The 47497-nt window shown below is 68.2% G+C and carries 50 protein-coding genes (1 of these 50 running past the window's edge); 34 read left to right on the forward strand and 16 right to left on the reverse strand.

All coding sequences use genetic code 11. The features are described from left to right. A protein-coding gene (locus GC106_RS32740) for an aminotransferase-like domain-containing protein (RefSeq protein WP_312873049.1) crosses the window boundary here: on the forward strand, positions 1–357 show its final stretch. It extends 1059 nt beyond the left edge of the window; only the last 357 of its 1416 coding nucleotides appear in the window; the start codon falls outside the window, past its left edge; it ends in the stop codon at positions 355–357. Here GC106_RS32740 and GC106_RS48225 read toward each other — a convergent pair. The 3 genes from GC106_RS48225 to GC106_RS32755 all read right to left on the reverse strand — a co-directional run bounded on the left by GC106_RS48225 (position 338) and on the right by GC106_RS32755 (position 4580). Then, positions 338–3313, reverse strand: a complete 2976-nt coding sequence (locus GC106_RS48225; RefSeq protein ID WP_246367406.1) for a glycoside hydrolase family 2 TIM barrel-domain containing protein — start codon at positions 3311–3313, stop codon at positions 338–340. The genes GC106_RS32740 and GC106_RS48225 overlap by 20 nt on opposite strands. A 17-nt stretch (positions 3314–3330) precedes the next feature. Further along, a complete protein-coding gene (locus GC106_RS32750; protein ID WP_173138604.1) occupies positions 3331–3492 on the reverse strand; it encodes a hypothetical protein in 162 nt (53 codons plus the stop codon). A 98-nt stretch (positions 3493–3590) separates the two neighbouring features. Continuing rightward, the gene (locus GC106_RS32755; protein WP_173138606.1) at positions 3591–4580 is read right to left on the reverse strand and encodes a LacI family DNA-binding transcriptional regulator; all 990 of its coding nucleotides are present in this window, start codon (positions 4578–4580) and stop codon (positions 3591–3593) included. 100 nt (positions 4581–4680) lie between these two features. On the opposite strand from GC106_RS32755, the gene GC106_RS32760 reads away from it, so the two are divergent. The 6 genes from GC106_RS32760 (at position 4681) to GC106_RS32785 (ending at position 10496) form a co-directional block, all read left to right on the forward strand. Next, a complete protein-coding gene (locus GC106_RS32760; protein ID WP_173138608.1) occupies positions 4681–5289 on the forward strand; it encodes a hypothetical protein in 609 nt (202 codons plus the stop codon). Further along, positions 5259–5978, forward strand: a complete 720-nt coding sequence (locus tag GC106_RS32765; RefSeq protein WP_173138610.1) for a fibronectin type III domain-containing protein — start codon at positions 5259–5261, stop codon at positions 5976–5978. Before GC106_RS32760 ends, GC106_RS32765 begins: the two co-directional genes overlap by 31 nt. Before the next feature lie 9 nt (positions 5979–5987). After that, positions 5988–6386: a type III secretion system chaperone family protein gene (locus tag GC106_RS32770; protein ID WP_173138612.1), complete on the forward strand. Its 399-nt coding sequence runs from the start codon at positions 5988–5990 to the stop codon at positions 6384–6386. An 869-nt stretch (positions 6387–7255) separates the two neighbouring features. Continuing rightward, positions 7256–8497 (forward strand): MFS transporter, encoded by a 1242-nt coding sequence (locus GC106_RS32775; protein ID WP_217281265.1) that lies wholly within the window; start codon positions 7256–7258, stop codon positions 8495–8497. A gap of 13 nt (positions 8498–8510) precedes the next feature. Further along, positions 8511–9398: a LysR family transcriptional regulator gene (locus tag GC106_RS32780; RefSeq protein WP_173138615.1), complete on the forward strand. Its 888-nt coding sequence runs from the start codon at positions 8511–8513 to the stop codon at positions 9396–9398. A gap of 42 nt (positions 9399–9440) precedes the next feature. Then, positions 9441–10496, forward strand: coding sequence for a tartrate dehydrogenase (locus GC106_RS32785; protein WP_173138616.1), 1056 nt, complete (start codon positions 9441–9443; stop codon positions 10494–10496). Between the two features lie 15 nt (positions 10497–10511). On the opposite strand, the gene GC106_RS32790 is transcribed toward GC106_RS32785, so the two are convergent. Beyond that, positions 10512–10862 carry a YybH family protein gene (locus GC106_RS32790; RefSeq protein ID WP_173138618.1) on the reverse strand — a complete coding sequence of 117 codons (351 nt, stop codon included), beginning with the start codon at positions 10860–10862 and terminating at the stop codon, positions 10512–10514. 70 nt (positions 10863–10932) lie between these two features. Between GC106_RS32790 and GC106_RS32795 the strand changes: the two genes are divergently transcribed. The 3 genes from GC106_RS32795 to GC106_RS32805 all read left to right on the forward strand — a co-directional run bounded on the left by GC106_RS32795 (position 10933) and on the right by GC106_RS32805 (position 12871). Then, positions 10933–11796 (forward strand): LysR family transcriptional regulator, encoded by an 864-nt coding sequence (locus tag GC106_RS32795; protein ID WP_173138620.1) that lies wholly within the window; start codon positions 10933–10935, stop codon positions 11794–11796. A 10-nt stretch (positions 11797–11806) separates the two neighbouring features. Then, entirely contained in the window at positions 11807–12094 is a 288-nt protein-coding gene (locus GC106_RS32800) for a MarR family transcriptional regulator (protein WP_173138623.1), read from the forward strand. A gap of 108 nt (positions 12095–12202) precedes the next feature. Further along, complete coding sequence (locus GC106_RS32805) at positions 12203–12871, forward strand: hypothetical protein (RefSeq protein WP_173138625.1); 669 nt, start codon at positions 12203–12205, stop codon at positions 12869–12871. 23 nt (positions 12872–12894) lie between these two features. On the opposite strand, the gene GC106_RS32810 is transcribed toward GC106_RS32805, so the two are convergent. The 4 genes from GC106_RS32810 to GC106_RS32825 all read right to left on the reverse strand — a co-directional run bounded on the left by GC106_RS32810 (position 12895) and on the right by GC106_RS32825 (position 18969). Continuing rightward, on the reverse strand, positions 12895–14715 hold the full coding sequence (locus GC106_RS32810) for a M64 family metallopeptidase (RefSeq protein WP_173138627.1): 1821 nt from the start codon (positions 14713–14715) through the stop codon (positions 12895–12897). A 116-nt stretch (positions 14716–14831) separates the two neighbouring features. Beyond that, positions 14832–17048 (reverse strand): discoidin domain-containing protein, encoded by a 2217-nt coding sequence (locus GC106_RS32815; protein ID WP_173138629.1) that lies wholly within the window; start codon positions 17046–17048, stop codon positions 14832–14834. 246 nt (positions 17049–17294) lie between these two features. Next, positions 17295–18287 carry a LacI family DNA-binding transcriptional regulator gene (locus GC106_RS32820; protein ID WP_173138631.1) on the reverse strand — a complete coding sequence of 331 codons (993 nt, stop codon included), beginning with the start codon at positions 18285–18287 and terminating at the stop codon, positions 17295–17297. Between the two features lie 58 nt (positions 18288–18345). Continuing rightward, positions 18346–18969: a winged helix-turn-helix transcriptional regulator gene (locus GC106_RS32825; protein ID WP_173138632.1), complete on the reverse strand. Its 624-nt coding sequence runs from the start codon at positions 18967–18969 to the stop codon at positions 18346–18348. Positions 18970–19032: 63 nt separating this feature from the next. On the opposite strand from GC106_RS32825, the gene GC106_RS32830 reads away from it, so the two are divergent. Together GC106_RS32830 and GC106_RS32835 are read left to right on the forward strand one after the other, a co-directional pair. After that, the gene (locus GC106_RS32830) at positions 19033–19527 is read left to right on the forward strand and encodes a pyridoxamine 5'-phosphate oxidase family protein (RefSeq protein WP_312873053.1); all 495 of its coding nucleotides are present in this window, start codon (positions 19033–19035) and stop codon (positions 19525–19527) included. Then, positions 19527–20213, forward strand: a complete 687-nt coding sequence (locus tag GC106_RS32835; protein ID WP_173138633.1) for an alpha/beta hydrolase — start codon at positions 19527–19529, stop codon at positions 20211–20213. Before GC106_RS32830 ends, GC106_RS32835 begins: the two co-directional genes overlap by 1 nt. A 10-nt stretch (positions 20214–20223) precedes the next feature. Here the strand turns inward: GC106_RS32835 and GC106_RS32840 are convergent, their stop codons facing one another. Then, a complete protein-coding gene (locus tag GC106_RS32840) occupies positions 20224–20694 on the reverse strand; it encodes a DUF2000 domain-containing protein (RefSeq protein ID WP_312873054.1) in 471 nt (156 codons plus the stop codon). A gap of 96 nt (positions 20695–20790) precedes the next feature. On the opposite strand from GC106_RS32840, the gene GC106_RS32845 reads away from it, so the two are divergent. From GC106_RS32845 to GC106_RS32880, 8 genes are all read left to right on the forward strand, one after another. Then, positions 20791–21252 carry an Lrp/AsnC family transcriptional regulator gene (locus GC106_RS32845; protein WP_173138634.1) on the forward strand — a complete coding sequence of 154 codons (462 nt, stop codon included), beginning with the start codon at positions 20791–20793 and terminating at the stop codon, positions 21250–21252. Between the two features lie 226 nt (positions 21253–21478). Then, positions 21479–22012, forward strand: a complete 534-nt coding sequence (locus GC106_RS32850) for a DinB family protein (RefSeq protein WP_173138635.1) — start codon at positions 21479–21481, stop codon at positions 22010–22012. A 27-nt stretch (positions 22013–22039) separates the two neighbouring features. After that, complete coding sequence (locus tag GC106_RS32855; protein ID WP_173138636.1) at positions 22040–23530, forward strand: FAD-dependent oxidoreductase; 1491 nt, start codon at positions 22040–22042, stop codon at positions 23528–23530. A 29-nt stretch (positions 23531–23559) separates the two neighbouring features. After that, the gene (locus tag GC106_RS32860; RefSeq protein ID WP_173138637.1) at positions 23560–25020 is read left to right on the forward strand and encodes an aminotransferase class I/II-fold pyridoxal phosphate-dependent enzyme; all 1461 of its coding nucleotides are present in this window, start codon (positions 23560–23562) and stop codon (positions 25018–25020) included. A gap of 171 nt (positions 25021–25191) precedes the next feature. Beyond that, on the forward strand, positions 25192–26007 hold the full coding sequence (locus GC106_RS32865; RefSeq protein ID WP_173138638.1) for a hydroxypyruvate isomerase family protein: 816 nt from the start codon (positions 25192–25194) through the stop codon (positions 26005–26007). A 13-nt stretch (positions 26008–26020) separates the two neighbouring features. Further along, positions 26021–26899, forward strand: a complete 879-nt coding sequence (locus GC106_RS32870) for a 2-hydroxy-3-oxopropionate reductase (RefSeq protein WP_173138639.1) — start codon at positions 26021–26023, stop codon at positions 26897–26899. Positions 26900–26947: 48 nt separating this feature from the next. Beyond that, on the forward strand, positions 26948–28645 hold the full coding sequence (gcl, locus tag GC106_RS32875; protein WP_446684951.1) for a glyoxylate carboligase: 1698 nt from the start codon (positions 26948–26950) through the stop codon (positions 28643–28645). 69 nt (positions 28646–28714) lie between these two features. Further along, the gene (locus GC106_RS32880; RefSeq protein ID WP_173138643.1) at positions 28715–29062 is read left to right on the forward strand and encodes a hypothetical protein; all 348 of its coding nucleotides are present in this window, start codon (positions 28715–28717) and stop codon (positions 29060–29062) included. Between the two features lie 330 nt (positions 29063–29392). Here GC106_RS32880 and GC106_RS32885 read toward each other — a convergent pair whose 3' ends face one another. Both GC106_RS32885 and GC106_RS32890 read right to left on the reverse strand, forming a co-directional pair. Further along, positions 29393–29746, reverse strand: coding sequence for a YciI family protein (locus GC106_RS32885; RefSeq protein WP_173138644.1), 354 nt, complete (start codon positions 29744–29746; stop codon positions 29393–29395). A gap of 80 nt (positions 29747–29826) precedes the next feature. Next, positions 29827–30711, reverse strand: a complete 885-nt coding sequence (locus GC106_RS32890; RefSeq protein WP_173138646.1) for a DMT family transporter — start codon at positions 30709–30711, stop codon at positions 29827–29829. 250 nt (positions 30712–30961) lie between these two features. Between GC106_RS32890 and GC106_RS32895 the strand changes: the two genes are divergently transcribed. From GC106_RS32895 to GC106_RS32945, 11 genes are read left to right on the forward strand one after another with little or no spacing between them, the layout of a single operon-like run. Continuing rightward, positions 30962–31333 (forward strand): NADH-quinone oxidoreductase subunit A, encoded by a 372-nt coding sequence (locus GC106_RS32895; protein ID WP_173138648.1) that lies wholly within the window; start codon positions 30962–30964, stop codon positions 31331–31333. Beyond that, entirely contained in the window at positions 31324–31842 is a 519-nt protein-coding gene (locus GC106_RS32900) for an NADH-quinone oxidoreductase subunit B (protein ID WP_312873055.1), read from the forward strand. The genes GC106_RS32895 and GC106_RS32900 overlap by 10 nt, the downstream gene beginning before the upstream one ends. Next, on the forward strand, positions 31839–32318 hold the full coding sequence (locus tag GC106_RS32905; RefSeq protein ID WP_173138650.1) for an NADH-quinone oxidoreductase subunit C: 480 nt from the start codon (positions 31839–31841) through the stop codon (positions 32316–32318). The genes GC106_RS32900 and GC106_RS32905 overlap by 4 nt, the downstream gene beginning before the upstream one ends. Beyond that, complete coding sequence (locus tag GC106_RS32910) at positions 32315–33274, forward strand: complex I subunit 1/NuoH family protein (protein WP_173138652.1); 960 nt, start codon at positions 32315–32317, stop codon at positions 33272–33274. The genes GC106_RS32905 and GC106_RS32910 overlap by 4 nt, the downstream gene beginning before the upstream one ends. Next, a complete protein-coding gene (locus GC106_RS32915) occupies positions 33271–33729 on the forward strand; it encodes a NuoI/complex I 23 kDa subunit family protein (RefSeq protein ID WP_312873058.1) in 459 nt (152 codons plus the stop codon). Before GC106_RS32910 ends, GC106_RS32915 begins: the two co-directional genes overlap by 4 nt. Further along, positions 33726–34250 (forward strand): NADH-quinone oxidoreductase subunit J family protein, encoded by a 525-nt coding sequence (locus GC106_RS32920; RefSeq protein ID WP_173138654.1) that lies wholly within the window; start codon positions 33726–33728, stop codon positions 34248–34250. Before GC106_RS32915 ends, GC106_RS32920 begins: the two co-directional genes overlap by 4 nt. Further along, positions 34250–34588: an NADH-quinone oxidoreductase subunit NuoK gene (gene nuoK, locus GC106_RS32925; protein WP_173138656.1), complete on the forward strand. Its 339-nt coding sequence runs from the start codon at positions 34250–34252 to the stop codon at positions 34586–34588. Before GC106_RS32920 ends, nuoK begins: the two co-directional genes overlap by 1 nt. Then, positions 34585–36267 carry an NADH-quinone oxidoreductase subunit 5 family protein gene (locus tag GC106_RS32930; protein WP_173138658.1) on the forward strand — a complete coding sequence of 561 codons (1683 nt, stop codon included), beginning with the start codon at positions 34585–34587 and terminating at the stop codon, positions 36265–36267. Before nuoK ends, GC106_RS32930 begins: the two co-directional genes overlap by 4 nt. Further along, a complete protein-coding gene (locus tag GC106_RS32935) occupies positions 36264–37742 on the forward strand; it encodes a complex I subunit 4 family protein (RefSeq protein WP_173138660.1) in 1479 nt (492 codons plus the stop codon). The genes GC106_RS32930 and GC106_RS32935 overlap by 4 nt, the downstream gene beginning before the upstream one ends. Beyond that, a complete protein-coding gene (locus GC106_RS32940; RefSeq protein ID WP_173138662.1) occupies positions 37742–39166 on the forward strand; it encodes an NADH-quinone oxidoreductase subunit N in 1425 nt (474 codons plus the stop codon). The genes GC106_RS32935 and GC106_RS32940 overlap by 1 nt, the downstream gene beginning before the upstream one ends. A 1-nt stretch (position 39167) precedes the next feature. Beyond that, positions 39168–39368 carry a S1 domain-containing protein gene (locus tag GC106_RS32945; protein WP_173138664.1) on the forward strand — a complete coding sequence of 67 codons (201 nt, stop codon included), beginning with the start codon at positions 39168–39170 and terminating at the stop codon, positions 39366–39368. On the opposite strand, the gene GC106_RS32950 is transcribed toward GC106_RS32945, so the two are convergent. The 5 genes from GC106_RS32950 to GC106_RS32970 form a co-directional block, all read right to left on the reverse strand. Beyond that, positions 39365–40984: a helix-turn-helix domain-containing protein gene (locus GC106_RS32950; RefSeq protein WP_173138666.1), complete on the reverse strand. Its 1620-nt coding sequence runs from the start codon at positions 40982–40984 to the stop codon at positions 39365–39367. The genes GC106_RS32945 and GC106_RS32950 overlap by 4 nt on opposite strands. Before the next feature lie 264 nt (positions 40985–41248). Continuing rightward, complete coding sequence (locus GC106_RS32955; RefSeq protein WP_173138668.1) at positions 41249–41704, reverse strand: VOC family protein; 456 nt, start codon at positions 41702–41704, stop codon at positions 41249–41251. Between the two features lie 126 nt (positions 41705–41830). Further along, on the reverse strand, positions 41831–42979 hold the full coding sequence (locus GC106_RS32960; protein WP_173138670.1) for an NADH-quinone oxidoreductase subunit D: 1149 nt from the start codon (positions 42977–42979) through the stop codon (positions 41831–41833). Then, on the reverse strand, positions 42976–43890 hold the full coding sequence (locus GC106_RS32965; protein ID WP_173138672.1) for an SAM-dependent methyltransferase: 915 nt from the start codon (positions 43888–43890) through the stop codon (positions 42976–42978). Before GC106_RS32965 ends, GC106_RS32960 begins: the two co-directional genes overlap by 4 nt. Before the next feature lie 21 nt (positions 43891–43911). Beyond that, the gene (locus GC106_RS32970) at positions 43912–44994 is read right to left on the reverse strand and encodes a M20 family metallopeptidase (protein WP_173138674.1); all 1083 of its coding nucleotides are present in this window, start codon (positions 44992–44994) and stop codon (positions 43912–43914) included. 42 nt (positions 44995–45036) lie between these two features. On the opposite strand from GC106_RS32970, the gene GC106_RS32975 reads away from it, so the two are divergent. From GC106_RS32975 to GC106_RS32985, 3 genes are all read left to right on the forward strand, one after another. Continuing rightward, on the forward strand, positions 45037–45432 hold the full coding sequence (locus GC106_RS32975; RefSeq protein WP_173138712.1) for a helix-turn-helix domain-containing protein: 396 nt from the start codon (positions 45037–45039) through the stop codon (positions 45430–45432). Positions 45433–45467: 35 nt separating this feature from the next. Beyond that, positions 45468–45929, forward strand: a complete 462-nt coding sequence (locus GC106_RS32980; RefSeq protein ID WP_173138676.1) for a VOC family protein — start codon at positions 45468–45470, stop codon at positions 45927–45929. Positions 45930–46095: 166 nt separating this feature from the next. Next, complete coding sequence (locus GC106_RS32985) at positions 46096–47478, forward strand: IS1380 family transposase (protein ID WP_312872492.1); 1383 nt, start codon at positions 46096–46098, stop codon at positions 47476–47478. Positions 47479–47497: the final 19 nt, after the last annotated feature.

Raw genomic sequence — 47497 nt, forward strand, 5'->3', positions numbered from 1 at the left:
GAGTCTCTGCGCGCTGCGCGATCGTCGGCATTGCGGGCGCAACACGCTCAGTTGTGCACGTCACTGCGGGAGCACCTGCCCGAATGGGAGTTCACTCCGGCATCGGGTGGCCAGAGCCTGTGGGTCAAACTTCCTTACGGGGACGCGATTTCCTACGCCCAGTTGGCGCTTCGGCACGGGGTGGCGGTGCTGCCCGGCGGGTCGTTGGACGCCACCGGGGCCAGCACTCAGTATCTGCGCATCCCTTTCCTGGAGACGGCTCCCGTCCTCGCCACGGCCGTGGTGCAACTCGCGAAGGCATGGCGCGAGTACGTTCCCGGCACGGCTTCGGCCTCGCTCACGACCCTAGTCGTGTGAACGTCAGCTCGATGCTGGCCTTGTGCGCGTGCAGTTGGTACTGCGGGAGCACGCCGGGCCCGCATGACGCGGTGCCGAGACCGTTCTGCGCGATGTCCAGGTTCAGGTGGACCCACTCGCTCGGTTCCAGATCGGTGGTGTGTGTGGCGGCGTCCAGGTCTTCGGATGTCCACCGCCTGGCCGTGAACTCGAACGTCGGCACGCCGTCGATCCTGATGCCCCGGCCGGTGCCGTCGGTGATCTCGGCCCATCTGACTTCAGTCCGGTTGCCGTTCTCCTGCGGGAAGACGTACGGCGTCTGCATCTCGTCCACTGTGTACTTGAACCGGCCGGCCACGGCTGCCTGCCTGCTGTCCGCGTAGGCCTCGTCCGGGCCTTTGCCGAACCATTCGACGTTCCCGTATTCCTGAGGCAGGGCCATCCGGAGGCCGAGCCTGGGTAGTGTGCACGGCCATTCGCCGTCTGGTTCGATGTCCACCTTGAGATGCAGGACGTCGTCGTCGCCGGTCCACTCGTAGGTGACGAACATGCCGAAGGCTCTCGCGGGCGGTGCCACCCGGGTTTTCAGCAAGCCGCCTTCGGCGCTGATCACGCGGTGCTGCAACCGATGCAACCCGGCTTTGCGCCACTCGGCCTCGTCCGACGGACGGTCGTTCTCGGTCGGCGCCCGCCAGAGATCGAGTTTCGGTGCTGTGATCGGGATTCCGCCGATGTGCCGCGGCACCTCCCGGGGCGGCTTGGTTTCGCGGCGCTGGGAGGCTTCTCGGACTTTGAGTTGTCCCCACGCGACCGGGTGATTCTTGTGGGCCCAGGCCGTGTCCTCGGCGAGCGACGCGGTCACCGTGACCCAGGATTCGCCGGTCGTTTCAGGAAGTTCCGGCAGATCGAGCACCATTTCCCGGCCGGGCTTCAGTTCCGGCGTCGTGAGCGTGCCGGACGCCACCTCGGCGCCTTCGTCCTCGAGCCGCCACGCGAACCTCAGCTGCTCCAGCCCGGAAAAGTCGTAACGGTTAGCCACCACAACCTTCACCCTGTCCACAGCCCCGCCCGAACCCTTCCCCCCGCGCCCCATCCCCGATACGCTGGATGCGGGGCGCCCCCCGGGAAGGGCGGGGGCTGCGTTGGCGGGCGCAGCGTTCGCGGGGGCTGGGTTTGTAGGGGCTGCGTTCGCGGGGAAGCGCCGGAATCCGACCTGATCAGGCAGGCGTTCGGCCTGCTGGCCACCGGTCTCGACACCGTCGGCGGGGACAGTGCCGGTGTCGGCCAAGGCCGTGATGCGGACCGGCTCGCAGATCTTCTTCAGTTCGTGCAGGCCGGGCGAAGGCGTGCGGTCGGGGAACAGCAGGCCGTCGATCACAAAACTGCCGTCGTGGATCGTCTCCCCGAAGTCACCGCCGTAGGCGAAGTAAGGCCGACCCGCGGCATCGACCTGGCGAATGCCGTGATCGAGCCATTCCCAGATGAAACCACCCTGGCACCGCGGGTACTTCTCGAACAGTTCGCGGTACTCCAGCAAACCACCAGGCCCGTTGCCCATGGCGTGCGCGTACTCGCACAGGATGAACGGCATCGAAGTCGTACGGCCGATCTCGTCGACCTCGGCGTGTGAGGCGTACATCCGGCTGTATACGTCGACGTATTCGCAAGCGGCGTCGCCTTCGTAGTGCACGGGCCGGGTCCGGTCGCGGGTACGGGTCCACGAAGCCATGGCGGCGAGGTTGCGGCCGGTGTGAGCTTCGTTGCCGAGCGACCACATGATGATGCTCGGGTGGTTCTTGTCCCGTTCGACCATGCGGGCCATGCGGTCGAGGTACGCCGCTTCCCACCGCGGGTCGTCGCTGGGGTTGCGTTCCCAGCCGACCTCGGTGAAGCCGTGGGTTTCCAGGTCGCATTCGTCGATCACCCACAGCCCGTACTCGTCGCACAGGTCGAGGAAGGCCGGGTGCGGCGGGTAGTGCGAGGTGCGGACGGCGTTGATGTTGTGCTGTTTCATCAGCAGTACGTCGGCCAGCGCGGTTTCGTACGGCACAGCGCGGCCCAGGGACGGGTGGTGTTCGTGCCGGTTGACGCCCTTCAGCAGGATGCGTGTGCCGTTGACCTTGAGCTGACCGTCCTCAATGGTCACTGTGCGGAAGCCGATCCGCACCGGCACGCGCTCGTGGTCGGAGGCCAGGTAACCGTCGTACAGCCGGGGGATTTCGGCTGTCCACGGCTCCACGACGCCCGCGTCGATCGGCGAGTCGACCGATGCCCGGAGAATGCCCAACTCCGGTACGGAAAGCCATGCGGGTCCGTCCACAGAGACCCGGATCTGGCCTTGGCCGGTGGTGTGGTCGTAGTCGGCGCGCAGCCAGAAGTCCGCAATGCCGCCCACCGGTCTGGCGAGCAGCGTGACGTCGCGGAAGATCCCGGACAGCCACCACATGTCCTGGTCCTCCAGGTAACTCCCGGAAGACCACTGGTGTACGCGGACCGCGAGCACATTGGTGCCTACACGCAGCACATGCGAGACGTCGAACTCGACAGGCAAGCGGCTTCCGCGCGTGACACCCAACTCAATGCCGTTGAGCCAAACGCGGCCGCACGAGTCGATGCCGTCGAACCGAAGGACCGCGGGCTGCGTGAGCCAGGACGCCGGGAGATCGAACGTGAGCCGGTAGTCACCGGTCGGGTTGTCCGACGGAACGTATGGCGGGTCCACCGGGAACGGGTACTGCACGTTCGTGTACGCGGGCTTGCCGAAGCCGTGCATCTGCCAGTTCGACGGAACGGCCACTGTGGACCACGCCGAATCGTCGAACGAGTCCTGCTCGACGCCCGCGGGCGCGTCGTCCGGGGTGGGGGAGAGGTGGAAGCGCCAGTTCCCGTTGAGGCTCAAGGAAGGCGCGTCCGAGGCGAAGGCCGAACGCGGTGGCAGGGCGCCGTACCCCGGGGATACGTCGTCGATGTAGGACATGCTCACCTTTCACCCCTTCACCGCTCCCGCGGCGACGTTCCGGACGACTTGCCGTGCCCGAACAGGAACACGATCAGCAACGGGATGACCGCCAATCGACCGCCAATCACCGTCCCGGTCATCACGGGGCCGCAGCGCCGCCCCTGCTCTGGGCAGGAATCCCCGTCGGTCCACGGCACTCGATCACCTCTGGCCCCTGTTTCCGTCCGCTCCGTGACCGGTCACGTGAACGGTCACATGCGCGAGTCTGAAACGCGTCGAGCCCTGATGTCAAGGATCAGGCGGATCCGCGCAGCAGGAACGTGGCCCGGACGGTCGCCACCTCCGGCTTGACGCCGTCGAGCAACTGCCCGACCTGGTCGATGGCGATCGCGCCGACCCGGCGGGTGTCGATCCGGACGCTGGACAGCGGTGGTTCGACCATGGTGCCGATGGCCAGCCCGTCGAAGCCGATCACCGCGAAGTCGGCGGGCACCCGGCGGCCGAGCAGCCGCGCCTGGAACATCGCGCCGATCGCGATGACGTCGTTGTACGTGAAGATCGCGTCCAGGTCCGGGTGCTTCTCGAGCATGGCGGCCATGGCCCGCTGCCCGCCCTCGATCGACTGGGCGGCCGGCGTGACGAACGTCGGCAGGCCGTGCTCCCGCATCGCGTCGGCGTACCACGAGTACCGGACACTGGCCTCGCCGTGGTGATCGTGGTCGAGCATGCCGATCCGGCGCCTGCCGGACGCCGCCAGGTGCGCGATCGCGGCGTGCACGCCTTGCTCACCGTCCACCCGGATCTCGCCGAACCGGCCGGCGACGTCCGTACGTCCGATCTGGACCACCGGCATTCCGCTGGTGTACTGGTCGATCACCGGGCCGGGCTGGCTGAAGTAGCCGACCACGGCGTCCACCTGGGAGCCGAGCACGGCCAGAGTGGACAGTTCCTGCTCCTCGTCCTCGGCGGTGTCGTAGACGACGACATGCCAGTCCCGGCGCCGCGCGGCGGCCAGCGCACCCGCGGCGACCTCGGTGAAGTACGGGTTCAGCAGGTTCGGGATGACCAGCCCGACGGAGGTGCTGTCCTGCCGCACCAGACCGCGGGCGAACCGGCTCGGCCGGTAGCCCAGTCGCCGGGCGGTGTCCAGCACGCGCTGCTTGGTCGACGTGTCGATCTCGCCCTTGTCGTTCAGCGCCCGCGACACCGTCTGATAGGACACTCCGGCCGATTTGGCGACATCGCGGATCGTGATCCGTTTGCCTGGCTGCGGCCGGTCCGTCATGCGCCGACGTTAGCAGCACTCGCCATGCCGCTCTTGATTCGCGCGGATCGGTGCCCTTACGCTGTGGTTCCCGCCGCCTCTGGGAACCCTGCACCGGAGGATGTCTGTGGCACGAAAAATCCCCCTTGTCGCCGCCGTGCTCGCCAGCGCTGGCAGCCTAGCGCTGTCTGCCCCCGCGGCCACCGCGCAGGTCGAGACCGGACCCTGGACGTCGGTCAGCCCTGGGTACTCGGTCCAGCAACAGGGCTGCGGCACGGTCAGCGGACTGACCATGAGCCTCAGCTGCTCGTCCGCGAGCGGCGTTCAGCGCGCCGAGCGCCGCTATGACACCTACTGCGACGGAGTGCGCCAGTTCCAGGGCACGTTCCGGATCAACAGCATGAGCGGCAACAGGATCAGCCTGAAGCAGACCTTCGGGCCGTCGGACGCCGACTTCATGCTCGCCGTGGACAGCAGCCGCAGGCTGTACTCCGTGCGCAACGGCGGAGCCACCATCGCGCCGGCGGGCACCGCCGCGAACGGTGTGTCGGTGACCGTGAACACCGTGCACTCCGGTTCGGAGCACCGGATCTACATCAACGGTTCGTCGAGGCTCAAGTACGCGGGCCTGAGTGGTTGCCACTACGACAAGTTCGGCGCCTACCGCACCGACAGCGGTGCCGGGCCGATCTCGGTCACGTGGAGCAACATCAGGTTCTGGCGACGGTGATCAGGCACCTGGCAGCGGCGGTGTCGCTCGTGGTGCTGGCCGGTTGCTCGGCCGGTCCCACGGGCGATGCCCCGAACCTCACCGCGACCCTGTCGACACCGGTCGACGCCGAACTTTCCTGGCGTGTCGCGGACAAGGCCGCGGCGGGTCAGGTGGTCGAGTACAGCAACGCGGAGAACGGGCCGTACACGATCCTGGAGTTCCTCCCGCTGAGCCGGACCACCTACAAGCACGAGGACCTGATCCCGCAGACGAAGTTCTTCTACCGGGTGCGGCCGTACTACGGGACCGCGTCGCCTTCGGTCGAGCTGACCCTGCCGCCCGGCGAATTCGAGGAGAGCAAGGAATTCCAGGAGTGGTTGCTGCCGTCGACGCGTCCCGGCCCGCCCGCGCACGCGTCGGTCCGCGACGCCCGCGGCGCGCCGACGGACTTCACCGTGACGATGGTGAACCCCAACGGCGTCAAGCTCACGTGGACCGACCACACCACGGACGAAGAGGGCTTCCTGGTGGAGATCAAACCGGACGGGGCACCCGGCTTCAGCCTGGCGGCGATGGTGGACCCGAACGTGAACACCTACGGACTGGTCACCCAGCCGACGGAGAAGAAAGCGACATATCGGGTGCGCCCGTACCGGTTCGGCGAGCCGACCACCATCGCCGCCCTGACCACCGGCGGGAATCTGTAAGGTTCCCGCGTGGCAACGTGGAACGAACTGGCCGAGTACGTGCGGACCGAATACGAGATCGTGGCGGAGACGCCGGGCGAGATCCGGCTGCTGTACACCTTCGACGAGGACAGCGACCGCACCCAGGTGATGATCGTGGCGCGCGAGGAACTGGACCGCAAATACGAATGGGTCCAGATCGCCACGCCCCTCGGACTGGCGCGCGACGTGGACCTGCACGCACTGCTCGAGGCGATCGGCCACACGACGGTGTCGGGCGGCGCGGCGATCATGGGCGACCACATCGTGCTCAGGCACTCGCTGCCACTGGAGAACCTGGACATCAACGAGTTCACCGACCCACTGACGTTGATCGCGGGCGCCGCGGACGAACTCGAATCGGAATTCTTTGGCGGCGACGACTACTGATCGGCCATACTGCGGGCCATCGGTCACCTGCGAGAGGAGTCGAAGTGCGCAACGGCATCGGAACGATCACCGCTTCGACACGAGGGTTCTGAGCACTCACAGGCGTTTCGCACTCCCCAGTGCGGCTTTGTGCCTCGGCGCAACTCCACCGCCTGGTGCAGCTCCACCGCCCCCGTGCAACTCTCGCCGCTCCAGTACAGCCCCCACCACTCCCGGGGGGACGGCCCCGCTCCAGCCTACCGGCGGTGCAAGATCAACAGGAGCTTGGTGGTGCGCGATGGGGATAACCCGGCGGTTGTGGACAACTCGGCGTAGGTGATCTTCCGCCGGGCTGGGTTGTCGGTGCCCGTCGCTACGCTGGATTCCGGGGGCCGGAGGCCGCGGACGCCGTCGGCGATCAGCCGATGCCCGGACAGCCGAGCACCCGGTGCGCCGGGTTGAGCTGAGTGGGTCGGGGCTGGGCACCAGGCCGGGCTGGGCCGCCAGGGTTGAGCTAGGCACCGGGCTGATTTGGGACGCCGGGTTGAGCTAGGCACCGGGCTGAGTTGAGGTGCCGGGCTGAGTTGAGGTGCCAGGGGCCCGGTTAGGCACCGGGGCGAGCTCGGCACCGGGCCGATCTGGGGCGCCGGGTCGGGCTGGAGGCGCCAGGTCGGGCTGGGGCACCGGGTCGGGCTGGAGTGCCGGACCGAGTTGGGGTGCCGGGTCGGGCTGGGGTGCCGGGTCGGGCTGGGGTGCCGGGTCGAGCTGGGCACCGGGCTGAGGTGAGGCGCCGAATTGGGCTGGGCACCGGACCGAGTTGGGTGCCGGGTCGGGGCTGAGGCGCCCGGTCGGCTTGGGGCGTCGCGTCGGCGGCCGGGGTGAGCTCGCTCGTGTCGAAGCGGTCATTCGTCCATGCCCGTTTCGTCTTCGAGGAGTTCCCTTTGCGTGCCCGTATTCCGGCACGGTTCGACTTTCCCAAGCTGTGGGCTGCGTCGGCCGTGTCCAACATCGGTGACGGGGTGACCATGGCGGCGGGGCCGCTGCTGGTCGCTCACCTGACCCAGAATCCCGTCTGGGTGGCGGGAGCCGTGTTCGCGCAACAGCTGCCCTGGCTGTTGTTCGCCTTGGTCAGCGGTGCCTACGTTGACCGCGTCGACCGGCGCAGACTCGTCGTGGTGGTCAACGTCGTGAGAGGCCTGGCGCTCGCCGGGCTGGCCGCGGCGATCGCCACCGGCGTGGTGACGATCCCGATCGTCTACGCCACGTTTTTCCTGCTGGGGCTGGGGGAGACCGTGGCCGACACGGCCGCCGCCGCACTGCTGCCCGCGGTTGTCCCTTCGGACAAGCTGCCCGCGGCGAACGCGAAACTGATGGCCACCTTCACCATCAACAACCAGTTCGTCGCGAAACCCTTGGGTGCCTGGCTGTTCGCCACGTCGACGGCCCTGCCGTTCGCCTTCGACGCGGCGACGTTCCTGCTCGCGGCCGGCCTGCTGGCCAGGCTGAGCACAGGGCCCGGGAAACGGGAACCGGCGCACACCAGTCTGGGGAAGGACATCGTGGAAGGAGTTCGGTGGCTGAAGAACCACCGGGTGCTTCGCACTCTCGCGATCACCATGTGCGCAGCGAACGTGGTGTTCTGCGGTGCCTTCGCGGTGTTCGTTCTGTACGTCAGGCAACGGCTCGGCCTGGACGACCTGGGTTACGGGCTGTTGCTCACCACGTTCGCCATCGGCGGCCTGGCCGGAGCCGCGGCCGCACCTGGTCTGCAACGCAAGATCCCGGCCAGGATGCTGCTGAGGGCGGGGCTGGTCGTCGAGATCCTCACCCACCTCACCCTGGCAGCGTCGACGCGGTGGCCGATCGTGGCGGGAGTACTGGTCGTCTTCGGCGTGCACACGATGGTGTGGGGCGGCATCGTCCTGACGATCCGCCAGCGGACCGTGCCTGAGGGCCTGTTCGGCCGGGTGACCAGCGTGCATCTCCTGCTGGACTTCGGCGGTGCGGCGATCGGGTCGCTGCTCGGCGGGCTGTTCGCGAAGTCGCTCGGCATCACGGCGCCCTACTGGATCGCGGCGGGGGTGATGGTGCTGATCAGCGTGGCGGCCTGGCGGCCACTGCGCGCAGCCTGAATCATCGTCCAGTATGGACGCCAGGCAGTTGGAGTACTTTCTCGCGGTTGTCGACCACGGTGGGGTCAACCGGGCCGCGTCCGCGCTGTTCCTGACACAGCCGTCGCTGTCCCAGGCGATCCGGGCGCTGGAGCGTGATCTCGGGCAGGAGTTGTTCCACCGGGCCGGCCGCCGTCTGGTGCTCACCGACGCCGGGCGGGCGCTGGTCGAACCGGCACGTGACGTGATCAGGGGCCTGGCGGTCGCACGGGACAGTGTCTCGTCGGTCGCCGGGCTGGTCACCGGCCGGGTCGAGATCGCCTCGATGCCCTCCCAGGCGGTCGAGCCGCTCAGCGGGCTGATCAAGGCGTTCACCGAACGGCATCCCGGCCTGAAGGTCACGGTCCGGGCGGCGTTCACCGCGCCCGGCGTGATCGAGATGGTCCGCACCGGGGTCACCGAGCTCGGCCTGCTGGGCAGCAGCGAGCACCCCGCCGCGGCCGAGGTCGACCTCAGGCCGCTCAAGCGGCAGCGGTTCGTCGTGGTCGCGCCGAAGGGGTCGTTTCCCCGGCGGAAAGTGCTGAAACGCTCCGATCTGGACGGCCGGCGCGTGATCGTCGGGCAGACCGGCACGGGCATGCGGCGGCTCGTCGACGAGATGCGGGCCGACGGGATCGCGCTGACCGCGGTTGTCGAGTCCGAGCACCGCGAGTCGATCCTGCCGCTGGTGCTCGGCGGTGTCGGGCTGGCCGTGGTCACCGAGTCGTGGGCGCCGTTGGCCCGGCAGGCGGGCGCGGACGTGCTCGACCTCGAGCCGCCCGCGTACCTCAACATCCTGCTGGCCAGCCGCAAGGCGTGGCTCAGCCCCGCGGCCGACGCGTTCCTGCGAGTGATAGGCGCTGCCTATAGGTCCAGTCGTTGACGTCACTTGGACGTGGCACGCCGCAGGTGGTGCTATCGAACGATGAAGACGCACCGCATAGCGCTCATCCCCGGTGACGGCATCGGCCAGGAGGTGACGCCCGCGGCGTGCGCGATTCTGGACGCGGTGGGCAAACGCCACGGCTACGAGCTCAGCTACGACTCCTTCGACTGGTCGTGTGCCCGCTTCCTGAGCGAAGGCGCGATGATGCCCGCCGACGGCCTCGACCGGATCCGCCACCACGACGCGATCTTCCTCGGCGCGGTCGGAGATCCGAGTGTGGCCGACCACGTCTCGCTGTGGGGGCTGCTGATCCCGATCCGGCGCCGGTTCGGGCAGTACGTCAACCTCCGCCCGATCCGGGTGTTCGACGGGGTGCCGAGCCCGGTGCGGGCCGCCACGCCGGCGGTGGACTTCGTCGTGGTCAGGGAGAACGTCGAGGGGGAGTACAGCGAGATCGGCGGCCGGATGAACCGCGGCTTCGCCTCGGAGATGGCCGTCCAGGAGTCGGTGTTCACGCGGGCCGGGGTCACCAGGATCGCCGACTTCGCGTTCACGCTCGCCCAGGGCCGCCGCAAGCACGTGACCTCGGCGACGAAGTCGAACGGGATCGTGCACACGATGCCGTTCTGGGACGAGGTGGTCGCCGAACGAGCCGGCGAGTTCCCGGATGTCGCTTGGGCACAGGAGCACATCGACGCCCTGTGCGCGAAGGTCGTGCTCGATCCCGCCCGGTTCGACGTGATCGTCGCGTCCAACCTGTTCGGCGACATCCTGAGCGACCTGGCCGCGGCCGTCGCCGGCAGCATCGGCGTGGCCCCGGCCGCGAACCTCAACCCCGAGCGCGACTTCCCGTCGATGTTCGAGCCGGTGCACGGCTCGGCGCCGGACATCGCCGGCCAGGGCGTGGCCAACCCGGTCGGCATGGTCTGGACCGGCGCGATGATGCTGCGGCACCTCGGTCACCCGGAGGCGGCCGCGGAGATCGAGCAAGCGATCGCATCGATCTTCGCGACGACTCCGCTGCGCACCCGTGACCTCGGTGGCACGGCGTCCACGAAGGACTTCACGGACGCGTTGCTGGACGCCTTGCCGTGACCACGTGATGCCACGTCACCGGCTGGCTCGTTCGGGGCGGTCGAGGATACGCAGCCAGGTCCCGTCGGGCTGACGGCGTGCGACCTGAGTGCGCCCGCCTGTGCCGTCGGCGGGCACGGTGGCGGTCAGCGCGATGTCGCCGCAGATCAGAGTGGGCAACGGCTGTTCCACTGTGAACTGCGGCCGCGCGGCCACCAACTGCTGGAGCACCGCGCGGATCGCGTCCCTGCCGACGGTCGGATTGCCCGCGGGGAAGTCAAGGACGGCGTCCTCGGCGTACAACTGCGCCATGCTGTCGGCGTCGCCCGCGTTGGCGTATTCGACGAACAGGCGGGCCAGGTCTTCGGGGTGTGTTGCCTTCCGCATGACTCCAGCGTGCGCCCGGCTCAGCCATAAGTCCAAGAGCTGGTTCGTCTGACAGCTAGAATCAGCGGTTATGGAACTCCGGCAGCTGGCGTACTTCGTCGCCGTGGTGGAGGAGGCGAGTTTCACCAGGGCCGCCGAACGCATGCACGTGGCCCAGCCCGGTATCAGCGCGCAGATCCGCCAGCTGGAACGGGAGTTCGGCCATCAGTTGCTGGACCGTTCGGGCCGGACAGTCCGGGTCACCGAGATGGGTGCCGCGGTCCTGCCGCACGCCAGGGCGGCGTTGCGGGCGGTGGAGGGCGCGAAGCTCGCCGTCGACGAGCTCGCCGGACTGGTGCGTGGGCACGTCGCGGTCGGCATGGTCACGTCGCACAACGTGGACATCCCGACGCTGTTGGCCCGGTTCAACAACGACTACCCGGCCGTGCAGATCACGCTGGTCGAGGCGAACTCGGGCAAACTCGTCGACGACCTGCGCGGCGGCAGGCTGGACGTGGCGATCGTCGGCCTGGCGGCCGAGCTGCCGGGACTGGACCTGCACGTGCTGTCGGACGAGCGGCTGGTCGCCGCGGTCGGCCGCGACGATCCCCTCGCGAAGGCGAAGCGGATTCCGCTGGCGGACCTGCGGGACCGGTCGCTGATCTGTCTTCCTGACGGGACCGGCATCCGGGCCATCCTGGAGAACGCCTGTGCCGCGGCGGGTTTCCGGCCACGGGTGGCGTTCGAGGCCGGCACGCCGCCGGTGCTGGCCGAACTCGCCGCCCGCGGGCTGGGCATCGCGATCCTGCCGGAGTCACTCGTGCGCAACCGGCCTGACCTGCGTCCGATCGTGGTGACCGGAGCCGATCTGCGTGGCCGCCTGGCGTGGGCGTGGCGGGCCGACGGGCCGCTGAGCCCGGCCGCCAAGGCGTTCGTGGCGCATCTGCGCCGGTAGTTTGACCGCCATGAGGTGGTCACGTGCCGAGTTGCACCAGTCATCCGGGCTGACGCCCGCCGGTTACGAGATCCTCATGCTGCTCGCGGCGACCCCGGAACACCTGCTGTCCAGGCGGGAGCTGACCGAGGCCGTCGGCGCGAGCAGGCAACTGGTGTCCAAAACCCTTGCCGGGCTGGAACGACGGGGATTCGTCAAGCGCGGACGACGGCACGGGGAACCGGTCGTCAGACTGTCGACGCGGGGCTGGGCGTTCTGGTCCGAGGTGCACGGTCTGCACGGTCTGCACGAAGCGTAATTCGTCGGCGGGCGTGAGTTCCAGCGCCGCGCCGGGCCGATCTCGGCGGACGGCAGTGTGTCCTTCACCAGGCCGCACATTCCACCAGCGGCCATGGTTGGCTACGCCGTGACTGTTTACGACATCGCCCGCGAACTCCCGGACATCGAGACGCTCCGGAGGCGTTGCCGCGCGCTGGCCATGCTGTCGGCGATCTTCCAGCCGGACAACGACCACAGGTTCTACCGCTACACCGGAAAATGGCGCCCAGGGGCCGATGTGGCCACAATGGCGAGCGGCGGCGGTGATTCCTCCTGGGTCGTCTTCGAACCGGCCGGCGTGTACATCCAGGGGTTCGACCATGAGTCCGCCATGAGCCCGTACGCCGCCGACGAGATGGCCACCTGGCCGGGAGTGGTGGACTCGGTACCGGAGGTGTTCCGGAAATACCTGACCGAGCCGGCGTTTCTGCTGGACGGAGTACCCGCGGCGACCGCGTGTCTGTGGCGGGAGATCACCGACGACCAGTGGCGGACCGGGACGATCGAGTTCCCGGAGAGCGGATACGGCGATGTCGACGGCGCCGGCTACCTGTTCGGCATGCTGACCGGCTCCGCCGAGGACTGTCAGAACTGGGCAGGTGACTACTACGCGTACGAAGTAGACATAGATGCCGTTCGAGCCGTCCTTTCCTTACAGCCGCTGACTCCGGAACTCGTGGCGACGCTCAACCCGGAGGCCGACCTTGCCGTTCTCGGTAAGGACGTCGACGCGATCGGATACCCGCGCCACCCCTGAGGGTGACGCGGGGTCTGATCCGATCAGGGCCGTTGTAGGGTTACGATGAACTTGCCGGACTCACCGATGTTCCCGGCCGGGTCGATGGCGCGGTACTCGATGGTGTGCCTGCCGTATCCCGGCGGCACGTCGTCCCAAGGGGACAGTCGTGGCTCGCCGAGCTTGCCGTACACGAGGTTGTCGATGTTCGTTCCCTCCGCGGTGAACAGGAAGGGAGCGTTGGCGTCGGTCGGCCAGCCGAAGTAGTTGTACCAGCCGTCGCCGTTCACCCGGAACTCCATGACGGTCGCGCCCGGGGTGTCGTCGGTGGACGTGAGCTTCATCGTGAACGGTCCGTTGAAGACGTACTCCGGCGGGCGTCCCGGCCGGGTGGCCGAACTGACCGGTGTGGACAGTTCGAACTTCGCGACCGGATCGGTGGCGTCGACCTTCCACGTCAGCGTCCTGCCGGGAATCGACGCCGTCAACGTGTGCGATCCCTTGAGACGCAGGCGCTTCAGCTCGATGTCCCGGTCGTTGCCGGGCGTCGGCACGCGTCGGCCGTCGATCGCCCACGACACCGGGACCGGCCGGCTGGTCTCCACGTACACCACGTCCTCGCCGCCGACGGGCCGATCCGTGGGAGTCGACGAGGTGAAGCCCAAGGGCGTGGTGTCGGGCGGCGTCTTGATCGCCGTGTCCACCGTCCACGTGCGGGTCTTGGTCAGTGCGGCGCGAATCGCCGGATCACGCACGAAAGGCGTCGGATCGGCCACGGTGGCGGTCAGTGTGTGCTTTCCCGGACTGAGCCGCAGATGCCGCAGGTCGATGCTGCGGCTACCGTGTGTGGGCAGCTCGCGGCCGTCGAGTCGCCACGTCACGGTCAGCGGGTGCCCGGCCGGGTGCAGGGTTTCGACCCACACGGCGCGATCGGCGCCGATCGGCGCGGTGTCCGGCGTGCCGCCCTGCAGGATCGAGGTTTTCGCGGAGATCCGCTCGGTCATCCGTTCCCGGCTGACCTGGTCGAAGTAGTAGCCCAGCGACTTCATCATCGAATGCTTGCTCGGCCGCCACACGCCGGTTCCGCTGTACAGACCGCCTTCGTAACGTCCGATCGTACCGCCCGACTCGCTCGGCTCACCCAGCCAGCGCCACCATTTCGCGCGCTCGGACCGCATCTGCTGAGTGGTCAGCAGGGTGTGGTGGATCGAGGACGGTTCGGCGCCGTTGTACTTGTCGCCGCGGGCACCTCGGGAGTAGTAGTCGTATTCGTCGTCAAGGCCGCCGAGGGAATGCCCGAGCTCGTGCGGCGTGATCAACGCGGAGAGCGCGTTCCCGCCTGACGCGGTGGCGTACGTTCCGCCCGCACCGCCATACGTATCACTGTTACCGATCGCGAGAAGCTGACGGTTGCCCGCGTTGGTTCCGGTGACCAGATCGGCGTATCGCGACAATGCCGCGTTGTCGACAGTCAGCAGACGCTGGACGCTCGCGGAGTTGCAACCGCCCCAGAACCCCATGTTCAACGGGGTGTCGCGGCGCGGCGACGTGAGATCGGGGTCGCAGTCCACGCCTGACTCACCGGAGGGCACCTCGACCGAGTACACGTTGAGATAGCTGCGGTACGTCCTGAACGGCTCCAGGGTGAGCAACACGTTCACGTGCCGGTCCACGTGTTGCCGGAACTTCGGCATCTCGGCGGCGGTGTACCCGTCGCCGACGATCACGATGTTGAAGCGTTTCGCGGGGTCGCCGGTGATCCTGACCGGGACGACGGTCGCGGCCTCGGCATTCGCCTCGGCCGGTAACGCCACCACGAACGGGATCAGCACGGCACCCGCCATCACGAGCGCACGTCTCCACATGTGCCCGGACGCTAGGCAGGTCGCGTCGGGCTCGTGCAGAGCCGAAAGTAGCGACTTGCGGGACAGACCCGGCCGGGAACCCGGCCGGGTCCTGCTGTCCACTGTGGATGGCTCGGCTACGGGTAGTTCTGGACGTAGCTGACCTGGTTGGCGGTGTTGGCGACGGCGCCCGTGTCGTTGATGACCCGGTTGATCGTGCCGACGCCGCCGAGCGACACCGCGACCAGGCCGTGGAACCGGACGCCCGGTGTGTTCGGCACTTCGAACCCACGGCTGGCCACCACGCCCGGGTTGGTGTTGAAGAAGCAGTAACTTCCGACACCCCAGGCCTCGTGTGTGGTCACCGAGTCGGCGACCTTGTACGCGGCCCAGCCCTGGGTGCTACCGCCGGGACTGCCCCACACGGCGTTGTTCGGCGGGTCGTAGGGCATTTCGTTCTGGAAGAAGTACGTCCGCCCGCCGTTGCCGTTCCAGATCGTCTGGTATTGCTGGTAGTGCTCGACGAACAGGCCGTACATCGTCACGTCGTTGCCGTTGACGATGAGACCGTTGGCAGCGGTGTTCTGATCCCACCCGATGCCGTCACCGTGGTCGCCGCGCCAGAGCCACAGGTGATCACCGATCACGTTGTTGCTGTTGATCCGCAGGCTCGTCGTGGCCTTGCCGACACCGGGCCCGCCGATGCGGAAGAACACGTCGTGCAGCGAGGTCGGGTTGGCACTGTGGTTGGCGTTCGACCCGGCTGGGCCGACCTCCATCAGCACCGACGAGTTCGCCGGGCCGGCGTCGACCAGCAGTCCGGCGACCTTCACACCGTCCACATCGGCCACGGTGATGGCCGGCAGACCGGTCCGTGGCGACAGGGTCGCCAGCCCGAGGCCGAGGACGACCGTGTCCGGCCGCGTGACCCGGATCGTGTCGGTCAGGTTGTAGACGCCCGGCGTGAACAGCAGGTGCTTGCCCTGCGCCAGCGCCGCGTTGATCGTGGCGACCGGCGAACTGGGCTGCACCACGTAGAACTGGCTCAGCGAGATGGACTGTCCCGCCGGGTTGCCGCTGCCCCACGAGGTGCCGCGGGTGTTCTGCCGCAACGCCGGGACGAACACGTTGTAGTTGCCGGCGGCGTCGAAGTAGAGGAACGGCTTCTCCCGGATGACCGGGGTCGAGCCGACGACCGTGTGCGACGGGTTCGGGAAGTTCTGAGGCGGCGACCCGTTCGCGCCCACGAACACCATGTTCCACACCGACCCGGACCAGCCGCCGTTGAGATCCGAGTTACGGGTCAGGAACTGTTGCTGCGAGCCGGATTCCACCAGCCCGTCGATCCGTGAGTCGGCGAACAGGCCGCCGCTGGCCCAGCCGATGTAGCCATCCCACAGCTGGACCTGGCCACGCAGGTGCATGCGCCGGTACGGTGCCGCCTGCGCGACCGCCCACCGTTCGATCTGACCGGCGGGAATCGTGACGGAGAGGTTCTCCGCGGAACGCCAGAAGTTCTGCGTGGCGTTGCCCTTGTAGTTCGGGTCCTCGCCCTGCTGCAGCCAGTCGGCCTCGACCCGGACGTGCCCGTTGATGGTGACCTGGCCGGGCAGCAGGCCGAGCCCGGCGACCTGGGTGTAGAACCGCAGGTTGACGTCCGCGTTGTAGGTGCCCGGTTTGAACAGTACGGCGTAACGTTGCGATCCGAACTGGTTGGTGTGCATCTGCGAGGAGATGGCGTTGAGCCTGCTCTGGATCTCGCTCTGCGGGGTGGACGGGCTGTAGACGAACGTGTTGGGCCCGAAGTCCGGGTTGCGCGGGTCGGTCGGCGGCACCGTGGGATCGGTCGAACCGCCGTCGACGTTGACCGTCAGCTCCCACAACGAATGCCCCCACGCCGTCGCCCGTGCTGTGCCGTTGATCCGCACGTAGCGGCCGGTCCCGACGACGTCGATCGTCTGGCTGCCACCGGTGCTCGTCGTCGTGGAGTAGACGGTGGTCCACGACGATTCGTCCTGGGAGATCTGGATCTGGAACGCGCTGGAGTACGCGGCTTCCCAGGTCAGCCCGACCCGGCAGACAGCCTGGGCGGACCCGAGGTCGACCTGGATCCACTGCGGGTCACTGAACTGGCTGGACCAACGGGTGCCGGTGTTGCCGTCGACCGCGGCACTGGCAGGCGTCCCGGCGTTCTCGGTGCTGGAGGCTTTCGCCGGCCGGTTCTCCGCGGCGTTCGCGGTCCCGCACGCGGCCGAGGCCGGAGTGGCGGTGGTGATCAGGGCGAACGTACTGAGCAGGGTGACAGTCGCCGCCGCTAACGCGGTCCAGCGCCGCCGGGTGATCAAGAGCTTCATGCGCCTGCCTCTCATCGTTGGGGACAGGGACGTCTTCGCGCAGGGTCAGCAGGGTTGATCGATACAGAGAGCGCTCTCCCGTAACCGGTTCCGGAACCGGTTACGGGAATGTTTGGAGTTAACAACGCGAGAATCAACGCGTCAAGAGTCGTGGCCGGAAGTCCGTCCGCTGACGGTGTTACCCCGGGGCGGTGCGGGGCGGCGGGCGGTGCCGGAACGTGTGGTTCGGCGTGGCGGCGATACTGGTCACGCGGATTCGCGGACCACCAGGGAAGTCGGGATGATCCGCGGCTTGTCCGGCAGGGTCTCGCCTTCCAGCCGGGACAGCAGCATCCTCGCGGCCGCTTCGCCCATCTCCCGGGAGGGCTGGCGGACGGTGGTCAGCGCGGGCTGGGTGTGCGAGGCGATGGGGATGTCGTCGAAGCCGATCACCGCGACGTCGTCCGGCACGCGACGGCCCGCGGCGCGCAGTGCGTCCAGGACCCCGACGGCCATCAGGTCGTTCTGGGCGAAGACGCCGTCCACCGCGGCACCGGAGTCCAGAATGGACAGGAACGCCTCCTTGCCGCCTTCCCTGGTGAAGTCGCCTTCGGCCTGAAGGGCCGGTTCGAACCGGGCGCCCGCCGAGTCCACAGTGGCCAGGAACCCGTCGGTACGGTCCCGCGTGCAGCCGAACTGACCCGGGCCGGTCACGACCGCGAGCCGCTTCCGTCCCGAGGACAACAGGTGTGCGGCGGCGGAGGCGGCGCCCTCGTAGTTGCTCGTTGCCACTGAAGGGAACTCGGGGTGGTGACCGCGGTCGTCGATCATCACCATCGGGAAGCCGGACTCGTGCAGACTGCTGATGTAGCTCAGGGTGTCCGGTGGCTCGACCAGTAACAGGCCGTCGAAAGCGTTGGCGGACACGTGCCTGGCGAACTGGGCCAGCGATTCCGCGCCGCGGTTGACGGTGTTGAGCAGCAGGCCGTAGCCCCTGGCTTCCAGGACATCGGCGACGCCTTGCAGCACGTCGCCCATCCACGGCCAGGTCAGGCCGGGCACGAGCATGCCCACGGTCTGGGTGCGGCCCTTGGCGAGCCCGACCGCACGGGCGCTGGGCGTGTACCCGGTCGCCGCGATCACCTCGCGGACCCGGATGGCGGTCGCGGCGTCGACATCGCCCTTGTTGTTGAGCACCCGCGAGACGGTCGCCTTGCTCACACGCGCCCGGCGGGCGACTTCAGCGATGGTGACGCGCACGTGATCAGAATAGCCATTTCCGCAGCCAGGGCCATGTTGTCCCGGATATCGGCAGCTGTCAGGCGATCACCGCCGGACGGGGGAAGAGGCGAAGCAACCGCACGGCCGACTTCTTGTCGCCTGAGACGACCTCGTCGGTGACGGGACGACCGCCGAAGATGATGTCGCGCAACGTGTCTGCGTCGGTCTCGATCACGGCGTCAGGCTGCTCGACACGCCCCGGCGTGATGTCGATGTGGCCGCCGGACACGACCGCTCCGAAAGTCTCGCCGGAGACGCGTAGCTCGAAACGTCCGGCCATCCCGCCGGAGTAGGTGGTCAGCATCGCGACCATCAGCGCGGCGACGCTGAGGTGCGCGGTGGACGCGGTCGGAGCATGGCTGCCCCATTTGGCCAGCTCGATGATCACCGGACGCAGCTCGTAGCCGCGTTCGGTGAGTTCGTAGGCCCAGGTGCTCGCGGGCGGGCCGAGTTTGCGGCGGGTCAGAATGCCGGACCTCTCCAGTTCCCTGAGCCGGTGGGAGAGCACGTTCTGGCTGGCCGTGGGCAGGCCGGCGCGCAGGTCGGTGAAGCGTTTCGGGCCGAACAGCAGTTCGCGGACCACCAGCAACGCCCACCGTTCGCCGATCAGGTCCAGTGCGCGGGCGATCCCGCAGGGGTCGTCGTAGTGGCGATCCGCCATGGATACTCCTAATCTAGGACTAGCTAGTGCTAGTGTAGGACAAAACTGGAGGAGGGAACAGTCGTGACACTTCCGCAAGGGCATCTGGACCTGCTGAAAACCGATGTGGCCCAGCGTCTGCTCGGGTCCACTGAGCTGGCCCGGCTGGCGTACGTGGCCAAGGACGGCACACCGAGGGTCTTCCCGATGATGTTCCACTGGAACGGCACCGAGATCGTGTTCGGCACCTTCGCGGGCGCCGCGAAGATCAAGGCGTTGCGCGCGAAGCCGGACGTCGCGATCACCATCGACACGCCGTCGACGCCGCCGGAGGTGCTGCTGCTCCGCGGTCGCGCCGAAGTGACCGATGTGGACGGCGTGGTGCCGGAGTACGCCTTGGCGCACAAGCGTTACGCCGGTGAGGAACAGGGTGCGAAGAACGTGGCCGAAGTGGACAGGCCAGGCCTGCGGATGGCGCGGATCGCGGTGAAACCGGCCTGGGTGGGCGTGCTGGACTTCGTCACCAGGATGTCGGGTGGTTTGACACCCGAGGAGTTCGCGAACCGGGGGCAGGGCTGATGAGCACGTACGTCCTGATCCCCGGCGCGGGCGGCCAGGCGAAGTACTGGCAGTTCGTCGAACCGGAGCTGCGCGAGCGCGGGCACGACGTGGTGGCGGTGGATCTTCCCGCCGGCGACGACAGCGCGGGTTTCGAGGAGTACGCCGACGCGATCGACACAGCCATCGGGGACCGGGAGAACCTGATCCTGGTGGCTTCGTCGTTGGGGGCGTTCAGCGCGCCGCTGGTCTGTCAGCGGCGGAAGGCCGATCTGCTGGTCCTGGTCGCGGCGATGACGCCGCGGCCCGGCGAGCCGGCGGGGGAGTGGTGGACGGCGACCGGTCAGGACAAGGCCGAACGGGCCGTCAAGCAAGCACTCGGCCAGCCTGCCGACGGCCCGTTCGACCCGGTTTTCTCGTTCCTGCACGACGTTCCGCTCGAAGTGGCCGTGCAGATCATGGCCGAGGGCGAGATCGTGCAGTCCGGCACACCGTTCGCCAGGCCGTGGCCGCTGACGGCGTGGCCCGACGTGCCAACCAAGTTCTTGCTCGCCCGGGACGACCGGTTCTTCCCCGCGGAGTTCCAGCGCCGCGTCGTGCGGGAACGGCTGGGCTTCACGCCGGACGAGATGCCCGGCGGTCACCTCGTCGCACTGTCCCGGCCGATCGACCTTGTCGAACGCCTTGAGGCCTATCGGCTCCAGTAGGCCCGTCCGCTCACGGCAACAGTTCCAAGCCCTTCACCAGCTTGCTGACCCGGTTGCGCGGGCCGACGATGCCGATCGCGCACGCGGCGAGGTCGGCGGGCTTCGTCTCGGCCAGCGCCGCCATGTACTCGCGGTAGACGCGCGTGGTCTGTGCGATCGTCGGCATGTCGGTGACCAGAACACCTTCGCTGGCAACGGCTTTCTCACGGATCTCGGCCAACTGCCCTGCCGTGGCGCGCAGGATCGTGCAGCCCGCCCAGGGCAGTCCCGGGTGGACGTGTCCGGCGGCGTCCGGTGCTTCGGGGCCGATCATGCCGGTCACGGAATGCCCGGTGGACGCGGCGATACACGCGACCGCGTTGACCATGCGGCCGGCCGGGACGGCTTCGTCGACGATCACCACCCACTTCAGCCGTGCCGTCCTGGTCGACTCATCCAGTTGGATCTCGTCGGGTGCGAAACCATATGCGCCGATGGACACGTGTACCTCTCACTCATGCGGGATTTGCGTCAAACGTTAATCGCCTCGATGGAAGGCGTACAGTGATGGCGAACTTAATTCGGCAGGAAGGTGACCGTGGTGCAACTCGACGAACTTGATACGGCGATCCTGCGGGAGCTGCAGCGGGACGCTCGGCGGACCAACCGCGACATCGCGTCCGCGGTGGGGGTCGCGCCCTCGACGGCGCTGGAACGGACGCGCGGCCTGCGGGAGCGTGGCGTGATCCGTGGCGCGGTGCTCGACGTGAACCTGGCGGCGATCGGACGTGCGGTGCAGGCGCTCATCGCGATCCGGATCCGGCCACCGTCACGCCGCAACATCGAGGCGTTCCGCAACTGGATCACCTCGTTGCCCGAGACCATCGGCGTTTTTGTGGTGTCCGGCAGCGAGGACTTCCTGGTGCACGTGGCCGTGCGGGACAACCAGGACCTGTACGCGTTCGTGATCGACAAGCTCACGGCCCGCGCCGAAGTCGCGGACGTCCGCACGAGCGTGGTCTACGAACACTTGCACAGCACGAGGATCGAACCGAGATAGGCGTCACGAAGTGCCGTAGGCGGCAAGGAAAACGCGGACACCTTCGTCGGCGAGGCCCGCCCTGATCAAGTTCTTCGAGGAATGAACCGCGGTCTCCGGCAGCGCCGGATCGGCAAGGCGGTCGAGTCGCTGAAGTCCGGAAAATAGGCCGTCATTGCGGACGGAAACTGACCGCTATGCCTTCTAGAGTTGTCCTCATCAGGGCAAACGAGGAAGGCGGAAGACGATGAGCAGCACGTACACCGAGCCGAAAACCACTGGGCCGAAGAGCACCATGACGGGCGAGCGGGCGGACTTCCTGCAGATGCTGGCCAAGCACCGCGGGTTCCTGAAGTTCACGGTCCGGGACCTGACCGACGAGCAGGCGAACAAGCGGACCACGGTGAGCGAGCTGACCCTCGGCGGGCTGATCAAGCACGTCGCGGTGACCGAGCGGGCGTGGGTGAACTTCATCCTCGAGGGCGCACCCGGCATGTTCTCGGAGGCTGTGGACTGGGAGGCGCAGTTCTCGATGCGGGCGGGCGAGACGCTGGCCGGGCTGCTTGAGCAGTACGAGGCGATCGCGCGCCGGACCGACGAGCTGGTCACGACGATCGACCTGGACGAATCGCACGCGCTGCCCGAGGCGCCCTGGTTCGAGCCGGGAGCGGCCTGGTCCAACCGCCGCGTGCTGATGCACATCATCGCCGAGACCTCCCAGCACGCCGGCCACGCCGACATCATCCGCGAGTCGCTGGACGGCTCGAAGACGATGGGTTGACCGGCCCGGACTGGGTACTCGAATGCCGTGACCACCACCACGGCAGCCCAGTCCCTCTGGCTCAAGGCCCTGCCGGCCGACGGCTATCCGCCGCTGCAGGCCGACGAGACGTTCGATGTCGCCGTGATCGGCGGCGGCATCACCGGAATGACCACCGCCTTGCTGCTCAAACAGGCCGGCCTGCGAGTCGCCGTACTCGAGGCCGGCCGGGTCGGCTCAGGCGTCAGCGGCAACAACACCGCGAAGGTCACCGCGCTACAGTCCACTGTGTACTCCACGATCACCCGGAAGCACGGCGAGTACGCCGCCCGGGACTACGCGGCGGCAAGCCTCGCCGGTGTCACGAAAGTGGGAGAGCTCGGCGCGGACATCGACTGCGATCTGCGGCGCCGCCCGGCGTACACCTACGCGCTGGCACCGGGCGAGGCCGAGTCGGTGGAGCAGGAGGCGCGGGCCGCTGCCAAAGCCGGACTGCCGATCACTTCGGACCCGATGGACGTGCCGTTCCCGGTGTACGCCACGATCAAGCTCGCCGAGCAGATCGTCTTCCACCCGACGAAGTACGTCCTGGGCCTGGCGGCCAAGGTCGCCGGCGACGGCTGCCAGATCTACGAGCACAGCCGGGTGATGCAAGTGGAGGAAGGGCAGCAGTGTCGCGTTAGGACAGGTGGTGGCACGGTCACCGCGGACCGTGTGGTCGTGGCCACGCACTACCCGATCCTCGACCGTGGACTGTTCTTCGCCCGCCTGGAGCCGACTCGGGCCTACTGCGTGGCCGCGAAGCTCCGCTCCGGATCACCGCCGGAGTCGTTGGCCATCAACCCGGGTACGCCGACCCGCTCGCTGAGCTCGTCGGGCGATCTGCTCATCGTGGCAGGGGAAAGCCATCCCGCCGGCCAGGCGGGCGTCGGGCCCGAGCGGTACGAGGAACTGGCGAACTTCGCCCGTGAGTACTGGGACGTCGAGGAGATCACCCACCGGTGGTCGGCGCAGGACCCCACCGCGTACGACAACCTGCCGATGATTGGCACGTACACACCGCGGTCCGGCCGTGTCTTCGTGGCGACCGCGTTCATGAAGTGGGGACTGTCCACTTCGACCTTCGCGGCGATGATCCTCGCCGATCTGATCGCCGGCCGGGAGAACCCGTGGGCCGAGCGGTTCAGCCCGCACCGGATGACCTTGAGCGGCACGCCGACGCTGGCCAAGCTGAACGCCAAGGTCGCGGTCGACCTGGTCGGCGACCGGCTGACACCGGCCGACGCCAACGATGTGGCGGAGATCCCCGAAGGACAGGCCCGGGTGGTACGCGACGGTCTGGGCAAGAAGGGCGTCTACCGCGATCCGGACGGTCACCTGCACGGGGTTTCGTTGCGGTGTACCCATTTGGGCTGTCTTGTCCGGTTCAACGCCGCCGAGATCAGCTGGGACTGCCCGTGTCACGGCTCTCGGTTCGATGTGGACGGCAATGTCCTCGAAGGACCGGCGACAAAGCCGTTGCCCGAGCGGGAAGTTTGAGATCACCCGGCCCGGGTGACCCAGTGGGCATGGACCACAGTCGGGCTCCGGTGCTTGAAGCGCTGCGGCGCTACCATGAGCGTGCGTTCGTGCCCTTCAACGCGCCAGGTCACAAGCAGGGGAGGGGAATCGACCCGCGAGTGCTCGATGTCGTAGGCAAGGACGTCTTCCGGTCCGACGTGCTGACGCCGAACGGTCTGGACACCCGGCGCGTCACCAACAGCGTGCTGCAGGACGCGCAGGACCTGATGGCCGACGCCGTCGGCGCGGACAAGGCGTTCTTCTCCACGTGCGGCAGTTCGTTGTCGGTGAAGAGCGCGATGCTGTCGGTCGCCGGACCCGGAGAGAAGATCCTCGTCGTGCGGCACGCGCACAAGTCCGTGATCGCCGGTCTGATCATCAGCGGCGTCGACCCGGTGTGGGTGCATCCCCGGTGGGACACCGAGCGGCACCTGTCGCACCCGCCGGGCCCGGAGGACGTGCGAGCCGCGTTCCAGGCCGAGCCTGAGGCCAAGGGCATGCTGATGGTCACGCCGACGGACTACGGCACGTGTGGGGACATCACCGCGATCGCGGAGGTCTGCCATGAGTTCGACCGGCCGTTGATCGTCGACGAGGCATGGGGCGCGCACCTGCCGTTCCACTCGGACCTGCCGCCGTGGGCGATGTACTGCGGCGCGGACCTGTGCGTCACGAGCGTGCACAAGATGGGCGCGGCCGTCGAACAGAGTTCGGTTTTCCACCTGCAGGGCGACCGTGTGGACCCGAACGTGCTGAAGATGCGGGAGGACCTGCTCGGCACGACCAGTGCGTCCGCGCTCGTCTACCTCGGCCTGGACGGCTGGCGCAGGCAGATGGTCGAGCACGGCAAGGAACTGCTCGGCGCCGCTCTGTCCCTTGTGCACTCGGTGCGCGCCGACACCGACCAGATCGCGGGCCTGCACGTCGTCGGCGACGAGATCGTCGGGCCGGAGCTCGCGTCGTCGCTCGACCCGCTGAAGGTGATCGTCGACGTGTTGGCGTTGGGGATCAACGGCTACCAGGCCGCCGACTGGCTGCGGGAGGAGCGGCGTGTCACCGTCGGGCTCTCGGACCACCGCCGGATCGTCGCGCAGTTCACCCACGCCGACGACCAGGAGACCGCGTCCGCCTTCCTGCGGGCGATGCAGGACCTGGCCGGGTCCGCGGAGTCCCTGCCTGCGCCGCCGCGGGTCGATCTGCCGTCGCCCGGCGAGTTGGAGCTTCGTACCGAGGTTCTGCCGCGAGACGCCTTCTTCGGCGAGACCGAGCAGGTCCCTGTGGCGAAGGCGGTGGGCCGGATCGCGGCGGAGATGATCACGCCGTACCCGCCGGGCGCGCCCGCCGTGCTGCCCGGCGAGGTGATCAACAAGGCCCTCCTGGACTACCTCCGGTCCGGCTTGGCCGCCGGGATGTACATCCCCGACGCGATCGACAGCGAGCTCAAGTCAGTACGCGTGCTCGTCCGCTGACTTTCCCAGTTCCCCCAGCTCAGCCCTCGTGAGTGGTTATCAGGGTTAGAACCCCGATAACCACTCACGAGGGCTTTTGGGTGCCTGCGTGGTTGACGGGGTCCGCGGCGCGGAAGTACCGTTTCGTTAGATGGAAGAGTGATTCCACAGAGCGGAATTTAAGGAGTGACGGTGGACCATCGGTTCCGGTATGACGTGAACCTGTCGATCTTGTTCACCGAACTGGCCATCACCAGCCGGGCGGCCGCGGCCAAGGCGGCGGGGTTCAGCGCGGTCGAGTTCTGGTGGCCGTTCAGCCGGGCGGTGCCGGACGACTCCGAGGTGGACGCTTTCGTCCGCTCGGTGCGCGAGGAGGGCGTCCGCCTGGTCGGCCTGAACTTCTACGCCGGTGACATGCCCGGCGGTGAGCGCGGAGTGCTGTCCGATCCCGCGCGCGGCACGGAGTTCCGGGAGAACATCGAGGTCGCCGTCGAGATCGCCGACCAGCTCGGCTGCCGCGCGTTCAACGCGTTGTACGGCAACAGGATCGACGGTGTCCCGGCGGGGCGGCAGGACGAGGTGGCGCGGGAGAACCTGGCGATCGCGGCCAAGGCGGCGAGCCGGATCGGCGCGACCATCCTGGTCGAGCCACTGAGCGGCGCGCCCGCGTACCCCCTCAAGACCGCGGCCGAGGCGCTTGCTGTGATCCAGCGAGTACGCAAGGAAGGCGGCGTCGACAACATCGCCCTGCTCGCCGACCTGTACCACCTGGCGGTGAACGGCGACGACCCGGCACGGGTCATCGACGACTACAGCCCGCACTTCGGCCACGTGCAGATCGCCGACGCCCCCGGCCGCAACGAACCCGGCACGGGCGGTCTCGACTTCGCCGACCTCTTCGAACGGCTCGCGGAGAACGGCTACGGCGGCTACATCGGCTTGGAGTACAAGCCAAGCGGTGCCAGCGCCGACAGCTTCGACTGGCTTGCCCGCGACTTGCGGGCGTGACACCGGAGGAATCATGACGACGGTGGGATTCATCGGCCTGGGCATCATGGGCGGCCCGATGGCCGCACACCTGGTCGGCGCGGGACATGAGGTTATCGGCTTCGACGTGGTGCCGGAATCACTGGCCACCCTCGCCGAAGCGGGCGGCAAGGCGGCGGCGAACGTGGCGGAGGCGGTTTCCAGCGCCGACGTCGTGATCACGATGCTGCCCGACCACCCGCACGTCGAGTCGGTGGTACTCGGCGACGACGGCGTGCTGCGGAACGCCAAGGACGGCACGCTGCTGATCGACATGAGCACGATCCGCCCGGAAAGCTCACTGGCGATCGCGCAAGCCGCCAAGGCCAAGGGAATTCGTGTGCTGGACGCGCCGGTGTCCGGCGGCGAGGCGGGCGCGAAGAACGCCGCACTGTCCATCATGGCCGGTGGCGACGCGGCGGATTTCGCGGCCGCGAAGCCGTTGTTCGACGTGCTCGGCAAGACGGTCGTCCACGTGGGACCGCACGGCGCCGGTCAGGTGGTCAAGGCCGCCAACCAGCTCGTTGTCGGCGGCACGTACGCCCTTGTCGCCGAGGCGATCGTGCTGCTCGAAGCGTCCGGTGTGGACGCGAAGACCGGTCTGGACGTGCTCGCAGGCGGCCTCGCGGCCAGCCGGATCCTGGACCTCAAGCGGGAGACCATGGTGGCCCGCCAGTTCCAGCCGGGCTTCCGGATCGACCTGCACCACAAGGACATGGGCATCGCAGTGGCCGCCGCACGGCAGGCCGACGTGTCGCTGCCGGTCACCGGCCTCGTCGCGCAGCTGGTCGCGGCTGCACGGGCGATGGGGCATGGCTCACTCGACCACTCGGCGCTGCTCAAGGTCACCGAGCAGCTGTCCAGCCGAGGTTGATCGGCACTGAGGCTAGGAAGGACAGCCACCATGCCCCAAGTCCCCGCGATGCAAGCGGTCGTCGAGATCCTGAAGTCCGAGGGTGTCGACACCGCGTTCGGCTGCCCCGGCGCCGCGATCCTCCCGCTGTACAAGGCCCTTGAGGTGGTCGGCGGGATCGAGCACCTGATCGTCCGGCACGAGGAGGGCGCGACCCACATGGCCGACGGCTGGGCGCGCACCAACGGCAAGGTCGGTGTCGCGATCGGCACGTCCGGCCCGGCGGGCACCAACATGATCACCGGCCTGTACACCGCGCTGGCCGACTCGATCCCGATCATCTGCGTCACCGGCCAGGCGGTGTCGTCCAAACTGCACCAGGAGGCCTTCCAGGCGGTCGACATCGTCGAGATCGCCAAGCCGGTCACCAAGTGGGCGGTGCAGGTCAAGGAGGCCGCGCAGGCGCCGTGGATCTTCCGGGAGGCCTTCCGCGTCGCGCAGTCCGGCCGTCCCGGCCCGGTCCTGATCGACCTGCCGCTGGACGTGCAGAAGCAACGGATCGAATGGGACAGCGGCATCGACGCGCCGCTGCCGATCAATCCCGTCGTGCCGCACCCGCCCCGCGTCGAGCGGGCGCTGGACATGCTGCTGGCGGCGGAGAAGCCGCTGCTGCTCGCCGGCGGTGGCGTGATCCTCGGTGAGGCGCACGAGGAACTGCGTGAGCTGGCCGAGTACCTGCAGATCCCGGTGCAGGCCACGCTGATGGGCAAGGGCGCGCTGGACGAGGACCATCCGCTGTACGCCGGGATGACCGGAATCCAGACGTCCCAGCGGTATGGCAACGCGTCGTTCCTGGAGTCCGATCTCGTGCTGGCGGTTGGTGCGCGGTTCGGTGACCGGCACACCGGCGACCTGGAGACCTACCGCGGCGCACGCCAGTTCATCCACGTGGACATCGAGCCGACCCAGATCGGCAAGGTGTTCGCGCCGGACCTGGGCATCGTGTCGGACGCCAGGCAGTTCCTGCGGGCCATCCTGGATCTGGCCAAGGCACGCGGCGCGGGCCGCCCGGCGGGGGCGTGGGTCGCCCGGACCCAGCAGCTGAAGGCGACGCTGACCCGGCGCGAGGACTTCGACACCGTGCCGGTCAAGGCACCGCGGGTGTTCAAGGAGATCAACGAGTTCTACGGCCCGGACACGTACTTCGTGACCGCGATCGGGCTGTACCAGATCTGGTCGGGCCAGCACCAGCTGGCGCACAAGCCACGGCACTACCAGGTCTGCGGCCAGGCCGGTCCGCTCGGCTGGGAGATCCCCGCCGCGATCGGCGTGAAGAAGGCGTTGAAGCACACCGATCCGGACGCCGAGGTGGTCGGCATCGTCGGCGACTACTCGTTCCAGTTCCTGGTCGAGGAGCTCGCGGTGGCCGCGCAGTACGACGTCCCGTTCGTGCTGATCATGCTGAACAACGAGTACCTCGGCCTGATCAGGATGGCCGAGGACCACGGCGGCTACGAGATGAACTACGAGGTCGACATCCACTACGACACGGTCGGCACGGACAACATCAAGATCATGGAGGCGTACGGCTGTTCCGGCAGGCGCGTCACGCAGCCCGGTGAGATCTCGGACGCGCTGGCGTGGGCCCGCAAGCAGGCGGAGGCCACCAGCAGGCCGGTGCTCGTGGAGATCATGATCGAGCGCGAGGCCAACACCGCGAACGGTGTGTCGATCGCGAACGTCCGCGAGTACGAACCCCTGCCGTAAGCGGCCTTCGGTGGCTGCCACGGTCGTATCCGGGGCAGCCACCCCGCGGGTCACCTACGATTCGTCGGTATGAGCCTGATAGCCGACGCGACAAAGAAGTCCGGGCTGATCTGGATCACCCGGCCTGACACCGCCCGCGCCATGCCGGCATGGCACCACTGGCACGACGACGCGGCGTACGTCCTGGTGGACCTGTCCGATGTGGACCGCGTTTCGGTGATCACCCGGGACAAGGCGACCGGCGCCCGCTCCGTCACGTGGGACGCGACCGTGACCCGGGTGTCGCCGGGCACCGCCGAGTGGGACGCGGTCGTACCGGAGATCCACGCCGCGCGCCTCAACTCCCCGCCGCCCGACGACTCCACCCCACTGTTCCGCCTGAGCCCCACCGCCGTGTCCACCATTCCGGCACCCTGAAACCCCCACTCCGGCACCCCGAAACCCCCGTTCCGGCACCCTGAAACCCCCGTTCCGGCACCCTGAAACCCCCGTTCCGGCACCCCGAAACCCCCGTTCCGGCACCCTGAAACCCCTGTTCCGGCACCCCGAAACCCCCGTTCCGGCACCCCCAGTTCGCACCGCCGGGCGTCGTGGGAATTTCGCGGTGCCGGAGTGGTGGACTCACGGTGCTGGAACGGTGGACACGGGGTGCCGGAGTGGCGGACTCGGGGTGCTGGAACGGTGGACACGGGGAGGGAGAAGCCCGCTGGTCCCGGGCGGGATCAGCGGGCGTGCTTCACGTGCTGGTCAGGCGAAGTCCTCTTCCTCGAAGACCTGGCGGACCTCGACCTCACCCTCCTGGAACGGGATGCGGCGGGCCCACTCCACGGCCTCCTCGCGGGACGACACCTGGATGACCCAGTAGCCGGCGATCAGCTCCTTGGCCTCGGCGAAGGGGCCGTCGACCACCTTGGTGGCACTGCCCGGGCCGTACTGCACCTTGAAGCCCTTGGAGCTGGGGTGCAGGCCGTCACCGGCGAGCATCACGCCTGCCTTCACGAGCTCGTCGTTGTACTTGCCCATCTCTTCGAGCTCCTGCTGCGTCGGCATGGCGCCGGCCTCGGTCTCCGGGTTGGCCTTCACGATCATCATGAACCGCATGTCGTCCTCCTGGTCGTTCTGGTCTGACACAGACGCGTCGAACGACGGCCCGGCGGATCGACACGCGGCCGGAAATTTTTTCAGACGGAGACGAGTTCCCTGGTCGGAGGCGCTGAAGGGGCCGCGGGAGCGTGGTGGTGCGGGTGCAGACGGGTCAGCACGACGACGCCCGCGATGGTGACCGCGCACGCGGCGAGCACGCCGACGTTGGCCAGGATCGAGGCGGGTAGCTGCTCGTTGAGCACGATCACGCCGATCAGCGAGCCGGTGATCGGGTCGGCGACCAGCAGCGTCGCGTAGCTCAGCGCGAACCGGCCGGTGCGGTACGCGTTCTGCTGGAACAGCAGGCCGAGCGCGCAGAACACGACGGCGAGCCCGATGACCCAGAAGACCGACGCGGACATGTCGTTGATGGCCGTGCTGCCGCCGACGCGGGTCAGGGCCGCGAAGACGCCGTAGGCCACGCCGGAGCCGATCGCCAGGAAGAGCGCGTTGACGGCGCCCGTGCTGCGGCGAGCCATGAACGCGGTGCCGAGGATGATGGCGAGCGTCGTGCCGCACAGGACGGCCGCTGAGCCGCCGTCGAGGGTCGGCCGGGCGGATTCGTGCGGCAACAGCAGGAGCAGGCTCACGAGGCCCGCGCTCACCGCGAACGTGCCGAACATTTCCCCGGCGCGCACGCGCCTGCGGTCGATGGCCGCGGCGATCAGCACGGCGATCGGCAGGCCGCTCATGCCGAGCGGCTGGACGATGGTCAGCGGGCCGTTGGACAGCGCGATGATGTGCATGATCGCGCCGCACAGGGTGGTGGCCGAACCGAGCAGCCATTTCGGCCTGCGGACCAACTGGCCCACCAGGCGCAGAAACCCGAGGCTGTCGCAGTGCATCGCCGCGTTCTGCTGCAAGGCAGCACCCAGGGCGACGAGCGGGGCTCCGGCTACGGCCGCCACGAGCCAGAACGTCACCGCGCGGAGCTCCGGAGCGTGACGGCGCGTGAGGCCTCAACTAGTGATCGGTTCGAGATCGAATCGAAATGCACTTGCGCACCCTAATGGGTGACCCCTAAGGGCTGTGTGAGGTGGTCCCCCTATCGCCCCCTACCAGGGGGTTAAGCCGATGCCGCGCCGGCGTGTCCGGCCTGCGGCCTTCCGGTGGACGAAACGGTGCGAGAGCCACCATGATGTGATCTAACACACAGTGTCGCGGAGGTGACCCGTGCACGGCTACTTCGGAGCATACGGACTGGTCGCGTTGCTCCTGGTAGTCGGTGCTGTGTTCGTGACGGTGGCGCTCACCGCCAACCGCCTCCTGCGACCCGCCAGGCCGACGCCCCAGAAGCTGCTGACCTACGAGTGCGGTGTCGATCCGGTCGGCGGCGGCTGGGCGCAGTCGTACGTGCGTTACTACGTCTTCACGTTCCTCTACGTGGTCTTCGCCGTGGACGCCGTCTTCCTGTTCCCGTGGGCCACGGTCTTCGCGGCGCCCGGCTTCGGGGTGGCGACCCTCGTCGAGATGTTCGTGTTCCTCGGTTTCCTGGCCGTCGGAATCCTGTACGCCTGGCGCAAGGGGGTCCTGTCGTGGGCGTGACCGATCTGGGCATGATCAACCAGGTCCCCAAGCCGATGCGGTTCGTCCTCAACTGGGGACGCCGCTACTCGCTCTGGGTGTTCAACTTCGGCCTGGCCTGCTGCGCGATCGAGTTCATCGCGACCTCGATGAGCAGGCACGACTTCATCCGGCTCGGGGTGATCCCGTTCGCGCCGAGCCCGCGGCAGGCCGATCTGATGGTGGTGTCGGGCACGGTCACCGACAAGATGGCGCCCGCGGTCCAGCGGCTGTACGAACAGATGCCCGAACCCAAGTACGTGATCTCGTTCGGTGCCTGCTCGAACTGCGGCGGCCCCTACTGGGATTCCTACTGCGTCACCAAAGGCGTCGACCAGCTCATCCCGGTGGACGTCTACGTGCCCGGCTGCCCGCCCCGGCCGGAGGCGCTGCTGCACGGCATCATGAAGCTCCAGGCCAAGATCGGTGACGAGCAGTGGGCCGAGCGCGGATCACCCCAATACCCGGCGATCGAGCGGGTGGACCGATGACCCAGGACGTGGCCCCGGGCGAATGGATTGCCGCGCTGATCGCGGCGCGGGACACCCAGCAGTGCGACTTCTTCGACTTCCTCACCGCGGTGGACGAGCTGGACGAAGGCATCCGGGTCGTCGCGCACGTCTACTCGACGAAGACCAGGCAGCACGCGCTGATCCGGACCTTGTTGCCGCCCGGAGCGCTCACCCTGCCGACGGCGACGACCGTCTACCGAGGCGCGAACTGGCACGAACGGGAGACCCACGAGATGTTCGGCGTCCACTTCGAAGGGCACCCGAACCTGGTCCCGTTGCTGCTGCCGGACGGGTTCGAAGGCAACCCGCTGCGCAAGGACTTCGTGCTCGCCAGCCGGGTCGCCAAGCAATGGCCGGGTGAGGTGGATCCCGGTCAGTCGATGACCGACCTGAAGAAACCGAAGCGGCGCCGCAACCTGCCGCCCGGTGTGCCCGAGAACTGGGCACAGCCATGACCCTGCTGGAGATCGCGGCGCGGCTGGCCTTGGTGGTCGCGGCCTTCCTGCTGCTGCCGCTGCTGGTCGGCCAGCTCGAGCACAAGGCCATGGCGCACATGCAGGCCCGGCTGGGGCCGATGTACGCGGGCGGTTTCCACGGCTGGGCGCAGCTGATCGCCGACGGCGTGAAGTTCGCCCAGAAGGAACACGTCGTGCCGGCCGAAGCCGACCGCAAGGTGTTCTCCCTCGCGCCTGCCGTGGCGTTGCTGCCGTATCTCGTGGTCCTCGTGGTCGTGCCGGTCGGCCCTGGCCTGGTCGCGGTCGACCTGGACATCGGCTTGTTCTTCGTGCTCGCGGTGATGAGCGTGAGCGTGCTGGGCTCGGTGATGGCGGGCTGGTCGAGCGGCAACAAGTACGCCCTGCTCGGCGGACTGCGCAGTGCTGCCCAACTGATGGCGTACGAACTGCCGTTGGTGCTCGCGGCGTCGTCGGTCGCGATGGCGGCGGGCACGCTGTCGTTGTCCGGCATCGTCGAGACCTGGTCACCGTGGTGGCTCGTGTGGCAGGCACCGGCCGCGGTGATCTTCTTCGTCGCCGGGCTGGCCGAGCTGCACCGGCCACCGTTCGACATGCCGGTCGCTGACTCGGAGATCGTGCTCGGGCCGTACACCGAGTACACCGGGCTGCGCTTCGCGCTGTTCCTGCTCGCCGAGTACGCCGGGATCGTCGTGCTCTGCGCGTTGACCACGGTGCTGTTCCTGGGCGGCTGGCGCGGGCCGTTCGCCGACGAGGAACTCGGCCCGGTGTGGTTCCTGATCAAACTGTTCGTCCTGGCGTTCGTGGTGATCTGGCTGCGCGTCAGCAATCCGCGGCTGCGTGCCGACCAGCTGCAGAAGCTGGCGTGGCAGGTGCTCGTGCCGCTGAGCCTCGCTCAGCTCGCCCTGACCGGTGTGGTGAAGGTGGTGATGATGTGAAGGGCCTGCTCAAAGGCCTCGCGGTCACGCTGCGGACGATGACCCGCCGGTCGGTCACCCGGCAGTACCCCGAGGTCCAGCCCGACCTGCCGCCGCGCAGCCGGGGCGTGATCGGGCTGCTGGCGGAGAACTGCACGTCCTGCATGCTGTGCGCGCGGGAGTGCCCGGACTGGTGCATCTACATCGAGTCGCACAAGGAGACGTTGCCCGCCGCGGTCGAAGGCGGCCGGGAACGCAGCCGCAACGTGCTCGACCGGTTCGCGATCGACTTCTCACTCTGCATGTACTGCGGGATCTGCATCGAGGCGTGCCCGTTCGACGCGCTGTTCTGGTCGCCCGAGTTCGAGTACGCCGAACACCGGATCGGTTCGCTGACACACGAGATGGATCTGCTGGGGGAGTGGATGAAGACCGTCCCGCCCCCGCCCGAGATCGACCCGGGGAAGCCCGGATGACCGCCGCCGAGATCGTTTTCGTGCTGCTGGGCGTGGTCGCCTTGGCGGCCGCGGTGCTGGTGGTGACGACCAGGCAGCTCGTCCGGGCGGCGCTGTACCTGGTGCTGAGCTTCGGCGCGATCGCCGCCTGTTTCCTGGTCCTGACGGCGGAACTGGTCGCGTGGGTGCAGGTGCTCATCTACGTCGGCGCGGTCGTCGTCCTGCTGCTGTTCGGGATCATGCTGACCCGCGCGCCGATCGGGCCCACGTCCGATCTGGACAGTCGCAACCGGCCGGCCGCGATCGTCGTCGCCGTGGCCACGGCCGGGGTGCTGGTGACCGTGCTGGTCAGGGGTTTCGGCGACGCCTACGTCGACCTGGGCGAACCGTCGACCGGATCGGCGAGCGGGATCGGCGCGAACATCTTCCGGTACTGGGTGCTGCCGTTCGAGATCCTCTCGGTGCTGTTGCTGGCCGCGTTGGTCGGCGCGATCGTGTTGTCCCGCACGGACATCGGCCCGCCGAAGGACGGTGACGGCTGATGCACGTGCTGTACCCGGCCGTGCTGTCGGCGCTGCTGTTCTCGATCGGGATCTACGGCGTGCTGGCCCGGCGCAACGCCATCCTGGTGCTGATGTCGGTCGAGCTGATGCTCAACGCCGTCAACCTCAACCTGGTCGCCTTCGACGTCTGGCTGGCCGACCGGCTGGGCTCCGGCCAGATCCTCACCCTGTTCGTGATCGTCATCGCGGCCGCCGAAGTCGGCATCGGCCTCGCGATCGTCCTGCAGGTGTTCCGCAACCGCGCCACGATCTCGGTCGATTCCCTCACCGAGCTCGCCGAGACCGCCGAGACCGATTCCGCCGGAGACAGGCGATGACCGCGCCGCTCGTCATTCTGGGCACCGCGATCAGCGCCGTGTGCGCGGTCGTCCTGGCGTTGCTCGAACCGTTCGAGACGTACGCGGTGCTGACGCCGACCGGGACCATCCCGATCACGATGGGTCTGCGCGTGGACGAGTTGTCCTCGACGGTGGCCGTGATGGTCACCCTGGTCGCGCTGGCCATCCAGATCTACTCGGTCGGCTACATGAGGCACGATGTGCGGTATCCGGCCTTCGCCATCCTGGTCGCACTGTTCACTCTCGCGATGCTCACCGTGGTGCTGTCGGCGGACCTGCTGGTGCTGTACGTCGGCTGGGAGATCATGGGCGTCTGCTCGTACTTCCTGATCGGGCACCACTGGGAGAAACCGTCCGCGTCCGCCGCGGCGGTCAAGTCGTTCCTGATGACGCGGTTCGGTGACGTCGGCTTCCTGTTCGGCATCTTCGTGCTGGGCGGCGCGGCCGGGTCGTTCCGGATCACCGACGTGATCGCCGCGGTGCCGGCGATGTCCCCGGGCACCTTGCTGACCGGATCACTGCTGTTGCTGGCCGGGATCATCGGCAAGTCGGCGCAGTTCCCACTGCACAGCTGGCTGCCGGACGCCATGGCAGGTCCTGCGCCGGTCAGTGCGCTGATCCACGCGGCGACGATGGTCGCGGCCGGGGCGTACGTCGTCGCGTTGCTGTACCCGGTCTTCCTGGCGGCGCCGCTCAGCCTGGACGTCCTCGCGGTGATCGCGGTCGTCTCGATGATCGGTTCGGCGTTGGCCGCGCTGGTCACCGACGATCTCAAACGGGTCCTGGCGTACTCCACGATCAGCCAGCTCAGCGTGATGTTCGCGGCCCTGGCGGTCGGCGGCCGGACGCAGGCGATCGCGCATCTGCTGTCGCACGCGGCCTTCAAGGCCCTGCTTTTCCTCTGCGCCGGCGCGGTGATCATCGCGGTCGGCAGCAACCTGATGGCGGACATGGGCGGTCTGAGACGCGGGATGCCGCTGTCGTTCCTGACCATGACCGTGGGCTTCGCCGCACTGGCGGGGATTCCTCCGACCGCCGGGTTCTTCAGCAAGGACGCGGTGGTGGCGGCGGCCGAACACGCCCCGCACTGGTTCGTGTTCGGCGGTCTGCTGCTGACAGTGGGGCTGACGGCCGCGTACACGACCCGGGCCTGGCTGCGGACCTTCTTCGGATCAGGCCCGGACGCGGGCGAAGCCTCGAAGATCATGACCATCCCGTTGACACTGCTGGCTTCGGCGGCGTTGCTGCTCGGGTTCGTCGGCCTGCGGTTCGAGGAGCTCCGGCCCGAGGTGCTGAGCGCGGTCCTGTCGTTGGTACTCGCCGCTCTGGGTGCGCTTGCCGTGTTTATGATCTGGCGGCGTGATCCGGCCAGAGATCCGGCCGACGCACTCGGCCGTGCGCGCAGGGTCTTCGGTTCCGCGTTCGGCACGGACGACCTGTACGAGCGCACGGTGGCGCGAGGCGTCGTGCGAGTCGCCAACGAGGTCGTCCGCGTGGACGATTCCGTTGTGGCCAGGTCGGTTCGAGGCACCGGGCGAGGCGCGCGGGCTCTCGGCGGGCTGCTGAGGCTGACGCAGAACGGCAACCCGCAGTTCTACGTCACCGCCTTGCTGGCCGGCGTCGTGGTGATCGCGGTGGGGGTGGTGGTCCTGCAATGAGCGTGCTGCCGGTCCTGCTGCTCGCCGTGCCGCTGATCGGTTGCCTTGCTGTGCTGGGCATGCGGCGGGCCGCGGTTCTGGTCGGTGTGCTGACCACCGGGATCACCTTCGCCATCGCGGTGGCCATCGCGTTCGCGGTCGACTACACCCGGCCGGGCACGCACCTGGTCACGGACGCACCGTGGATTCCACCGTTGGGGATTCGGTTCCACCTTGGAGTGGACGGCGTTTCGGTACCGCTGGTCGTGCTCACGGCACTGTTGTGCTTCCTGAGCATGATCTACGTGGCCCGCCGGGAAGGCACACCGGAACGGCCGCATTCGTTCGTGTCCTTGGTGTTGCTGACCGAAGTCGGCATGCTCGGCACGTTCACCGCACTGGACCTGTTGCTGTTCTTCGTGTTCTTCGAAGTCGTCCTGGTGCCGATGTACGCGCTGATCGCCGGGTGGGGCGGCGCGGGCCGTGGACCGGCGGCCCGTCAGTTCATCCTGTACACCCTGCTCGGCTCCGGTGTGCTGCTGGTCGGCCTGCTCGTGATCTACGGCCACACGTCCACTCTGGACATGGTGGAGCTGGCCGGCCGGGACGGCGCCGGGATGAGCCGTGCCGTGCAGGTGATCGCGTTCGTCCTGGTGGCGGGCGGGCTCGCGGTGAAGGTGCCGATGTGGCCGTTGCACACCTGGCTTCCCGACGCGCACAGCGAGGCGCCCACGGTCGGTTCCGTGCTGCTGGCCGGAGTCCTGCTCAAGATGGGGACGTACGGCCTGGTCCGGATCGCGGTCCCGGTGTTGCCGGAAGGTGCCCTGGCGGTGGCGCCGTTCCTCGGCGCCTTCGGCGTCATCGGGATCGTGTACGCGGCGCTGGCGTGCCTCGCGCAGCGCGACCTCAAACGGCTGATCGCGTTCTCCAGCGTCGGCCACATGGGTTTTGTCCTGCTCGGGATCGCCACGCTGACCCCGGCCGGGATGAACGCCGCGCTGTTCGCCAACATCGCCCACGGTCTGATCACCGGCCTGTTGTTCTTCCTGGCCGGCGGGATGGCCGAGCGGTTCGGCAGCACCGACATGGACCGGATCGGCGGCGGCACGCTCGCCGTCACGCCCCGGCTGAGCGTCCTGCTGATCATCGCGGCGGTGGCCAGTTTCGGCCTGCCCGGCCTGGCCGGGTTCTGGGGCGAGATGCTCGCCATGCTCGCCGCCTTCGACCCCGCCGCCGGCCTCAACCGGCCGCTGTACCTGGTCTTCATGGTGGTCGCCGGGCTGGGTGCCCTGCTGACCGCGGCCTATTTCCTGGTGATGCTGCGCAGAGTGGTCCAGGGGACGTCACCGCGGCGGCAGGGGGTTCTCGACGTCACGCCGGTCGAGTACCTGGCGTGGGCGCCGCTGGTGGTGCTGGTGTTCGTGGTGGGGCTCTGGCCGGGGCTGGTGCTCGTGCCGACCGTCGACGCCGTCCGGTTCTACCTGGGAGGCCTGTGATGGTCCAGACGGTCGACTACCTGGCCATCGGGCCGCCGCTGATCCTGGCCCTGTCCGCGCTGGCCGCGCTGTTCCTGCGGCACGCGGCCTTCGTGGGCCTGGTACTGGCCGGCGCGGGCGAGGTGGTCCTGCTGACCGGTGGTCCACGCCGGACGTTCTGTGTGGACACTTCGTGTTCGTTCGTGGTGGACGACTTCACCCTGCTGCTCCAGACGGTCATGCTGATCGCGGGCCTCGTGGTGCTGTTGATGGCCCAGGGGGAGATCCGTGACACCCGCCTGCCCGCGGGGGAGTTCCACTTCCTGATCCTGGCGGCGCTCTCCGGTGCCATGACGCTCGCCGCCGGCCGCGACCTGGTGACTTTGGTGGTGTCACTGGAAGTCGTGTCGCTCCCAGTGTTCGCCTTGGTGGCCTTGCGGCGGTACGACGGCCGGTCGTCCGAAGCGGGCGTGAAGATGTTCCTGGTGTCGGTGGTGTCGACCGCCGTGATGCTGTTCGGCATCAGCCTGGTCTACGGTGCCACGGGATCGCTTTTCCTCGACCGCATCGGCGCCGTGCTGGCCACACCGTCCCCTTTGGAGTCCGTCGCGGGCGTCGGTGTGGTCCTCGTCCTGGCCGGCTTCGGGTTCAAGGTGTCCGCGGTGCCGTTCCACTTCTGGGCACCCGACACCTACCAGGGCTCGCCGGTCGCCGTGGCCGGGTTCCTCTCGGTGATCTCCAAGGCCGCCGGGTTCGCCGGGCTGGTGCTGGTGCTGGTCATCGCCTTCGAGCCGTTCGCCCGGGTCTGGGGCCCGTTGGTCGCCGTGCTCGCCGCGGTCTCCATGACGGCCGGGAATCTCGTGGCGTTGCGCCAGCGGACAGCCATCCGGTTGCTCGCGTGGTCGTCGATCGCCCAGGCCGGGTACATGCTCGCGCCTCTCGGCGCGGCCGGGGGCGGTGCACCGCTCGACGACCTGGCCGCGGCCACGATCGGCTACGTCGCCATCTACGCGCTGATGAACATCGGTGTGTTCGCGACGATCTCGGTCGTCGGATGGATCGGCCGGTACGGCGGGGGAGAGCTGGACGACTACCGGGGACTCGCCCGCACCCATCCGCTGGTGGCCGTCGCCCTGGCGTTCTTCCTGGCGTGCCTGGCCGGGCTGCCGCCGGGACTCGCGGGCCTGTTCGCCAAGATCGTGGTGTTCCAGGGCACCATCCTCGGCGGGTACGGCTGGCTCGCCGTGATCATGGCCGGGAACACCGTGATCGGCCTTTTCTACTACCTGGCCTGGGCGACCCGTCTCTTCGCGCCGCTGCCGGACGGTGTCCGCTTCGGCCGGATCGCCCGGCCGGTCGGCGTCGCCATCGGCATCGCCGCGGTGGGCACGGCGGTCATGTCCGTCGTGCCGCAACTCGTGCTGGGCATCTCGACCGGAGGCTGACATGCAGGCGACCGTGGCGACCTTCTCCGCTGAGACCCGCAGCGGCACAGTCCTGCTGGACGACGGGCGGCGGCTCTCGTTCGACGCCTCCGCGTTCGACCGCAGCGGACTGCGGATGCTGCGGCTGGGGCAACGGGTGGTCATGCGCGTGGTCGACGGCCGGGTCGAAGCCCTCAACCACATCGCGTTGCCCTTGGACTAATCGCCCGGCCCTTGCACGATGAGCTGCGGTGTCTGCGTGACGTGCACGATCTCCCCGGGCTGGAGCGGCCGGCTGGTGCCGTCGATCAGCCGCAGCTCCTCCGACCTGTTCGGGGCGAACGTCTGCGCGGCGCCGTCGCTCGTCCACTGGATCAGCAGGACTCGCCCGTCCTTCGCGGTGAACGCACACTGCCAGACGCCGACGGGCAGGTTGATCGACGGCCCCTGCTCGCACCCGCGTGTCCTCGTGCCGGCCAGCCAGCGTTGCAGTTCCTCGACGGCGAGGGCCGCGCGGGTCGGCGGCCCGCCGACGACCTGCAGGGTGATCGGGAGTCCGCCGCCGCCCCAGTTGTAGAAGTACGAACGGTTCAGGCCCTTGTTCGTTCCGTAGATGGCGACGAGGTAGAAACGAACCGCGTAGTCGATGGTGCGTTGTTCCGTGAGCGGTTTCTCCAGCGCGTGTTCGTACGTGGTGCCGGTGTTCCAGAGCCTCGGATGCGCGCCTGCCGCGTGGAATGTCTCGTCGATGTGGCCGAGCAGTTCCAGAGTGGTCTCCGGCGGATCGGCGGCGCGTCGCTGGTGCAGCTTGATCCCGGCGACGTCACAGTGCTGGTAACCGCCCAGTTCGGCGAACCGCCGCAGGAACGCCAGGCCGTCGGCGGTCCACAGCCGTCCCATGGACGGGCAGACCACCGTCACGTCGGGATCGGCCGCCTTGATCGCCAGGCTCGCGCGGCGGGTCATCTCGACGAGCGCCTCCGTCGAACCGGCGTAGTACCGGCCGTCGTTGCCGTACGCCCACAACTCGTACGCATCGAGCCGGCCGCGGTAGCGAGCCGCGACCGCGCTCACGAACCGGTCCCAGTCAGCCAGATCATCGGGCGGTGCGGCCCGGGAACCGTCGTTGTAAGCCGCCTTCGGGCTGGTCGGCGCCGCCCATGCGGGGGTACCGCCGAACACGAACATGGCGGGCAACCCGGCGTGCCGGGCGCTGTCGACCAGGCGGTCGAGGATGCTCCAGTCGTACACGTCCCGCTGCGGCTGGATGCTCGCCCAGCGAGTGCGGCTGTCCCAGAACCGCAGGCTGCCCACCCGGAACGAGGGCATCACTCCACTGGACGACGACGCCGTCACCCCGAACATGGTCGGGTCGACCGGTTCCTGCCGCGCCCACGACGGGCCGTACACCTGTTGGTTCGCCTCTGACACGGGTCCCGTTGGTGCCCCGGCCACGGCACTGAGCAGGAGAACGACGGTCAGCAGGCTGAGCGCGACCGATCCGAGGGGTATTCGCCGGCGGACGGACGGCTGTTTCGGGACGACCGGATCGGCGTTCTCCACCGACCGGGCCTGACGCCAGAGCCGCAAAAGCTCAGTGAGCTCGGAATCCGTCGCGGAACACGCCATCGCGATCCGCGCGACCGTCTGATAGTCGGGCGGAACGGTTTTCCCGGTGCAGTACCGGTGCAGTGTGGAAGTGCTCGTATGGGTCTGCTTGCTCAGCTCGGAGTAGCTCAGTCCGGAACGGCTCTTCACCTCTGCCAGAAGTCGTGCGAGCTGATCTCCCGTGCCCGGCACGGCACCACTCTCCCCGGTCGTGACGCTGCGGCGAAGCATGGCACAAGCCGTCCCGCGGCGGAAGGGAAGCAGCAGGTCACCAGGCCTTGTGTCATGTCGGGACGGCAGTCGCTTGCCGGGCGGGCCCGGCGCGCGGCACGGTGGGAGACCGTGCGGCCCGTGACCGGACCGGCTCGCGCTTTCCGGGAATTCTTGTCTTCACAAAGGGGATTCAGTGCGTTTTCCGCGTGGTTCTCTGCCGGTGGTGGCACGGCCACTGGGCCGAATGTTCCGATTCGTGCGGCACAGTCCGGAGCGAGTGGGCTAAATCGTGGCGCAGAATTCGTTGCCCTCCGGATCCTTCATGATCCACCAGTGGCCGGCCGGGCCCTTGTTCACTTCGCGGATACGGGTGGCGCCCAGGATTTCCAGCCGGGCCACCAGGTCCTTGAGCTCGCCCTGGTCACTGTGGATGTCGATGTGCAGGCGGTTCTTGACGGACTGGCCCTCCGGGACGTCCTGAAACAGCAGTCTGCGGCCCTGACCGACGCCGGTGACTGGGTCGAACGGGTCGTCGGGATGCCGGATCGCGGCGTATCCGCGGAAGACCTTGCGCCCGTGGTGCTCGATGACCTGGTCCTCGGTGACGTGACCGGCGGCGAGCAGCTGCTCGATCAGCGCGCTGGGGTCTTCCACCTCGTACTCCAGGGCGGCGGCCCAGAAGTCCGCGATGGTGGGCGCGTTCTTGGCGTCGATGACCAGCTTCCAGTGCAGTGCCATGTAACTGTTTATATCGGTTACACGAGCCGGCGGCAACCGAGGCGGGCATCGCCGCCCCCTCAACCCCCCTCGTGAGTGTTTATCGGTGTTAGAACACGGCTAAACACTCACGAGGGGGTGGTGGGGCTACTTGTCGATGTCGCCGACCACGAAGAACATCGAGCCGAGGATCGCGATCATGTCGGCCAGCAGCGCGCCCCGCATCAGCTCGGGGATCACCTGCACGTTGTTGAACGAGGCGGATCGCAGCTTCATCCGCCACGGTGTCCGCTCGCCGCGGGACACCAGGTAGTACCCGTTGATCCCCAGTGGATTCTCCGTCCACGCGTAGGTGTGTCCCGCCGGTGCCTTGAGGATCTTCGGTGTCCGGACGTTGATCGGGCCGGCGGGCAGGGCGGCCAGCCGGTCCGCGCACACCGCCGCGAGGTCAAGGGATGCGTAGACCTGGTCGACGAGGCACTCGAACCGGGCGAAGCAGTCGCCCTCGGTCCTGGTCACGACGGGAACGTCCACTTGGTCGTACGCCAGGTACGGCTCGTCCCTGCGCAGGTCGAAGTCCAGGCCGCTGGCCCGGGCGATCGGGCCGGAAACGCCGTACGCGGCGGCGTTCTCCCGGGACAGCACGCCGATACCGCGGGTCCTGGCGTGGAAGATCTCGTTGTCCCTGATGAGCTTCTCGGTCTCCCGCGTGCCCTTGCGGACGTCCTCGACCGCCCGGCGCACCCGGTCGAGCCAGCCGAGCGGAAGGTCCTCCTTCAGGCCGCCGACCCGGTTGAACATGTAGTGCATCCGGCCGCCGGAGACCTCCTCCATCACCGCCTGGAGGGTCTCGCGCTCGCGGAACGCGTAGAAGATCGGCGTGATGGCCCCGAGTTCGATGGGATACGAACCCAGGAACATCAAGTGGTTCAGCACCCGGTTCAGCTCGGCCAGCAGCATCCGCGCCCACACCGCACGCACGGGCGGCTCGATCCCGGTCATCCGTTCCACGGCCAGCACCACGCCGAGCTCGTTGGCGAACGCCGACAGCCAGTCGTGCCGGTTGGCCAGCACGATGATCTGCCGGTAGTCACGGACCTCGAAGAGCTTCTCGGCGCCGCGGTGCATGTAGCCGATGATCGGCTCGACCTCGGAGATCTGCTCGCCGTCCAGGGTGATCCGCAGCCGCAGCACCCCGTGCGTGGCCGGGTGCTGTGGCCCGATGTTCAGCACCATGTCCTCGCCGCCGAGGTGCGTGGCGCCCGAGCCGATCGCGACAGTGCGTTCCGTGCTCATAGCCCGATCCTTGCACTCGACGAGTGGACAAGCCATCCAAACGAGCCCAGGCCGTCACGGTCGATCAGCTCGGCCTCCTCACCGGCCTGCCGCAGCCCGCGCAGGTACTGCGGCGGGTCGGTCCCGGCCAGCTCGATCGGCGGCTTGGCGCCCAGAATCCCCAACGCTCGCAACGCATCCCGTTGCGTGGTCAGTCGCGTTTCCGGAACGCTCGCGGCACAGGCGTCCAGGGCCACGTGCGCGGTGATGTCACACGAACCATCCGGAACGGGCTGGACCTGGCGTCCGTTCCGGTATCCGGTCAGCGTTCCGTGGAACGGCCGGGTGCCGAGCGTGTGCCCGTAGTCCGCGGCCACGACGACACCGCTGCGCACCCGCTTGACGAGGTCCGCCCACGCCTCGTCCCGGGGACGGCCGATCTCGGCGCGCCGGCCGGGCCCGGTCAGCGGCCACCAGCGTTCCAGCCATGCCAGGTCGGCCGCGTCCGGCGGGTCGCCCAGGCATTCCGTGCCGTCCGGGGACACCATGACCAGACGTGGGCCGTCGGACGCCTGCTCGACCACGTCCACCGGGATGGTGTCGAGCCACTCGTTGGCGATCACCAGCCCGTCGATCGTTTCGGGAAGCCGGTCCGTCCAGGCGATCCTCGCGGGCAGTCCGGCAGGTCTGGGTGCGATTTCCACCGCGATCAGCTCGGCTTCGGTCGCCAGGGCGGCCAGCAGCGCGCCGTCACCCGAGCCGACGTCGACGATCTGCGGCGCGTCCGGCATCAGTCGCAGCACAGCGGCCGCGAAACGCGGCGACGCATGGACAGAGGTACGGAAGTGACGCGCGGGTTGTCCTGTGCTTCGGTAGAAGCCGTCCTTGGCGTACAGCGCCTGTTCCATCGCCGTACGCCAAGTCATCCACATGCCCCTGAGCGTAGGGCCGAGTCACTGTGGCAGCGTCACGAGGAACTCGGTGAGTGCCTGGTAGTAGGGCTCGATGGTGGTGATGTCGGCGTACTCGTTCGGGCCGTGCAGGCCGTCGCCGCCGATCCCGAAGATCACGGCGTCGATGCCGCGCTGGTAGAAGAAGCGGCTGTCCGCGGCACCGTGCTTGATCAGGAAGTCGCCGTCGAAGCCCTGGTTTCGGGCCGCCTGCCGCAGTGACCGCGTTTCCGGCCGGTCACGGTCGGCCTTGTGCGGCGGGTCGGCGTAGTCGACCTCCGCCGTGACGCCGGGCAGGCAGAACGTCTGCAGGTACTCCGTGATCTCCGCTTCGGTCCGGCCGTTCAGCGTGGTGTCCTCCGGCGGGAACCTGATGTCCAGCCAGGCCTCGGCCTGCGCCGGGACCTGGTTGCGGGCGGTGTTCGCCGTCTCGATCCTGGCGACGTTCACGGTCGTCCGCCAGGCCTCGCTGTCCGGGACGGGGTACTCGGCCAGCAGGTTCTCGATCGTGGCCAGCAGCTTGAGCAGCGCGTTGTCGCCGTTCCACGGATAGGCGCTGTGCCCGGTCCGGCCGGTGGCGCGCAGGTTCGCGCCGAGGATGCCCTTCGAGTCGGTCACCAGCTTCAGCCCGCTCTGCTCGCCGATGATCACGAAGTCGCCGGTGACACCCTGGTCGAGCTGGTGTCTGGTGCCGTCCCGGCCGCCCACCTCCTCATCGGTGACCAGTTGCAGTGCGATCGGCAGCCGCGGACCGAGCTCGCGGAAGACCAGCGCCTCGACGAGCGCGGCGACCTTCATGTCGTGCGCGCCCCTCGCGTACAGCCGGTCGCCTTCCAGGCGGGGGACGAACTGGTCCGCCCGGCCGGGCACCACGTCGAGGTGGGCGTTGAGGATCACCGCGAACCGTCGCCGCCGGCTGCCCGCGTACAGCAGGGCGCTGGGTTTGCCGTGGGACTCGAACCGTTCCACCGTGAACCCCGGCCCGACGAAGTCCAGCACGAACTCCAGCGCCCGGTGCAACTCCGCCGGGCGGTCGGCGGTCGAGGGAATGGAGAGCAACCGCGTCGCCGGTGCGAGAAGGTCCATCAGCCCAGGCTATCTACCATTGGTCCGGTGACAGGCGCGTACATGAGCCCCGGCGAGGACCAGAACCGGCGGCTGCTGCGCGCCAGGGACGCGATGGACCGCGACTTCGCCAAGCCACTCGACGTGCCCGCGCTCGCGCGGATCGCTCTGATGTCCCCGACCCATTTCACGCGCTCCTTCCGGGCGACGTTCGGCGAGACGCCACACCGGTACCTGCAGCGCAGGCGGATCGAACGGGCCATGGCACTGCTGGGCTCGCCGTCGGCCACCGTCACCGAGGTGGCCGCGAAGGTCGGCTTCGAGAGCCTCGGCACGTTCAGCCGCACGTTCCGCGCGATCGTCGGCGTGTCGCCGACCGGGTTCCGGGCCGGCGCGCGACCGGTCGCCGTGCCGGTGTGCTTCGTCAAGGCGTGGACCAGACCGAGTCGTTTTGGATAAGCCGTCCCGATCATCACGCCGTTAGGGTTCGCGGCATGTTCACGCGTATCAGCATTCACTCCGTGTACGTCCTGGATCAGGACGAAGCCCTGGACTTCTACGTGGGCAAACTGGGGTTCCAGGTGACCGCCGACGTCGACATGGGCTTCATGCGGTGGCTGACGGTGGCGCTGCCGTCGGACCCGGACCGGTCCATCCTGCTGGAGAAGCCGGGGTCGCCGTCGCTCAGCGACGACACCGCCGCGCAGGTCCGTGACCTGGTGACCAAGGGTGCGCTGGGCGTGGCGGCGGTGCTCAACACCGACGACTGTCAGAAGACCTACGAGACTCTCAAGGCCAAGGGCGTCGAGTTCACCGAGGAGCCCACGAAACAGCCCTACGGCATCGACTGCGCACTGCGTGACCCGTTCGGCAACCACATCCGGATCACGCAGCCCGCGCAGGGACCCGTGGAGATCACCGAAGAGGACATCGCTCGCTGGCAGGCCGAAGCCTAGTCTGGGCGGATGGACACCGCCTCGTGAGTGTTTATCGGTGTTAGAACCCTGATCCACCGGTGAATGTGTTGGTGGTGGGTATGTCGTAGACGGGCAGGTGCCCTCTGAGCTGGGATGATTGTTCTTGTCTAGGGAACAAGCCATCACAGAAGAGGGCACCTGTTAAGTGAAAGCATCGCATACCCGTGGTGGGATTGACGCGAGGTTCGACCATCCGACGTTGGTGTCGCAGGCCGGGCTGGTGCCGGCGATGCGATTAGCGCAGGATGCGGGCCTGTCTGAGCTGGCCGATAGGCATGTCCGGCTGGGTGGCTCGATCGGCGCCAACGCCGGCGCGAAGATCGCGTCGATCGTGGCGGGCATGGTCTGTGGCGCGGACTCGATCGACGATCTGGACGTGATCCGCCATGGCGGGCTGCCGCTGCTGTTCGACGGTATCAGGGCACCGTCCACGCTGGGCAGCTTCCTGCGGTATTTCGGCATCGGTCACCTGACCCAGTTGCAGCACGTGGCTCACGGGGTGCTGGTCAGGCTGGCCGCCCAGACCCCGCTGCTGCCCGGCGTCGATCAGCTGGCCTTTGTGGACATGGATTCCAAAACCCAGCAGGTGCACAGCAAGAAACAAGGTGCCGCGTACGGGCACAAGAACCTGTTCGGCCTGGACTACCAACTCATCACGCTGGGCACCCCGCTGGCCGCTCCGGTGATCCTCGACAGCCGGCTACGCGGCGGCAACGCCCACTCCGCCCGCAACGCCGCCAGCCTGCTGCGCCGCTCGCTGACCACCGCCCGAGCCTGCGGCGCGACCGGCCCCATCCTGGTACGCATGGACTCGGCGTTCTTCAACGGCGAGGTCATCACCGAGGTGATCACGGCCGGCGCATGGTTTTCCATCACCGCACGCCACAGCGGCAACGTCACCGCCGCCATCCACGACATCCCCGAACCACACTGGCAACCGGTCACCTTCGCCACCCCCATCCGCGACCAGGACACCGGGCAGCTGATCACCCACGCCGAGATCGCCGAGACCAGCCTGACCGTTCTCACCAACATCACCCGGCACCCCACCGGACCAGCCACCCTCCGGCTGATCGTGCGCCGCGTGCCCATCACCACCCCGCACACCGACCAACAACCACTATTCCCCGCTTACCGCTACCACGCCATCCTCACCAACTCCCCACTCGAAAAGACCCAAGCCGAGGCCTGCCACCGCCAACGAGCCGGCAGCATCGAACACGTCCTGGGCCAACTCGCCACCAGCACCCTGACCCACTTCCCGTCACACGCCTTCATCGCCAACGCCGCCTGGCTGATCCTGGCCACCATCACCCACAACCTCCTGCGCGCCACCGGCTGCCTGGCCACCGGACGCTTCGCCCGCGCCCACACCACCACCCTGCGCCGCACCCTGATCACCGTGGCCGCCCAACTCACCCGCCAAGCACGCCGCACCACCCTGCGCCTGCCCACCCACTGGCCCCACCGCAACGCCTGGCTACTGCTGTTCGACCGGGCACACTCCCCACCCCCACTCCAGCATTGACCACCCACCAAGGCACCCC

Source organism: Kibdelosporangium persicum (genome assembly GCF_013280595.1).
Lineage (GTDB): Bacteria > Actinomycetota > Actinomycetes > Mycobacteriales > Pseudonocardiaceae > Kibdelosporangium > Kibdelosporangium persicum.

Excerpts from the sequence above, each read along its gene's own strand:
- GC106_RS48225 (WP_246367406.1), bottom strand. The coding sequence starts at position 3,313 with ATGTCCTACATCGACGACGTATCCCCGGGGTACGGCGCCCTGCCACCG.
- GC106_RS32755 (WP_173138606.1), bottom strand. The coding sequence starts at position 4,580 with ATGACGGACCGGCCGCAGCCAGGCAAACGGATCACGATCCGCGATGTC.
- GC106_RS32760 (WP_173138608.1), top strand. The coding sequence starts at position 4,681 with ATGTCTGTGGCACGAAAAATCCCCCTTGTCGCCGCCGTGCTCGCCAGC.
- GC106_RS32780 (WP_173138615.1), top strand. The coding sequence starts at position 8,511 with ATGGACGCCAGGCAGTTGGAGTACTTTCTCGCGGTTGTCGACCACGGT.
- GC106_RS32785 (WP_173138616.1), top strand. The coding sequence starts at position 9,441 with ATGAAGACGCACCGCATAGCGCTCATCCCCGGTGACGGCATCGGCCAG.
- GC106_RS32790 (WP_173138618.1), bottom strand. The coding sequence starts at position 10,862 with ATGCGGAAGGCAACACACCCCGAAGACCTGGCCCGCCTGTTCGTCGAA.
- GC106_RS32795 (WP_173138620.1), top strand. The coding sequence starts at position 10,933 with ATGGAACTCCGGCAGCTGGCGTACTTCGTCGCCGTGGTGGAGGAGGCG.
- GC106_RS32800 (WP_173138623.1), top strand. The coding sequence starts at position 11,807 with ATGAGGTGGTCACGTGCCGAGTTGCACCAGTCATCCGGGCTGACGCCC.
- GC106_RS32810 (WP_173138627.1), bottom strand. The coding sequence starts at position 14,715 with ATGTGGAGACGTGCGCTCGTGATGGCGGGTGCCGTGCTGATCCCGTTC.
- GC106_RS32815 (WP_173138629.1), bottom strand. The coding sequence starts at position 17,048 with ATGAAGCTCTTGATCACCCGGCGGCGCTGGACCGCGTTAGCGGCGGCG.
- GC106_RS32825 (WP_173138632.1), bottom strand. The coding sequence starts at position 18,969 with ATGGCGGATCGCCACTACGACGACCCCTGCGGGATCGCCCGCGCACTG.
- GC106_RS32835 (WP_173138633.1), top strand. The coding sequence starts at position 19,527 with ATGAGCACGTACGTCCTGATCCCCGGCGCGGGCGGCCAGGCGAAGTAC.
- GC106_RS32850 (WP_173138635.1), top strand. The coding sequence starts at position 21,479 with ATGAGCAGCACGTACACCGAGCCGAAAACCACTGGGCCGAAGAGCACC.
- GC106_RS32860 (WP_173138637.1), top strand. The coding sequence starts at position 23,560 with ATGGACCACAGTCGGGCTCCGGTGCTTGAAGCGCTGCGGCGCTACCAT.
- GC106_RS32870 (WP_173138639.1), top strand. The coding sequence starts at position 26,021 with ATGACGACGGTGGGATTCATCGGCCTGGGCATCATGGGCGGCCCGATG.
- gcl (WP_446684951.1), top strand. The coding sequence starts at position 26,948 with ATGCAAGCGGTCGTCGAGATCCTGAAGTCCGAGGGTGTCGACACCGCG.
- GC106_RS32880 (WP_173138643.1), top strand. The coding sequence starts at position 28,715 with ATGAGCCTGATAGCCGACGCGACAAAGAAGTCCGGGCTGATCTGGATC.
- GC106_RS32885 (WP_173138644.1), bottom strand. The coding sequence starts at position 29,746 with ATGCGGTTCATGATGATCGTGAAGGCCAACCCGGAGACCGAGGCCGGC.
- GC106_RS32905 (WP_173138650.1), top strand. The coding sequence starts at position 31,839 with ATGACCCAGGACGTGGCCCCGGGCGAATGGATTGCCGCGCTGATCGCG.
- GC106_RS32910 (WP_173138652.1), top strand. The coding sequence starts at position 32,315 with ATGACCCTGCTGGAGATCGCGGCGCGGCTGGCCTTGGTGGTCGCGGCC.
- GC106_RS32920 (WP_173138654.1), top strand. The coding sequence starts at position 33,726 with ATGACCGCCGCCGAGATCGTTTTCGTGCTGCTGGGCGTGGTCGCCTTG.
- nuoK (WP_173138656.1), top strand. The coding sequence starts at position 34,250 with ATGCACGTGCTGTACCCGGCCGTGCTGTCGGCGCTGCTGTTCTCGATC.
- GC106_RS32930 (WP_173138658.1), top strand. The coding sequence starts at position 34,585 with ATGACCGCGCCGCTCGTCATTCTGGGCACCGCGATCAGCGCCGTGTGC.
- GC106_RS32935 (WP_173138660.1), top strand. The coding sequence starts at position 36,264 with ATGAGCGTGCTGCCGGTCCTGCTGCTCGCCGTGCCGCTGATCGGTTGC.
- GC106_RS32940 (WP_173138662.1), top strand. The coding sequence starts at position 37,742 with ATGGTCCAGACGGTCGACTACCTGGCCATCGGGCCGCCGCTGATCCTG.
- GC106_RS32945 (WP_173138664.1), top strand. The coding sequence starts at position 39,168 with ATGCAGGCGACCGTGGCGACCTTCTCCGCTGAGACCCGCAGCGGCACA.
- GC106_RS32950 (WP_173138666.1), bottom strand. The coding sequence starts at position 40,984 with ATGCTTCGCCGCAGCGTCACGACCGGGGAGAGTGGTGCCGTGCCGGGC.
- GC106_RS32955 (WP_173138668.1), bottom strand. The coding sequence starts at position 41,704 with ATGGCACTGCACTGGAAGCTGGTCATCGACGCCAAGAACGCGCCCACC.
- GC106_RS32960 (WP_173138670.1), bottom strand. The coding sequence starts at position 42,979 with ATGAGCACGGAACGCACTGTCGCGATCGGCTCGGGCGCCACGCACCTC.
- GC106_RS32965 (WP_173138672.1), bottom strand. The coding sequence starts at position 43,890 with ATGTGGATGACTTGGCGTACGGCGATGGAACAGGCGCTGTACGCCAAG.
- GC106_RS32970 (WP_173138674.1), bottom strand. The coding sequence starts at position 44,994 with ATGGACCTTCTCGCACCGGCGACGCGGTTGCTCTCCATTCCCTCGACC.
- GC106_RS32975 (WP_173138712.1), top strand. The coding sequence starts at position 45,037 with ATGAGCCCCGGCGAGGACCAGAACCGGCGGCTGCTGCGCGCCAGGGAC.
- GC106_RS32980 (WP_173138676.1), top strand. The coding sequence starts at position 45,468 with ATGTTCACGCGTATCAGCATTCACTCCGTGTACGTCCTGGATCAGGAC.